Genomic DNA, 55,772 nt, shown 5'->3' with positions numbered 1-55,772 from the left:
GGCACCTGCGCCTGACGGCAACGCCTGACGGCAACATCCGACGGCAACATCCCACGGCAACATCCGACGGGTGACCTAGGCCCCCTGCATCGCTGCCATGTTGCGCTGCAGCACCTCGTTGACCGGCGCGATCTGGTCCTCGGGGCTGAACATCACGACCTCCGTGCCGGCCGCCACTGCCGGCGTGTGACCAGGTCCCACGTAGAACGCCTCGCCGGCTCCGAAGGCCTCGGCGCGGTCGGCGAAGGTGAACGTGAGCAGCCCCGACACGACGTAGCCCCAGTGCGGGCACGTGCAACGGTCATCGGGGAGGCCTCGCAGCATCGGGGCCAGGTCGGCGTCCTGGCGCATGTCCAAGATGCTGATCTCATAGCCCTCGGCCACGGTCTCGTAGACCACGCCGACGCCGATGTCCTGCTTGTTGGCTTGAGCCTTCGACAACCTTGCCATCACTGTCTCCTCCGCACGGGCAACTGGTGATCGCCAGCGTCGGATGAACCAGGGCCCTGCCTCATGGGGCATTCGCCCCATCTTCGGCTCATCGAGGCAGACAGATTCCGGACCGCGGCAGCAGCGAGGGCTTGGTTCAGCGGCCCGCGTTGGTGTGCCATTCCATCAGGGCGGCCTCGACGGCAACCTCGTCGTCGAGCGACGGAGTGGGGTCGCTCGGCCGACTGGACTTGGCACCTGAGTGCCACTCGATCAGGTGCAGGACCGGGTCCTCGACGACGCTCGTACTGGTTGTCTGGTTCGCGTACACAGGGGGGCTCCTCTTCGGTCGGAACGACGCCGGTGGGCGTCGGTCCCCCGAGGCTGCGTCGTTGTCGAAAGGTTAGGTCTGGCGTTGACGGCAGCGAGGCAAGTTCTGTCACTCCCTTGTTGCTGACTAGTCGCCTAGACAAGACGGATGGGGCAAATTTCGGCGATTCTCACGCGTGGGTGTTACTCGAAAGTGGATTTCTATTGTCAAAATCCAGCAAGAGACAACCGATTGACGTACGGTCGCGAATGGCGAGTTCGGGCACCGTACGCGGGTTGCTCGCCCGCTCCGTCGCTACCCCCCACGACAGAGCCCGGAGGGCTTCCTTGTGACACAACACATCCACGCCGTCAGTGACTCGGCCGGCTATCCCGACCCCTTCGACCAGCTCGACCCCTGGCTCACCGGGTCGTCGCTGACCCGGTCGTCGAGGTGGCACCTACCCTCGGCGCTGTTGGTCGCCCGGTTGGTGCTTGCGACCGTGCTGCTGGCGGTGGTGTTCGGGCTGCCACCCCTGCTTCGCAGCGTCGGTGCGGCCATCGACTAAGGCTCAGCACGCGACAGCGGGCCAGGAGGAGAGTCCTGGCCCGCTGACGCAGTGGGGTGAGTGACGGGACTTGAACCCGCGACCACCTGGACCACAACCAGGTGCTCTACCAGCTGAGCTACACCCACCATGCGGCCCTGATCGCTCCCGTGAGGAGCGGCAGGGCCGGAAGCATTCTAGACGGAGCCGGACGCGTCCTGAGAATCCGGATGACCAGTCGCCGAGCCAGTCGTCGAGCCGGTCATCGAGCCGGTCATCGAGCCGGCCATGTCGGTGACCTGCTCGGACAGCCCGGTGAGCGCGCCGCCGTGCTTGACCGCGATCTCCTTGACCGTGTCGCTGTCGGGCCCGGGAGGTGCGACGAAGACCGCCTCGCGGTAGTAGCGGAGCTCCTCGATGCTCTCCTGGATGTCGGCCAGGGCGCGGTGGTTGCCGCGCTTGGCGGGCGCGTGGAAGTAGGCGCGCGGGAACCAGCGCCGCGACAGCTCCTTGATCGAGGAGACGTCGACGATGCGGTAGTGGAGGAACGCCTCGAGCTTCGGCATGTCCCGCGAGAGGAAGGACCGATCGGTGGCCACCGTGTTTCCGGCCAGCGGCGGACGGCTCCCCTCGGCGCAGTGCTCGCGGATGTAGGCCAGCACGAGCGCCTCGGCCTCGTCGAGCGTGATGCCGGCATCCAGCTCGGTCAGCAGCCCCGATCGCTCGTGCATCGAGTGCACGTAGGGGTCCATCTGGGCGACTGCCTCCGCCGGGGGCCTGATGACCAGGTCGACCCCCTCGCCGAGCACGTTGAGGTCGAAGTCGGTGACCAGCGCGGCCACCTCGATCAGGGCGTCGGCAGTGAGGTCGAGACCGGTCATCTCGCAGTCGATCCACACGAGTCGGTCGCTCACGAGAGGTCACCCTACCCATCTCGTGAACGCCCATTCGGAGGTCGCACACACGGTCGGCCTACCCTCGACTCCGTGAAGGAGTGGTTCGGCACGCTCGCGCGGCTCGTCGTCGGCGGGGTCTGGATCGCCGCCGGCTGGCTCAAGGTCAGCGACGGGGCTGCGAGCGTGCGCGCCGTGCGTGCCTATGACCTGCTGCCTGAGTCCGTCGTACCGACCGTCGGCCATGCGCTGCCCGCCGTCGAGATCGTCGTGGGCCTGGCGCTTGTCGCAGGAGCGCTGACACGCCTGGCCGCTGTCGTGTCGGCGTTGTTGTTCGTGGCCTTCGTCATCGGCATCGCCTCGGCGTGGGCGCGGGGCCTGCAGATCGACTGCGGCTGCTTCGGCGGGGGCGGCTTCGACGCCAAGGCCACCGACAAGTACCCGTGGGAGATCGCCCGCGACGTCGGCCTGCTGCTGCTGTCGCTCTGGCTGGTCTGGCGACCGCGAACCAAGCTCTCCCTCGACTCGTTCATCTTCCGTCCACTGACCCTCGCACCAGAGAGCGCCGAGCATGTCGAACCCGAGACCAACCTCCACCGCTGAACGAGCCGCTGCCGCCATGCGTGCGCATGAGGCAGCCGAGCGCAGGCGGCGGTTCCTGATCGTCGGCGCCGTCGTCGCCGTACTCGCCGTCATCGGCGTGCTGCTGTGGGTCACCATCAGCAAGGGCGATAGCACCGGCAAGGAGGTGGGCAAGACCGGCACGCCTGGCAACACCGACGGTTACGCCGTCGTGGTCGGCAAGGCCGACGCCCCGTTGACGATGAGGTTCTACGAGGACCCGCAGTGCCCGATCTGCCAGCAGTTCGAGGCGACCGTGGGGCCGAAGGTCGAGCAGGCGATCGCCGAGGGGAAGTTGAAGGTCGAGTACCACGTCGTCTCGTTCCTCGACCGGGTCTCTCCCAACCAGTACTCCTCGCGCGCCGCCAACGCCCTCTACGTCGTCGCGGACGCCGCCGGCCCGGAGGTCTTCGCGAAGTACCACCAGCTCCTCTACGACAACCAGCCGGCGGAGAACACAGCAGGCCCCGACGACGACCAGCTGGTCGCCTGGGCGGTCGAGGCGGGAGCCACGGAGGCCGACGTGCGGCCCGGCATCGAGGGCAACGTCTACCGGCAGTTCGTCGAGAACGCCACCGGCCAGATGTCCAAGGACGGCGTCAACGGCACTCCGGGAGTGTTCATCGGCGACGGTGACCTGCAACCCGACCCGGGCGCCGCGGTGAACGCCGTCCTGGAGGCACTCAAGTGACGGTGGCGGAGTCCTTCATCGCCGCACTGCCCAAGGCCGAGCTGCACGTCCACCACGTCGGGTCGGCGTCGGCGCGGATCGTGGCCGAGCTCGCCGAACGCCACCCCGGCACCGTGCCGAGCGACCTCGAGGAGCTGAAGGCGTTCTTCGCGTTCCGCGACTTCGCGCACTTCGTCGAGGTCTACCTGGCCGTCGTGGGGTTGATCCGCACGGGCGAGGACGTCCGCCTGCTCACCTACGAGGTGGCACGCGAGATGGCCGAGGGCCAGCGGATCCGGTACGCCGAGCTCACCTGCACGCCGTACACGTCCGTGCTCGCGGGGGTGCCGATCGAGGCCTACACCGAGGCCATCGAGGACGCGCGCGTCGCCGCTGAGCGGGACTTCGGCCTGGTGCTGCGGTGGATCTACGACATCCCGGGCGAGTCCGGACTGCCGGCTGCGGACGCGACCCTCGGCTACGCCCTCGACCACCGCGTCGACGCGCTGGTCGGCTTCGGGCTCGGGGGACCAGAGATCGGTGTGCCGCGGCCGCAGTTCGAGCCGCACTTCGCCAAGGCCCGGGCCGCGGGGCTGCACAGCGTGCCGCACGCCGGCGAGACGACCGGCCCCGAGACGGTCTGGGATGCCCTGCGGCTGCTCGGCGCCGAGCGGATCGGCCACGGCACCAGCTCCGCGCGGGACCCCGAGCTGCTCGAGCACCTGGCCGCGTCCGGGGTGCCCCTCGAGGTCTGCCCCTCCTCCAACATCGCCACCCGGGCGGTGACCTCCCTCGCGGAGCACCCGCTCCGCACGTTCGTCGAGGCGGGAGTCACCGTGACGATCAACTCCGACGACCCACCGATGTTCGGCACCTCGCTGAACCAGGAGTACGCCGTGGCCGCGGAGCTGCTGGACCTCGACGAGGCCGGGCTCGCCGACCTGGCCAGGGCAGGGGTGCAGGCCTCGTTCGCGCCCGACGACGTGCGGCAGCGGGTGCTGGCCGAGATCGACTCCGCAGTCTCCTGAGGCCCGGAGGGTTGCGCAAGTATCTTCCATGGAAGATAATTCGTTTCCATGGAAGACATCACCGACCCGACCGCGTTGCGGCTCGACTTCGATGCGCTGGTGCCGAGGTTCGCCGCCGCCATGAACCGTCTCGATGCGGCCGCCGGCGTCGGGCTTGACCCGAAGCTGCGCGAGCTCGTGCGGCTGCACGCCTCGACCATCAACGGGTGCGCCTACTGCGTCGACATGCACAGCAAGGACGCCCGGGCCGCCGGCGAGACCGAGCAGCGGCTCTACTCGCTGGGCGCGTGGCGCGAGGTCTCGTGGTTCACGCCGGCCGAGCGCGCGGCACTGGCTCTCACCGAAGCGGTCACGGAGATCCACCGCGAGCACGTGCCCGCGGCCGTCATGGAGGAGGCGGCGCGTCACTTCGAGCCCGAGCCGCTGGCCCAGCTCATCGCCCTGCTCGTGACCATCAACGCCTGGAACCGGATCGGCGTCACCACGCGGTGCTGGGAGCCGGGCAGCTACGAGGTCGGGGGCTGATCTCGCCTCGGATCGCCCGGGGTACGGCGAGTCGCGCGCGACACGCCGTGGACGGCGAAATTCGGGACCCCAGGCCCTTGCCTGCGGCATGTTCGCGGGATAGAACTGGCGTGTCGGAAGGACTTCGGTCCGGAAGACATCGAGGCCCCGGAAACTCATACTTTCCGGGGCCTCACCTATTTCGAGCGGTCGCCTCCACCCGGTCCAGACCGCGCCCGTTGCCGCGTAACCGCCACGTGAGTGCGGCGTTGAGATGGCAACTCACAGGTGGTAGGCGGATGGCCCCGGTGCTCGTCGACAGGGGCGACGCGGGGGCCATCCGCACCTCCCGTGAACTGCAAGGGGGGCTCGGCTGTCGGGGGGCGGTCGAGGGCAAACTAAAGGCCCCGCAAGCTCATACCTGGCGGGGCCACGACTTTTGTATCCCGGTCCGGTGCGGATTGCGGGGATATCGGCGGCGTGTCGGGGGCGTGTCGGTGATCGGTGATAGGCCCCGGTTCAGCTGATCCGGTCCAGCACCAGCCGCAGCGGCGGCCACGCCTCGCGGCCGCGGCGCACGACCGCGTAGGCCCGCAGCGTCGCTCCGGGCGCGGCGACCGGTCGGATCACCACCTGCTTGCTCGTCTGGTAGTCCATCGGCAGCAGGCCGACGCCGCGACCCGCGTCGACGAGGTCCTCGAGCAGCTCCAGGCTGTCGATGCGGTGCACCACCCGCGGCGTGAACCCGACCAGCGACGCCAAGGTGCGCACGACGTCCTCGTCGGCGGTGTTGCGCGAGTTGACGATCCAGTCGTCGGCCGCGTACTCGCGCAGGTCAGTGGCCCGGGTCTCGGCTCGTCGCCCACGGCGACCGGTCGCGCGTACTCCGAGTCCCCACGGCACCTCCCACAGCGGGCGGACGACGAGGTCGTGCCCCAGCGAGACGGGTGCCAGGTTGTAGTCGTAGACCAGCGCCAGGTCGACGTCGTCGGCGCCGATCAGGTCCAGGGCCTCCAACGGCTCGTACTCGTGGATGCTCACGGTGACGCCCGGATGGCTCTCGGCCAGCTCGTCCACTGCAGGCAGCAGCGAGCGCCGGATCGCCGTGGCGAACCCGGCCACGACCACGGCACCCGCCGGCTCGGCGTCGGGGTCGAGGTCGTGGCGGGCGGTGTCGACCGCGGCCAGGATCGCCACCGCGTGGTCGGCCAGGCGCCGGCCGGCCGGGGTGAGCCGCACCCGCCTGCCCGCCGGCTCGACCAGGGCAGCTCCCGCTTCGCGGGCGAGCGTGGCGATCTGCTGGGAGACCGTGGAGGTCGAGGTGTGCATCGACTCGGCGACCGCGTGCATCGAGCCCAGACGGGAGAGCTCTACGAGCACGCGCAGCCGATGCAGGTCCATGCCAGCGATTGTCCGTCTTCCACGGACGTTACGTCCACCAATCACACGTGGACCCGAACGGTCGCAGCGGGTTCGATGGGTGCCATGAGCAGCTCACCGAGCAGTGTCGGCACCTCGATGGCGGTGGCCTCGATGCTGTGCGTGCAGATCGGGCTGGCGATCTCGGTCGGGCTGATCGACGATCTCGGCGCGCCCGGCGCGGCCTGGTTGCGGCTCGCGTGGGCAGGTGTGCTGCTCCTCGTGCTGGTCCGGCCGAGACCGCGCGACTTCACCCGGGAGTCCTTCGTGGCCTGCGTGCTGCTGGGCCTGGTCACGGCCGGCGTGACGTTGCTCTTCATGGCCTCGCTCGAGCGGTTGCCTCTCGGCACGGCGAGCGCCCTGGAGTTCCTCGGCCCCCTCGGCGTGGCGGTGGCCCGGGGCCGGCGTCAGACTTTGGCCTTCCCCGTGCTCGCCGCACTCGGGGTGCTGATGCTGACCCGCCCGTGGGAGGGCTCGGTCGATCTGGTCGGAGTCGCCCTGGCGCTGGCAGCAGGGGCCTGCTGGGCGGCCTACATCCTGCTGACCCAGCACGTGGGCGACGCGATCGAGGGCCTCAAGCCGCTCGCGGTGACCATGCCGGTCGCTGCGCTGGCCGCCACCGTCGTGGCCGGGCCGAGCACCTTCGGGCGGCTGGACGTCGAGCTGCTCGCGATGGGGATCGGGCTGGCCCTGTTGCTGCCGGTGGTGCCCTTCACCCTCGAGCTGCTCGCCCTGCGCCGGCTGAACACCTCGGCGTTCGGCACCTTGATGAGCCTGGAGCCTGCCTTCGCGCTGATCGTCGGGCTGGTGCTCCTGGACCAGGTGCCCGAGCCGCTCGCCGTGCTCGGCATCGGCTTCGTGGTCGCAGCCGGCATCGGGGCCGCGCGCACGGGAGCACGCCACGCTCTCCAGCCCTCGGGTGGGCTCGATGATCAGGCGGGACCCGAGCTGGCGTCGACCGAGCGGGCCCACAGGTAGCGCTGCTCCGGCACGTTGGTCGCCAGCCGCGCCGCCTCGGCGTAGGCCTCTCGCGCCTCGTCGTACCTCCCGGCCCGAGCCAGCAGGTGCGCGCGGACGGCGTGGAGTCGATGGCTGTGCCGCAGGGCCGGGTCACCCCGCAATGGCTCGACCATGGCCAACCCGGCGCCGGGGCCGTGTACCTCGGCCACGGCAACCGCGTGGTTGAGCGTGACCACCGGACCCGGGGTGAGCGCGGCGAGCATGCCGTAGAGCACCTCGATCTGCGCCCAGTCGGTCTCCGCTGCCGTGGCGGCCTCGGCGTGCACCGCGGCGATCGCGGCCTGGAGCTGGTAGGCGCCGACGCGCCCGGTCGGCAGTGCGGCCTCGACCAGGCGGACTCCTTCGTCGATCAGGTCACCTCGCCACACGGAGCGGTCCTGGTCGGCCAGAAGCACGAGCGCACCGTGCGGGTCGAGGCGGGCAGGTCGACGCGCATCGGTCAGCAGCATCAGGGCGAGAAGTCCCGAGACCTCCGGGGCCTGGGGGAGGAGGTCGTGGAGGCGACGGGTCAGCCGGACCGCTTCGGCCGCCAAGGAGACGTCGGTGAGCCCCGAGCCGCCGGTGGCGGTATGGCCCTCGGTGAAGATCAGGTAGAGCACGTGCGCCACCGCCTCGACGCGAGCGGGCAGCTCGGTGGGCGAAGGCAGGCCGAACGGCGCGTCCACCTGGCGCAGCCTCGCCTTGGCGCGGCTGATGCGCTGGGCCATCGTCGACTCGGGTACCAAGAACGCCCGGGCGATCCGGTCGGTCGTCAGCCCGCCGACCGCCCTCAAGGTGAGCGCCACCTGCGAAGGCCGGCTCAGCGCCGGGTGGCAGCACAGCAGGAGCAGGGCGAGTGAGTCGTCGCGCTCGGCTGCCGGACCCGGCTCGGCGAGGGCCGCGTCCGCCAGCTCGCGCCGCTCGCGCGCTCCTTCGGCGCGACGCTGGTCGACCAGCCGGCGCGACGCGACGGTGACCAGCCAGCCGCGTGGGCTGTCGGGCAGGCCGTCACCGGGCCACTGGCGAGCAGCGGCCAGCAGCGCCTCCTGCACGGCGTCCTCGCACGCCTCGAAGTCGCCGTACCTGCGCAGCAGCGCTGCCAGGACGTGTGGCGACTCCTCGCGCCACACGTCCTCGTACGACGGTGAGCCCCGCACGACAGCTCAGTCCTCCGGGTCGCCCCACATCGAGGGCCGCAGCTCGACATGGCCACCCGGCTGGGCGAAGTGCGCGGCGATCTCCTCGGCGCGCTCGCGGGTCTCGGTGTCGATCACGAAGAACCCGGCCAGCTGCTCCTTGGTCTCGGCGTAGGGACCGTCGGTGCGCAGATGCTCTCCCGGCCGGGAGTCCGCGCTCCAGCCGTAGACCGAGCTCGAGGCGGGGTCCGCCAGCGCCATGGCCGTCACGAACTCGCCCGAGGCGTTGATCTCCTCCATCAGGGCATCGAAGCTCCTGCCGGTCTCGGCGTGCCACTCCTCGCTCTGCTGATGGCCCTCGTCGGTGAAGCGGTCGGTCGGGTGGCCCCACGGCTGCGGGTTGGAGTGGATCAGGATCACGTACTTCACGGTTTCGTCCTCTCTGGTGGGCTTCTTCATCGGGGACGTCGGAGCGGAGAGCCTGGTCTCGACATCATCAGCCATGTCGACCACCCCCTCGACCACCCCCCTCGACCACCCCCCTCGACCACCCCCCTCGACCACCCCCCTCGACCACCCCCCTCGACCACCCCCGCCCAACATCGCGGTCGAGGCCCTCTACAGCATCATCGACCCGCGCGTCCGCCTGACCTGAGAAGCGCCCGGCTGTCGCCGAACCGGTCTCGTCCGTTCGTCCAGACCGCTCTGGACCAGCTCGGCGGGCGCGCGTCATGTGGCCACTGCGGCGAACGTCTACTGGATGTGGGCCGCTTGACCGCTGCCCATAGCGATGCACCTCCGCACTGGAAGACCGGTGTGAAGGGGCAGCGCGGGACCCAGGTTCTCGGACGTCGGGGGGCGCAACCGAGGACGTGTCCGCCGTCCCCCGCGTCACCTCTCACAGCGCGGGGGACGGCCCTCCCGCCGGGAGGCCCGAGGGCGCGACGCGCGCTCAGCTGGTCTAGCCGGCAGAGGTGACTTCGCCGCTGGCCAGCAGCGTCATGGCCTGGAGTGCGACGTCCTCGAGCGACCTGGTGTCGAGCACCAGCAGGTCGCTGGGCAGCCGGATGGCCCGGATCGGGCTCCTGCCGAACTCGAAGCTCGGCACGTGCACGTCGAGCTCATCGAGCCGTGGGTCGATCAGGTGGCGTTGTACCACCCAGCCCACCGGTTCGATTTCCATGCCACACTCCCTCTCGGAGCATCCCCCCGTGCTTGCGGGGGAGCCATCTCGACGTGCACAGCATGACGCGTCGTGACGGATCTCGCCTCCCCGGTACAGTCCGGTTGCCGATCAGGTCAGGGGGAGTGGCAGTGCCTCGTTCACAGCGAAACGCGCCTTCCAGACAGGGCGCGAGCTGATGGACGATCGCACCGACGACCGCTGGGAGGAGACCTGGGACGACTCGGCTGGCTCCGGGCCCGAGCCTGTCGGCCACGCGGAGCCCGCACCGCCGCCGCAGGACCAGCCGGCCGACCGCGACGAGGTCGATGAGCTGCCGCCGGGCGACGCCGACCTGGTGGCCCAGGTTCGCGAGGGGCTCGACGAGCCGTACGCAGAGCTCTACCGCCGCCACCAGCCGGCCGCGCTGGCCCTGGCCCGCCGCCTGACCGAGCACGCGGGAGCCGACGACGTGGTGTCGGAGGCCTTCGAGAAGCTCTTGCAGCGCATCCGCGAGGGCGGCGGCCCGGATGCGGCGTTCCGGCCCTACCTGCTGCGGACCGTGCGCACGGTCGCGGTCGACGCCTCCCGCCGTACGCGCCGACTGGTCGTGGCCGAGGACCCGGTCGCCGCCGGTCCTGCCGCCAACGAGGGCGACGAGCTGGTCGACTCCCTGCACGAGCGCACCACCTTGGCGCGCGCCTTCGCCGCGTTGCCCGAGCGCTGGCAGGCCTTCTTGTGGCTTTCCTTCGTCGACGACGCCGACCGGAGCGAGATCGCGACGATCCTCGGCATCAACCCCGGCAGTGTCTCGGCCCTGGGCTACCGGGCACGCGAAGGCCTGCGTCGCGCCTATCTCGATGCCCACCTGCGCGATGCTCCGACGCCGGAGTGCAGCGAGGTGTGGCCGTTGCTGGCGGGTGCCATCAGGGGCGGGCTGGGTCCCGCACAACAGCAGCAGGTCGACGCGCACCTCGGTACGTGCGACCACTGCGGGGCCGCACTGGCCGAGCTCGAGGCGGTCAACACCAGGTTCGGCGCGGTGCTGGCGCCGATCGTCCTCGGCGCAGCCGCTCCGGCCTACCTGGCCGCCGTACGCGAAGGCGCCGGAGCAGCGGTCGCACCCTCCGCAGCTGCGGCCTCCGAGTCCGCAGCCGTGGCCACCCATGCCGCAGCCGGCACTGGGATCAAGGCTGCCCTGGCCGGGCTCGGCAAGGTCGGCGCCGCGAGCGTCGCGGTCGTCGCGTGCGTCTCGACCATCGTCGTCGTCGCGATGCTGGCGGGGCTGACCTCGCCTGGCTCGGAACGTACGTTCGCGCCGCTGCCGGGCAGCACGACCAGCGACGGCTCAGCCTCCGGGAGTGGCACGGGCAGTGGCACCGGCGCGGGGGGCAGCGCCGAGGGCAGCACAGCAGGCTCGCCCGACACCTCGACGGACCCCAGCGACCCGACCTCGGCGACCAGCGGACCCTCGACCAGTGGCGGGCCCTCCAGTGACGCGACGTCCGGCGGCCCGTCGGGACAGCCGACGACCGGTCCCACGGGCCGGCCGACGTCGCCGACGACCGGCCCGACCGGCGGCCCGACCGACGGCCCGACCAGCGGCCCCACGAGCGGTCCGACGAGCCCGCCGACCAGTGGCGGCGGCTCGTCGTCGCCTCCGCCACCGACGACCGTCGACGCGGCGCTCGGTGGCATCAACGTGAGCCAGCGCACCCAGAGCAGCACCCCGGTGCACATCGCCGTGCCGGTGTCCTTGCAGGGCGGACGTGCGGACCTCGTGCTGACGGTGTCGGTCCTCGGCCTCAACAAGTACACGCTGACGCACTCGGCAGGTGATGGCGACTGGTCGTGTGCCGCCACGACGCCGATGGCCGGTGCCAACAAGCTGGGCGTGGTCCGGTGCACCATCGACAACGCCGCGCCGGGCTCGGCGCTCGACCTCGGGATGAACCTGGGCTACGCCGGAAAGGCTTCGGTCACCGTCGTGTTGTCGGTCAACGGCGCCGACGACCGCAGCAACTCCGACAACTCGGTCTCCTCGCCGCTGCCCTGACCCGGCTTGCGCGTCAGGAGGAGGAGGCCGGCACCGGGTAGATCTCCAGATCGGTGGCGCCGTACCCCTTGTCCGTGGGCCGGTTGTCGGCCCAGATGCCGTGCATCTCGATGCGCAGCGGCCGCTTGAAGAGGGTGGGCGGTGGGTCCGCGTCGTCGAAGACGAGCATCACGCTGTCGCAGAGGTCCTCGCCCGGCGGGTCGCCCTCGGGCAGGCCCTGGCAGTTGTACCAGAGCCGCATGATCCACTGCGGGCGCGGATAGAGGCGCTCCTCCGAGAGGATCACGACGTTCAGCTCGGTGCGCGCGCCGGGGTCGTCGACCAGGGAGTGCACGAACGCATCGGCCTGCTTGCTGCCCTGGGTGATCAGGGTCTGGCCGGGCTCGAGAGTGATGCCGAAGGTGTTGGTCGCCGTCGGCTCGGGCGATGCCGAGGGTTCGGCACCCCCGGAGGACTCGCCGGAAGACTCGCCTGGCGTCTCGGCGGAGGCCGACGGGTCCGGAGAACCCGAGATGTCGGTGGCGACCTGCTGCGTGTCGTCGTTGAGCACCCGCACCAGTGCGTAGCCACCGCCGACGGTCGTGGCCAGCGCGGTGACGGTGCCGGCCAACCCGACGAGCACCTTCTGGGGGCCGGTCTCCTGCTCGGAGAACCGCGCCCAGAAGCTCTTGCGCGGGCGGTGGTCCCGCGGCTGGCCGAGCTGGTCCATGGCGGCAGTATCGGGGGCGAGCGCCGACCGCCGCCAGCGTGCGGGCGCGGAAGGTACCTTCGGGGCGTGACGAGCGAGCCACCAGTGATCGAGATGAGCGCCGGCCAGGAGCTGTCCTTGGCCAGCGACGAGCGGCCGTTGACCAAGGTGCGGCTGGGGCTGGGCTGGGACAAGGAGCGCACTGCCGGCGCCATCGGCACGGGTGCGCCCGACATCGACCTGGATGCCTCGGTCGTGCAGTTCACCGGCGACCAGCTCTTCGACCTGGCGTTCTACAACAACCTGCAGACCCGCGACGGGTCGATCGTGCACCTGGGTGACAACCAGACCGGACGCGGCGACGGCGACGACGAGGTGATCACCGTCGACCTGTCCCGCGTCTACGCCAAGGTCGACGCGATCGTGCTGATGGTCAGCAGCTACCAGGGCCACACCTTGGAGTGGATCAACCGCGCGTACGTGCGGCTCGTCGACGACGCGGACGAGCTCGAAGGCGAGCGCGAGCTGGCGCGGTTCACGCTCACCGCCGGAGTCCCCACGACCGGCATGGTGATGGCCAAGCTCACCCGCGACCCCGAGCACCCCGGGCAGTGGCGCCTGCACGCCATCGGAGAAGGCATCCGCGCCACCATCCCGACCGATGCGGTCAACGCCCTACGCCTGTTCCTCTGAGCACCGACCCGAGATCCGCGCGACGGGATACCCGGATGTCCGGGGATTCCACCACCTGTGACCCTGCAGGCCGGGTCGGCGCCGCATTTCAGCGGCCGTAGGGGTCACAAGTCGGTCAGGGCGCGAGCACCGTGCGTACGCCGGTCCCGCGGCGAAGGTCTGCGACTGCGTCGTTGATCTCCTCGAGCGGACGGCGGGCCGTGACCATCGACTCGAGGTCGAGCAGACCACTGCGCCAGAGGTCGAAGATGCGGGGGAAGTCGCGGGTGGCCTTGGCCGATCCCAGGTAGCACCCGATGAGCCTGTTCTCGTAGAACGCGTGGCGCAACCCGCGCACGGTGACCACGTCCTCGGTGGAGGGGATGCCGACCATCACGGTCGTCCCGCCGCTGCGGGTCGCCTTCATCAACGTCTCGACCACATCGCCTCGGCCGACGGCGTCGAAGGTGACGTCGGCGCCGCGTCCGGCGGTCAGGTCGCGGACGAGATGGTCGAGGCGCTGTGTGGTGGGGTCCACGACGTGCGTGGCGCCGAGCCGCGACGCCTCGCCACGGCGTACGGCGTTGGGGTCGGCCGCGACGATGGTCGCGGCGCCGGCGATCCGGGCGCCCTGCACGATCGAGAGACCTACCGCACCGAGCCCGCTGACCACGACCGAGGATCCCGCGGGCACCTGGGCGGTGTTGAGGACGGCGCCGAGCCCGGTCTGCACGGCACAGCCGGTCAGTGCGGCGATCTCGGTCGGCACGTCGTCGTCGATGCGCACCGCGGCGTCCGCCGGGACGACGGTGCGCTCGGCGAACGCCGACAGCACCAGTCCGCGGCGCAGCTGCTCGCCGCGCCAGGCCAGCCGGGTCGAGCCGTCGGGGTAGGTGCCACCGATGAGTCCGGCGTAGGTCTCGCAGAGGGTGTGCTGTCCGCGCTCGCACCAGTAGCAGCGCCCGCACGAGGGGGCCATCGTCAGCACCACGCGATCACCGGGCGCGAGGCTCGTGACGCCGGCGCCGACCTCGGTCACGACACCCGCGGCCTCGTGGCCGAGCACGAGCGGCGGCTTGCTGTGCAACGACCCGTCCAGGTGGTGGAGATCGGAGTGGCAGACCCCGCACGCCTGGACCTCGACACAGACCTCGCCCTCGCGCGGGTCGTCGAGCTCCACCTCGTCGACGATCAGCTCGGCCCCGACCGCCGTCATGATCGCGGCTCGGATGGTCGTGGGCATGCCCGCACCCTAGGCCCGAGTCGTGCGCACCTCGTCGGCGAGCAGGGCGACGTGCAGCGAGGTGCGTACCTCGGCGTCGTCGAGGGAGAGCCCGAGGAGACGCTCGATGCGGGCGATGCGGTCGTAGAGCACGGGTCGCGACACGTTGAGCGCCGCAGCAGCAGCCGACTTGCTGGCGGGGTGCTCGACCACCGCGCGTAGCGTGCGGCGCAGCTCGGGCTCCTCGCGCAGCCTGGCCAGCTCGCGGTCGGCGAAGGTGCTCACCCGCGCGTCGTCGGCGAGCAGCGTCAGCAGGCCTCGCAGGTGTACGTCGTCGAGCCGGCGCACGCCGTGCGCGTCCTGGCCGGGCGGGAGCACCGCCAGCACCTGGGTCGCCTCCAGCAGGGTCCGGTCCACCGAGGCCAGCTCGTCGACCGGCGAACCTGCCGCGACGACCGCCCGCACTCGGGCGGTGACCTCGTCGGCCCACCGGTCGACGGCGCGTACGGCGTCGGCGCGGGCGGGCAGCGCCACCAGCGCTCGCACCTCGCTCTCGAAGACAGAGGCCAGGGTGGGGGCTCGCGCGACCTCCGCCGCCCGCAGGCACGCCGCCACCAGGTCGTCGAGCACCGCCGAACGTTGCGGGCGCAGGGCCACGCCGACGTACTGGCGGCCGGGGGGCAGGCCGGCGATCTGGGCGCGACGGTGGGTCTCGGCGTTCGCCGGATCGGACATCAGGCCGATGAGCAGCTCGTGGTGGACCCGGCGTACCTGGCTGTCGCGGCTGCGGTCGTGGAGGCGGTACATCGCCAGGGCCGCCGCGGCCCGCTCGGCGACCGCGACCAGGCCGGGGGAGGGGGCGTGGGGAGCGCCGATGACCAGCCGGCCCCAGCCCCTCTCGGGGCGGCCGACCCGGGTCACCAGCCAGCCGTTGCTGGCATCCCACTCGGTGCGGCCCGAGGTGCGTACGTTGCGTGAGCGGCGCTCCCAGTCGTCGAGGAACGTCCCGCCATCAGGCGTGCCCGGCTGCCCGGCCGGTCCAGCGAGGTAGTCGACGATCCGGTGCTGCTCGGTCTCGAGGACGACGGTGGCGCCCGAGAGGCGTTGGGCCGCCGCGAGGATCTCGGCCGGCCCGGCCTCGCTGATGCTGAGCTCGGTGAAGGTGTCATGCACGCCCTCGGCGGCGCGCAGCTCGGCGAGCTGGGCGTCGACCAGCCGTTCGCCGACGGCCTGGGCGACGGCGGCGAACCGTACCTCCCGGCGCAGAGCGACCAACGGGAGCCCACGTGCCTCGCACTGCCCGACCAGGGAGGCGGGGAGCGCGGACCAGCGCCGCCCGAGCTCGACGAACAGCCCCGCTGCCCCGGAGTCGGCCAGGCTCAGCGCGAACCTGGTCAGGCCGTCGTCGTGGTCGGGGAGCGCGATGCCGGTGGTCAGCACCAGGTCGCCGCCGCGCAGCAGCGGTGCGATGTCGGCGAGCTCGGTGGTGTGCACCCAGCGGACCGGCCGATCCAGGTGCGCGGCCCCGGCGAGGACCAGTGGGTCGGCGCTGCGCACCGCAGGCATCTGGAGGACGTCGGTCAGCGTCAGCACGCCGACAGTCTGACAGGCAACGCGGTCGAAGTCCTGACAGTCTGTCAGGGCGCAAGTACGTCGTGTGTCGCAACGATGTGCCCATGACCTCTGGCAACTCCTCAGCCCTCTCTTCGGGCTCCATCGACCATTGGAGCAACGGCGCGACCTTTGCCGGCACGAGCGGGCGCTTCGCGGACGTGACCAACCCCGCCACGGGCGCCGTGACGGGCAGGGTCGCGCTGGCGAGCCGAGCCGACGCCGACGTCGTGATCGCAGCGGCGCAGGCGGCTGCGCAGGACTGGGGCACCACCTCGCTGGCCCGCCGTACGCAGGTGCTGTTCGCCTTCCGCGAGCTGCTCAACTCGCGCCGCGAGGAGCTGGCGGAGATCATCACCTCCGAGCACGGCAAGGTGCACTCGGACGCAGTGGGCGAGATCGCCCGCGGCCAGGAGGTCGTCGAGTTCGCCTGCGGCATCTCGCACCTGCTCAAGGGCGGCCACTCCGAGAGCGTCTCGACCGGCGTCGACGTGCACTCCAAGCGTGACCCGCTGGGTGTGGTCGGCATCATCTCGCCCTTCAACTTCCCGGCGATGGTGCCGATGTGGTTCTTCCCCATCGCGATTGCGGCCGGCAACACGGTGGTCCTCAAGCCCAGCGAGAAGGACCCCTCGGCCTCGCTGTGGCTGGCCGCGCTGTGGAAGGAGGCCGGCCTGCCCGACGGCGTCTTCAACGTCCTGCAGGGTGACAAGGAGGCCGTCGACGCGCTGCTCGAGAGCCCGGTCGTCCAGTCGATCAGCTTCGTCGGCTCGACCCCGATCGCCAAGTACGTCTACGAGAACGCCTCCAAGGCCGGCAAGCGGGTGCAGGCCCTCGGCGGCGCCAAGAACCACATGGTCGTGCTCCCCGACGCCGACCTCGACCTCGCCGCCGACTCCGCGGTCAACGCCGGCTACGGCAGTGCGGGCGAGCGCTGCATGGCCATCAGCGTGCTGGTCGCCGTGGGCTCGATCGGCGACGAGCTGGTCGCGCGGATCGCCGACCGCACCCGCAACATCGTCATCGGCGACGGCAGTACGTCGGCGACCCAAGGCGCGCCGAAGGAAGCCGACATGGGCCCGCTGGTCACCAAGGCCCACCGCGACAAGGTGGCCGGCTTCATCGACTCGGGCCAGGCCGCCGGGGCCAAGGTCGTGATCGACGGACGCGAGGCCGCCGCGCGTGGCGACCAGGACGGCTTCTGGCTCGGCCCCACCCTGTTCGACAACGTCACCCCCGACATGGAGATCTACCGCGAGGAGATCTTCGGGCCCGTGCTGTCCGTCGTACGCGTCGACACCTACGACGAGGCGGTGGCCCTGGTCAACGCCAACCCCTACGGCAACGGCACCGCCGTGTTCACCAACGACGGTGGGGCCGCGCGGCGGTTCGAGGCCGACGTGAACGTGGGCATGATCGGCGTCAACGTGCCGGTGCCGGTGCCGGTCGCCTACTACTCCTTCGGAGGGTGGAAGCAGTCGCTGCTCGGCGACACCCACGCCCACGGTGCCGAGGGCGTGCACTTCTTCACCCGCGGCAAGGTCGTCACCTCCCGGTGGATCGACCCCCACAACCGGCCGCAGGGCGGCCTCGAGCTCGGCTTCCCCCAGAATGTGTGACCACGATGACTGAGACCAAGAGCGACCTCGTCGACCTCACGCCCGACCGCGTCCACGAGCTCGACCGCAAGCACGTCTTCCACTCCTGGTCGGCCCAGGGTGCGCTCAACCCGATGGTGATCACCAAGGCCGAGGGGTCCTACATCTGGGACCAGGACGGGCAGCGGCTGCTCGACTTCACCTCGCAGCTGGTCTTCACCAACCTCGGCCACCAGCACCCCCGGATCGTGTCGGCGATCCAGGAGCAGGCGGCGTACCTCTGCACGGTCGCGCCCCAGCACGCCAACGCGGCGAGGTCCGAGGCGGCGCGGCTGATCTCCACCCACACTCCGGGCGACCTCGACAAGGTGTTCTTCACCAACGGCGGCGCCGACGCCAACGAGCACGCGATCCGGATGGCGCGCCTGCACACGGGCCGGATCAAGGTGCTCTCGACCTACCGCTCCTACCACGGCGGCACCCACCTCGCGGTCAACGTCACTGGCGACCCCCGTCGGTGGGCCAGCGACCACGGCGCGGCCGGCACGGTGCACTTCTTCGGGCCGTTCCTCTACCGCAGCCAGTTCCACGCCACGACCGAGGCCGAGGAGTGCGAGCGCGCACTCCAGCACCTCGCCAACATCATCGCCATGGAGGGCCCGCAGACGATCGCGGCGATCATGCTCGAGGCGATCCCCGGCACGGCCGGCATCATGGTGCCGCCGCCGGGCTACCTCTCCGGCGTACGCGCCCTGTGCGACCAGCACGGCATCGTGCTGATCGCCGACGAGGTGATGTCCGGTTTCGGTCGTTCGGGCCGCTGGTTCGCCTCCGAGCTCGACGGGCTCGTGCCCGACCTGCTGACGTTCGCCAAGGGCGTCAACTCCGGGTACGTGCCGCTCGGCGGTGTCGCGATCAGCGCCGAGATCGCGGCCACCTTCGACGAGCGCGTCTACCCGGGCGGCCTGACGTACTCCGGCCACCCGCTGGCCTGCGCGGCCGCCGTGGCGACGATCCGCACCATGGAGGACGACCGCGTCGTCGAGCATGCCGCGGCCCTGGGTGACGAGGTCTTCGCGCCCGGGCTGGCCGAGCTCGCCCGCAAGCACGAGTGGGTCGGGGAGGTGCGCGGGACCGGCGCCTTCTGGGCGATCGAGCTGGTCAAGGACAAGGCGACCCGCGAGCCGCTGGCGCCGTACGGAGGTACGAGCCCGGCGGTCAACAGCGTCGTGGCCGAGTGCAAGAAGCGCGGGATGCTGCCGTTCGTCAACTTCAACCGCGTCCACCTGGTGCCGCCGCTGACGACCTCTGCGCTCGAGGTCACCGAGGCGATCGAGATCCTCGACGAGGCGCTGACCGCGGCCGCCGGATGACCGACCGGCTCCTCAGCTCCTCCGTACTGCGAGAGCTGCTCGTCCACGACGGTGCGGGCGAGGGCCTGGACACGGCCCAGTCCGTGCTGGGCAGGGTCGGTGGCACCGAGGTGGGGCTCTGGGAGGCCGGCCCCGGCGTCGACACCGATGTCGAGGTCGACGAGATCTTCCTGGTGCTCTCGGGCAGCGGCACGATCACCTTCGCCGACGGCGGTACGGTCGACCTGCGCCCCGGCGTACTCGTCCGGCTCCACTCCGGCGAGCAGACCACCTGGGACATCACCGAGCGGATCCGCAAGCTCTACCTGGCCTGATCCCGCGCGAGTTGCCTGAAACGCTCGCCGCCACGACCTTGCCCTGCGTTCGGCGCGACTCGCGGTGGGTCAGTGGGTCCGCTGGGGGAACGGGAGGGCGATCGGGTCGGCCGCGAGCCGGCTGCGGCCGTCGGCGTCGAAGCGGTCGAGGCCGAGGTCGGCGACGTCGAGCAGGTCGGTGTGTCCGTGGAGGACGAGGTCGGCCGCTGCGCGCGAGACGCCCGGACCCCACATCATCCCGTGGCCACCGGCGCTGGCCACGACCGTGCCGAGGACCGGTCCGTCCTCGCGCAGCAGCGGCCCGAGGATCGGCAGATGGTCGGGCGTGTAGTCGATGGTGGCGGCCCACACCCGTCGTACGCCGAGTCCAGCCGTAGCCGGGTAGAGCTCGGCGACGCGTCGGCGCATCTTCTCGAAGTACGCCCAGTCGAACTCCCGTGCGCGCCCCGGCTGCTCGTCGGGGTTGCTCATCCCCCAGAGCAGGCCGCCCTCCTCGCCCGGACGCCAGTAGATCCCCGAGGCGACGTCGAAGACCATCGGCAGAGCACGCGGGTCGGCACCGTTCGCGGTCCGGGGCACGGGCTCGGTCACCACGACCTGGTGCCGCGTACCTCCCGCCCAGACGTGCCCCCCGGCCGCACGGCCGACCTCGGCGAGATCGGGACCACCGGTGAGGACCACGGCGCCGGCGGAGATCGGTCCGCTGCTGGTCTCCACCCCCGTGGTGCGGCCAGCCTCGACGATGAGCCCGGTGAAGGCCCGGCGCTCGCGTACGTCGACGCCACGAGCGACCAGTGCGGCCGTGTAGGCCAGCACGTTGCGGGGGGCGTCGATGTAGCCGTCGCCAGCGGCGTACGACGCCCCCAGCGTGGCGCCCGGCGCCAGGCCCGTCTCGCGCCGGTCCAGCTCGTCGGGTTCGACCCACTCGACGGCGAGCCCGAGCGACTGCTGGAGGGCGATGCGCTCGTGGGCCGCTGCGACCTCGGCGTCGGAGTAGCACGGCATCAGGTAGCCCTGCGCCACGAAGCCCGAGTCGAGCGGGTAGTGGTCCGGCTGGCCGGCGTAGAACTCCCGGCTGAACAGGCCGAGCCGGATCGCTGCCTCGGTGCCGCCCTGCGCCCGCACCATCCCCGCGGCACGACTGCTCGCCCCGCTGCCGAGCGTCTGCGCCTCCAGCAGCACGACCCGTTGCCCGGCCTCGGCGAGGAAGCAGGCAGTCCAGGCGCCGACGGTGCCGCCGCCCACGACGACGACGTCGGCGGTCTCCATGGCGACAGATGCTGTCCCAGTTTGAACGTTCAGTCAATCTCCGCTCCACGACGTCGGACGAGAAGGCCGATGAGGCGTAGCCTCTCCCCATGCCCGGGCATGCGAGTGGTCACCGTGTCGAGGCTTCTCGGATCGTCGCCGTCGAGCCGGAGCTCGCCTTCGACCGGCTGATCTCGGCGCCGCTGACCGAGATCTTCTCCCGGCGCTTCGCCGCATTCCCGGCCATCCGCGAGGTCCGCGACCAGCCCGAGAGCTGGGGCGTCGTGGGTCAGACGCGCACCATCGTGCTCACCGACGGAGGGCGGCTGCGCGAGACGCTCACCGAGGTGGACCGGCCGCGCAGCTACTCCTACGTCCTCGACGAGATCAACGGCCCGTTGCGCCCCTTCGTCACGACCGTCGACGGCACCTGGTCGGTCACAGCCGAGGGCGAGGGCAGCATGGTCGGCTGGTCCTGGACGCTGCACCCCAAGCGGGCGCCTGGTCGCCTCACCATGAACGTGCTCGGCCGGATGTGGAAGGGGTACGCCGAGCGCGGCCTTGCCGAACTCGAGACCATCTTGACCCGCGGCTGAGGCGCGCGCCTGAGCCGAGGCGGACGGACAGGTCCCTCGTGCGTGGGGACGCCAGCCCCACCAACTACGTTGCTGCGGTGACGACAAGACGCCGAGTCATCGTGGCCGCGCCGCACCCTCTCGCCATCCGCGCCGGCGAGGACGTGGCCGACCGCGGAGGCAACGCAATTGATGCGGCCGTGGCGGCGGCGATGACGTTGACGGTCGTCTACCCGCACATGACCGGCGTGGGTGGCGACCTGTTCGCGCTCGTACGCCGTCCCGACGGGTCGACCTACAGCATCAACGCCAGCGGCGCCTACGGCTCGGCCCTCGACGAGGTGCCTCCCGTACCCCTCCTCGGGCCGCGTGCGGTGACGGTGCCGGGTGCGGCATCCGGTTGGGCGAGGCTGCTCGAGCTCGACGGGTCGGTGGCGGCGGCGGAGCTTCTGGAGCCGGTCATCGCGCTCGCCGCCGACGGCACGCCGGTCTGTGCGGGACTGGCAGAGGCCGTCCGCGAGCTGGCCGACGAGGGCAAGGCGAGTCCGCAGCTGCTGGCACTCCTCGACGGGTGCGACCGGGAGGGGGCCACCCTCCGGCAGCCGGCGCTGGCCGAGACGCTGCGCATCCTGGCTGCCGAGGGGCTCGCCAGCCTGTACGCCGGCACGCTCGCCGAGCGGCTGGCACGCGGGTTCGCCGAGCTCGGCGTGCCGGTGACGGCAGCCGACCTGCGTCGACACGACGTACGCGTGGAGGAGCCGTGGTCGGTGGACGCCGCGACGGTGCGAGTGTCGACGGCGCCTCCCAACTCGCAGGGCTACCTGCTCCTGGCGCTGCTCAACGCCGGGGCGGCGACACCGGCCGTGAACCGAGCAGCGCTCGAGCGCCTGTTCGCGCGAGCAGAGCAGTGCCGGGACGCGGAGCTGGCCGACCCGGCGTACGTGCGGTCCGACAAGCGCGAGCTCCTCGACCCGGCCCGGCTGCAGGACGAGGCGACGCCGCCCGTCGCCGTACCTCGCGCTCACGGCGACACGATCGCCGTCACGGCCGTCGGGGCGGACGGGACGGCGGTGTCCCTCATCCAGTCGTTGTTCCACTCGTTCGGCTCGCAGGTGCTCGAGCCCGGGACGGGACTGGTGCTGCACAACCGTGGTGCCCTGTTCTCGGCCGACCCGACCTCACCCAACGCGCCGGCGCCGGGCAAGCGTCCGGCCCACACGCTGATGCCGGTCGTCGTCGAGCACGCCGACGGCCGGGTCTCCGCGCACGGCGCCATGGGCGGACGCGCCCAGCCGCAGATCCACCTGCAGGTGCTGCGCAACGTCCTCGGCGGCAGGTCTGCCCAGGAGGCCGTCTCGGCGCCGCGGTTCGTCGTCCGGGACGGACAGGTCCTGGCCGAGCCCGAGCACACCGACGAGACGGGCCACGCGATGATCTGCACGCTGGCGCCGGACGGCACCCTGTCCGCCGGCATCGACCCTCGCAGCGACGGGTGGCCAGCCGGGGACTGAGCAGTCCCTGGGCAGGGCTCCTGGACAGCTCCTGGGCAGCTCCTGGGCAGGCTCGTGGGCAGGGACAGCGAAGGGCGCCGCCGGACGTTCCCCCTGAAGTCCGGCGGCGCCCCTGCTCCCTTGCGGGCCCCCCTGGTTGTCGAGCCACCCTCCTGCCCCCCGACCGGGAGGGGATGCTCGAGCTGTTCAGTTGTGGAGTGGTGGGTCAGACGGCGGCGCAGGAGACCCACACGTAGGCGGTCAGCGAGCCGACCCCGACGTTGCTGATCTGCACCCACCAGCCGGTGCCGAGCGTCTCGCCCGCCGACTGGAAGGCCGACTCGCGGATCACGACGTTGCCGGGCGCCGTGCTCGAGACACCGCCGCCGAGGGCGCGCTTGCCCGCCGGGCAGTCGGCCCCCCAGGCCTCGGTCGAGTTGCCCCCGACGACCTTGTCGACCAGCACGTACTGCAGGCCGCTGACGCCCGCCGGGCCCTGCGGACCCTGAGCGCCCTGCGGCCCCTGGATGCCCTGCTCGCCCTGGTCGCCCTTCGGTCCTTGCGGACCGACGGGACCCTGCAGGTCACCCGAGAAGTCGTCCTTGGTGAGCGACCCGTTGCGGATGTCGACGCCCTTGACGGAGCCGTTGCGGATGTCACGGCCGGTCAGGGACTCGTTCTTGACGTTCTGACCCGTGATCAGCACGGCGGCGCCGGCGGTGGCCGACGAGGCCACGATGAGGCCGGCGGCGACGAGCAGCACGATCTTGGATCGTGAGCTGATGGGCCTGATGTTCATGGATTTCCCCCGTTGCGGTGTGGTGTGGTGTCAGCGCTTGGTGGCGGTGACGATGCGGTACTCCCAGTTGCACTCGATGCCCTCGCCGGTGTTCTGGTCGAAGGCCTTGGCGAGCGCGACCAGGTCGGCACGCAGTGCGGCGCGACCCTCCTCGTCCAGCCGGTTGGCAGCGGAGTAGGTGGGGCCGTAGTAGGTCAGGAACAGGTCGGCGAACTCCTCCGGGCTGCGGAAGTTCTGCCGCACGGACGCGGTCACCGACGAGACGTCCTCGACGCCCTCGCCGAGCAGCTCGGCCACGACGGCCTCGGAGCCCCAGCGGGTGGCCGGCTGAGCGCCGGGCGGCGGGGAGACGTGGCGGCCGACGGCGGCGAGCATGCCGCCGACGAAGCCCTCGGGCGTCCAGCTCGCGATCGAGATCTTGCCGCCCTGGCGGGTGACGCGCACCAGCTCGGACGCGGCCTTCGCGTGGTCGGCGGCGAACATCACGCCGATGGCCGAGAAGACGTGGTCGAAGGACCCGTCGCCGTACGGCAGGCTCTCGGCGTCCGCCTCGACGAACTCGATGTCCAGGTCCTCGGCGGCGGCGCGCCGGGTGGCGATGTCGAGCAGCTCGGGAACGTAGTCCATGCCGTGGACGACAGCGCCGCGGCGGGCCGCGGCCAGCGCGACGTGCCCGGTGCCCGTGGCTACGTCGAGGACGTAGTTGCCGGGCATCACGCCGGCCTGGTCCACCAGGTGCTCGGAGACCGGCACGGTGATGTGCGCGATCCGGTTGTAGTCGCCGCTGCTCCAGACCTTCTGCTGCTTGTCGCGGAGCTCGCTGTAGTCGGTGGTGACCGTCATGGTGGTGCCTCTCTTCGATGGGTGCTTCATCAGGTGGTGCGCGGCGGCAGACGCCGCCGCGACGAGAAGGGGCGACGATGTCGCCTCTGAGATGTGGTCGTGCCGCAGACCGGCGCGCTGGATCGCCTCTTCGACGAGGTCTGCGGAGTCCGCTTCATAGAGCAGGAAGCAGGTCTCGTCCTCGGAGACGTAGATCGAGCTCAAGCAGCGCACCGGACGCCCCTCGCGGGTCAGCTCGACGCCGGCGCGCTCTGCGCTCTCGGCGTGCTGCTGTGCCGCGAGGTGGTCGCCTTGTGCGACGTAGAGCTCGACGAGGTATTCGGCCATGGCACAACCGTGCTGGTCGGCACAGGGGTGGCGAAACTACGGAGGACCCGAGGAAACGCGGCCACCGACCCCAGGATCATGTCCTGGGGTTGACCCCCGAGACGGTCGGTCAGGCCCGGCTGACCAGCAGGTACCGCTCGTCGTCGATCGGCCGGCCCCAGTAGACAGGCTCGGTCAGGTGCCGCACCGTCGCGTCGGTGCGGACCGTGCGCACGATCCGCTCGCACTCCGCCGCGGTGAGGCCGGCACCGGTGTGCCAGCTGCCCTCGACCAGCACCACGACACCGTCCGGGCCCAGCAGCCCGACCCATCGGGCGAAGGCCGTCTCCGGGTCGGGCATCGCCCACAGCACGTGCCGGCTGAGCACCACGTCGTAGGCCGTGTCGTCGAGCCGCGGCTCGGACGCGTCGCCGACGGTGAAGGTTGCCTCGGGCACCTTGAGCCTCGCCCGCGCGACCATCTCGGGGGAGAGGTCGAGGCCGGCGACGGAGTAGCCCTCGTCGACGAGGAGGCGGGCGAGCGTGCCGGTGCCGGAGCCGATGTCGGCGATGCGAGCGGGCGCCGGCGGGAGTGCGCCGAGGAGGAGGTCGCGCCACGCACGGCGCGTGACCGGGTCGGCCAGACCGTGGTCAGGCTCGTCGTCGAAGGTCTCCGCCTCGCGGTCCCAGAGTTCCCGAGTCATCGGATCACCTTGTCAGCCCGCGAAGTGCCGCCACAACAGGGGCACCTGCCAGGCATCCCACTCCGACGTCGCCAGACCCGTGGCGTGGTGGCGCCGCTTGCCGCGGGGATCGACGGTGACGATCTGGAAGACGTCATCCTCGATCCCGGTGATCCACTTCCACGGGATCGGCCGGGCAAACAGGGTCCGCGGCTGCAGTGTCTCGGCCGTCACCGTGTAGCGACCCCGGCCCTTGGCGCGGAGGCTGCCGATCTCGGCGGCACCGCTGGCCTCGACCGCGCCGAGCGTGCGGGTCAGCAGTCGTGGCTCGATCTCCGCGCTCACCAGCGCATCGAGCACGTCCCACGACGGCCTCCAGGGTCCCCACGCCTCGGATGTGGCGTCTCCTCGGAAGGCGATGGAGCTGACCTCACCGTCGGCCAGCAGGCGTACGCCGCAGTCGAGACGGTTGGTGCTGCCTGGTGCCGTGCTCACCGAGAGGTTCCGCGAGAGGCGCTCGATCCGGTCGAGTGGGAGCCGCTTGTCGTTGATCGTGAGGGCGTCGCCGTCGAAGGCGACGCTCGTCTCGTCGTAGGTCCAGGCGAACGGTACGACGGCCACCCGGCCGATGCTATGCCCGCCTCGCCGAGTACCAGGTTGCGCACCGAAGACCTGCAACGCGCGATGTCGTGCGAGTCTGGCAACCATGAGCTACGACCTGGCGGTGTGGGAAGGTGCGCAACCCGAGTCGGATGCCGAGGCCGCAGCCCTGTTCGAGGACCTGATGGAGCGTCGGGAGTCGGGTGCCGACAGCCACGAGCCGTCGTTGCGAATCCGCTCCTACGTCGAGGCCCTGCTGAAGCGGTGGCCCGACATCACCGACGATGAGGGGGAGGACTCAGCCTGGGCGGACGGCCCCCTCATCGACAACGCGTTCGGCAACGCCGTCTACTTCTCCATGACCCTGGGCCGCGCCGAGCAGGCCTCGGAGTTCGCCGCACGGCTCGCCAGTCAGCGCGGTCTGGTCTGCTACGACCCGCAGACCGAGTCATTGCGCCCCCGGACCACGACCTCCCGCAGCTCTGGACGTTCGTGAGCACCGCTGGTTGAGGAGGCCGCCCTGTCGTTGGTTGAGGAGGTTGCGCTAGCAACCGTCTCGAAACCCGGTGGGTGTCGCTGGTTGAGGAGGGCGCGGTCTCTGCTGGTTGAGGAGGGCGCGCGGTCTCCGTTGGTTGAGGAGGTTGCGCTAGCAACCGTCTCGAAACCCGGTGACCGCGACGCCGACGGTCCACTCGCGGGGTTTCGAGACAGGCGCTAGCGCGCCTTCCTCAACCAACGGGGGGCGGATATCTGGTGGGCCCAGCATGTGAGAAACCCCAGCAAATACAGGGGCTCTCGACCCTGGACTGTCGGTGCTCGATGATCGAATAGACCCATGAGCGGAACTCGGGACTGGCCACCAGCCACCGCTGCGACCGTGCTCGAGGCCGCCCGCGAACTCCGTACCGCAGCCGACGCGGCGGAGGCGAGGCTGTTGGAGCTGGCGGTGCAGTGGGCGCTCATCCACCCCGCGGAGTCGTTGGCAGATGCCGGCACCTTCCGGCTCCACGGTGACGTCCCGGTCCCGGTCGCCGGTCCGGGTGCCCCCCTGGTCGCGGAGTTCTGCATCGCCGAGTTCGCTACCGCGATCGGGACGACGACCGAGTCCGGCAGACGCTACCTCGGGCACGCCCTCGAACTCAGATACCGGTTGAACAAGCTGTGGGTCCGAGTCACCACCGGTGACCTGGCGGCGTGGAAGGCCCGCCGGGTCGCCGAGCAGACCCGATGGCTGACCCCCGACGCCGCGACCTATGTCGACAAGCATGTGGCACCCCTCGCCCACAAGATCGGCCCCGCCCAGCTGGACCGGCTCATCGCCGAGGCGGTCGCCCGGCACATGCCCGACCAAGCCGAAGAAGACCGCCAACAGGCCTGGGACCAACGCCGCTTCGACATCGACTTCGACACCGTCGCGATCGCCGGCACCTGCCAGGTCAGCGGCGAGCTCGACCTGGCCGACGCCATCGACCTCCACAACGCCCTCACCGCCGACGCGAAGGTTCAGGCCGACCTCGGCTCCACCCTCACGTTGGACCAACGCCGCTCCGTGGCGGTCGGCAACATCGCCCGCCGCGACCTCACCCTCGACTACCCCACCACCGAGGACCCGAACACGGGCAAGCCCCAGGGCAGGCCGAAGGGGAGGCCGAAGGGGAAGCCGCGGGACATGGTGCTCTACCTCCACCTCACCGACGCCGCCACCACCGGTGCCTCAACCACCGGCTCCATGGGTGGCTGGAGTGTGGGGCGGGTGGAGAACACCGCCACCCCGGTGCTGGCCGAGACCATCCGGACCTGGTGCGGCAACCCCGCGGCCCGGATCATCGTGAAACCGGTGATCGATGTGGCAGCGCACGTCCACCACGGGGCCTATGAGATCGACGGCCGGATCAGCGAACCCGTCGCCCTTAGGGACCACACCTGCGTGTTCCCGTGGTGCACGAAACCAGCCCGGAAACTGAAACCGGGCGAGCATGCGGCCGACTGCGACCACAACGTCCCCTACGCCCAGGGCGGGGCCACCTGCACCTGCCAGATCGCGGCCCTGTGCCGCAAGCATCACCGGTTGAAGACCCACGGCCGCTGGCGATACCTGATCCTCACCCCCGGCAGCTACCTATGGACCAGCCCCCACGGCTACCACTACCTCCGCGACCACACCGGCACCACCGATGTGTCCCACGACAGACAACGCCGCCGACACCCACGCCGACATCCACCACCAGCAGCCTGAGAACCACCACGGGCGGGCTACCGGCACGCCCGGCCTGGTAACGAGTGAGGTTGCTAGCGCAACCTCCTCAACCAGCGACAGGGCTGCGCTCGCACCTCAACCAGCGACAGGACGTCTGCTCGCAGCTCACCAGACTTCGGCGGTGGCGCTTCGGTGGCGTCCTAGCCTTCCGCGACCTCGTCGGTCCCCTGCATCGCGGCGGCGAGCTGGACGCGTGAGCGGATGCCGAGCTTGGCGTAGGTGTTGCGCAGGTGGAACTCGACGGTGTTGACCGTGACCACCAGGGTGCGGGCGATCTCCTTGTTGGCCAGGCCCTCGACGGCCAGCTCGGCGACGCGACGCTCGGTCGCGGTCAGGCCGCCCGAGGACGCCGACTTGCGGGCGCCCACGCGCTCGAGCTCGGCGCGGGCATCGGTGGCCCATCCTGGTGAGCCCAAGGACTCGAACGCCTCGACCACACGCTCCAGTACGTCGCGAGCCGCGCCCCACTTCTTGGCCCGGCGCTGGGCCCTGCCGAGCGAGAGCAGGGTGCGCGCCTGGTCGAACAGGAGCCCCAACCGACCGTACGACGCCGCCGCGGCCTCGAGCGCGGCACCGGCCGCGTCGGTGTAGGCGTCCCCGTGGATCTCGACGAGTGCCGCGCCGCGCTGGGCACCGGCAGCAGCCCAGGGGTGGTCCTGGTCGGCTGCCCGCTCGGCCAGCACGTCGAGGACGGCCTGCGCCTGGTCGTACGACTCGCTCTCGGTCAGTGCCTCGACCAGGTCGGGGCCGGCTGGGAAGGCGCCCGGGTCGAGGACGCCCTCGCGGAGGGTGTGCTCCCACACCGAGGAGAGACGCGCGGTGGCCTGATCGAGGTCCTTGGCGAGCAGCGCGGCGATCCCGAGGGCGCGGGTGGCCTCCAACCAGTCCCAGCGGACGCCCGTGGTCACGGCCTTCTCGACGGCGCGACCGGCCCACTGCCTCGCTGCCTCGACGTTGCCCCGTCCGGCCTCCAGGAGACCTCGGCAGCGTTCGTACATCGGCCAGATGAGCAGCTCGCTGTCGAGCGAGGCGGCCCAGTCGTCGAGCATGCCCTCCACGTCGTCCCAGCGCCCGGCGCGCAGCTCCAGCTCGCACAGGTGCAGGCGGGCCAGGGCGTGCGCCTCGGCCGAGTCCACGGTGTCGCGCCTGAAGGCCTGCAACACCGGACGTCCCAGGTCCACCTCCCCGCGCCAGGCCAGGCGCTGACCGGTGATCCGCTCCGGGTACCGGGCCATCGCGGCGCGCTCGGTCGGCAGCGCGTAGTAGCGCTTGATGACCTCATCGACCGGCCGGCCCCGCAGGGCTTGGGTCCACACCAGGGTGTTGAGCGCCAAGCGCTGGTCGTCGGGGCTGCCCTGCTCGCTGAGGGCGACGGCCTCGATGGCGCGCTCGTCGGCGCGCGCCAGGCCGCGGACCTCCACGATCGCGTCGTTCTCGGCCATGAAGGACAGCACCTGGCCGCGCAGCACGGGATCGTCGCCGGCCTCGGCCAGCGCCTTGTCGAGGAGGGCGGCGATGTCGGCGCTGCCCTGCTCGAGGACTCCTTCGGTGAGCATCAGGTACGCCGTCACTCGGGGCGCACCGTGCGGCAACGAGTCCAGCCGGTAGCTGAGCAGCTCGGTGAGTCGCTGCTTCTCCCCGGCGTCGTTGAGGTGTCGTGCGAGGGCGAGCACGCGGTCGACGTCGGGCACCTCGGGCGGGGTGAGCCGAGCGGCATGGGAGGCCAGGTCGATGGCCATGCGCGTGGCGCCGCGTGCGGCGCTCGCGGCGGCCGCTGCGTCGAGCCGGCTCGCCAGAGGCTCGTCGTGACCGATGGTCGCCAGCGCCAGGTGCAGCACTCTGCGCTGCTCATCGGCGACGAGGTCGGCGAGGCGTCGGTGCACGTCGCGCTTCTCGGCCTCGGGCGCCTGCCGTTGGGCCGCGGCGGCCAGCAACGGGTGCGCGGCCCGGAGGCGGTCGCCCTCGATCACCACGACACCGGCGTCGACGGCTGCCTGCAGGGCGGCCACCCCTGACGGGTGGGGCAGCTGACCGACCCGCAGGTCCGCGTCGAGAGCCACCGCCAACAGGACCCGGCGGGCGGAGTCGTCCAGGTCGGCCACCCGCGTGCCGAGCAGGTCCTCAAGGTGCTCGGGCACCGGCAGGTCGGCCAGCGTGTCCAGGTCGCGGCCCACGAGCGTGCGACCGAGCTCGAGGGCGAACAGCGGATTGCCGGTCGTGGTGTCGTAGATGCGCCGCAGCAGGTGGTGGGGAATCCGGAGCCCGAGCCGCGAGGCGAGTAGCTGCCGGGTCGCGCCGACGCTCATCGCGCGGACATCGATGCGTTCGGCCTGCTGGTCGCCGAAGGCGCTCTCCAGCGCCGAGCGCCGGCCCGGCCGCCGGGCCAGCAGGAAGGTGACCGGTTCGCGCTCGAGGCGCCGGGCGGCGTAGGCCAAGGCGTCCTCGGAGGCCCCGTCGAGCCACTGCAGGTCATCGACTGCCACCAGCAACGGCCCGGACTCGGCCAGCGACCTCAGTGCGGAGAGCACCGCGATGGAGATGACCTGGGGCTCGGGCGGTCGGTCGGTCGGGTCGGCCCGGTAGAGCGCGACGTCGAGCGCGCGCAACTGGGGCGCAGGTACGCCGGTCAGCTCGGCGCTGGCCACACCGTCGAGCAGGTCGATCAGAGCCGCGAACGGCAGCGGGGTCTCGGCCTCGCTGGAGCGTGCGACCAGGACCCGCAGCCCGCGTTCGCGGGCCCACTCGATGCCCTGCTCCCACAAGCTGGTCTTGCCGACGCCGGGGTCACCCTCGAGCACCAGCGCCCTCACGGAGGTCTGGCCCGCAAGCAGGCGGCTGATCGCCTCCAGCTCGCTGTCGCGCGCGACCAGCCCTCCCATGCACGGCATGATGCCAGCCGAGGCTCGACCCGGGCTCAGGCTCCGGCTCGTCGTGCCGTCCACTCGTGGTCGAGGAGGCCGAACAGGAGCTCGCTGCCCCAGGAGCCCTTGAAGAACACGTTCTCCACGAGGAGGCCCTCTCGTCGGAACCCGACGCGCTCCAGCAGTGCTGCGGCGGGTGCGTTGAGCGCGTCGGTGACCGCGTGCACCCGGTGCAGCCCGTACGTCGCGAACAACCAGTCGAGGTAGCCGGTCAGGGCCTCGGTCGCGAAGCCCTTGCCCTGTTGGTCGGAGGCGACCGTGAAGCCGACCTCCGCCACCCTGGGCTCGTCCTCCTCGATGTGCAGCGCCAGGTCGCCGACCAGCAGGCCGGTCTCGCGCGACTCCAGCGCGATCTGGAACCAGTCGCCGGGCACGCCCGGCTCCTCGCCCTGCAGCGAGCCGACGAACGCGTGGGCGTCTGCCAGTGTGAAGCCGCTCCAGCTCTGGTAGCGAGCGACGTCCGGGTCTGCGCGGTACGCCGCGAACGGCTCGACGTCGGCCGGTGTGAACCTCCGCGCCAGGAGACGCTGGGTCTCGAAGTACGTCGTGGCCGTCATGGCCGTCAGTATGGCGGCGGCTCAGGCGGGTCGCGGGGCTGCGGTGACACGATGGCGCGATGGAGGACCTGAGCCCTCGACCGGGTGACCTGGAGCCGATCGAGACCGTGTCGGTCGACGAGCTGCGTGCGGTGCAGACCGAGCGGCTGCGGTGGTCGGTGCGGCATGCCTACGACCACGTGCCGCACTACCGGCGCAGCCTCGACGCGGCCGAAGTGCATCCCGACGACATCACCTCGCTGGAGGACCTGGCCAGGCTGCCGTTCACCTCGAAGGCGGACCTGCGCGACAACTACCCGTTCGGGATGTTCGCCGTCCCTCGCGAGGAGGTCGTCAGGGTGCATGCGTCGAGCGGTACGACGGGCAAGGCCACCGTGGTGGGCTACACCCGCGACGACATCGACATGTGGTCGACCGTGATGGCGCGCAGCATCAGGGCGGCGGGCGGGCGAGCCGGGCACCTGGCTCACATCGCCTACGGCTACGGGCTGTTCACCGGCGGGTTGGGCGCGCACTACGGCGCCGAGAAGCTCGGCTGCACGGTCGTGCCCGTCTCGGGCGGCATGACCGAGCGGCAGGTCCAGCTGATCACCGACTTCCGGCCGGACCTGATCATGGTGACGCCGTCGTACATGCTTGCGATCGTCGACGAGCTGGAGCGACAGGGCATCGACCCGCGTACGACGTCGCTGAAGGTCGGCATCTTCGGTGCGGAGCCGTGGACGAACCGCATGCGTCACGAGATGGAGCAACGCCTCGACATGCACGCTGTCGACATCTATGGGCTCTCGGAGGTGATCGGCCCTGGCGTCGCGTCGGAGTGCGTGGAGACCAAGGACGGGCTGCACGTCTGGGAGGACCACTTCTATCCCGAGGTCGTCGACCCCGAGACCGGCGAGGTGCTGCCCGACGGCGAGGAGGGCGAGCTGGTCTTCACCTCGCTGACGAAGCAGGCGATGCCGGTGCTCCGCTACCGCACACGCGACCTGACCCGACTGCTGCCCGGCACGGCCCGCACGATGCGCCGGATCGAGAAGATCACCGGCCGCACCGACGACATGATCATCCTGCGCGGGGTGAACCTGTTCCCCACGCAGATCGAGGAGCTGATCCTCCGCACTCCGGCCCTGTCCCCGCACTTCCAGTGCGTGCTCGAGCGTTCGGGCAGCCTCGATGCGCTCACCGTGGTGGTCGAGCGGCGCGAGGACGCGACGGACGACACCGCTCAGGAGGCCGGCGCCGAGCTGCGTCGCCTGGTGAAGAGCTCCATCGGCGTCACGGTCGCCGTCGACGTCGTCGCGCCGGCGGGCGTCGAGCGCTCGATGGGCAAGATGAAGCGGATCGTGGACAACCGCCCCGCTCGCTAGCCGGCCAGTGTCTTGGCGACGAGCGTGAGCACGTCGTAGGTCGCTACGGGCTCGCCGTGCTGGTTGGTGACCAGGGCGTCCCAGCGGACCTCGCCGTAGTCGGCGCTGGTGCGCGGCGTGATCTGCTTGACCGTCAAGGTCACCGCGATGGCGTCGCCGGCCTTGACCGGGGTCAGGAACCGGAGGTTGTCGACCCCGAAGTTGGCGAGGACCGGACCGGGGTCGGGGTCGACGAACAGGCCAGCGGCCAGCGAGACGACGAGGTAGCCGTGGGCGACGATGCCGCCGAACAACGGGTTGGCGGCAGCGGCTTCCGGGTCGGTGTGGGCGTAGAACGTGTCGCCGGTGAACTCCGCGAAGTGGTCGATGTCGGCCAGCGTCACCGTGCGCGACGGAGTGGCGATGGTGTCGCCGATGCGCAGCTCGGCCAGGCTCTTGCGGAACGGATGAGTGCCCTCCTCCCGGCGCGGCGACCCCGTCGTCCAGCGCCCGGTGACTGCTGTCGTCATGGCGGGGGAGGCCTGCAGCGCGGTGCGCTGCATGTGGTGGAGCACGGCGCGTACGCCGCCCAGCTCCTCGCCGCCGCCCGCACGTCCGGGACCGCCGTGCACCAGCATCGGCAGCGGGGAGCCGTGGCCGGTCGACTCGGCGGCGTCGTCGCGGTCGAGCACCAGGATGCGTCCGTGCCACGGGGCCAGTCCGAGCACGACGCGACGGGCGACGTCGGCGTCGTGGGTGACCACCGAGGCGACCAGGCTGCCGCGACCGCGGGCGGCCAGATCGACGGCCTCCTCGACGGAGTCGTAGGTCAGCACCGAGCTCACCGGTCCGAACGGCTCGACATCGTGCGGCTCGACCGCGCCGCGCTGGGACCTCAGCAGCACGGGGGAGAGGTAGGCGCCGCGCTCGGCGTCCCCGTCGACGAGGTCGATCCGGTCAGGGTCGCCGTAGACCACCTCGCCCGAGGCCCGCAGGGACTGGATGGCCTTGCGCACCTCCTCGCGCTGGTCGAGGGAGACCAGCGCGCCCATGCGGGTGTCCTCGTGGCGGGGGTCGCCCACCGTGACCCGTGCCAGCCGGTCGGTGATGGCCTCGACCACGGCGTCGGCCATCGCAGCCGGCACGATCGCGCGGCGGATGGCCGTGCACTTCTGGCCGGCCTTGACCGTCATCTCGGTCACGACGCCCTTGACGAACAGCTCGAGCTCCGGGTCGTCGGCCGTGACGTCGGGGCCGAGGACCGAGCAGTTCAGCGAGTCGGCCTCGACGCCGAGCTGCACACCGCCGTGCAGCACCTGCGGGTGGTTGCGCAGGAGACCAGCGGTGTGGGCGGACCCGGTGAAGGCTACCGAGTCCTGGACCGTGAGCTCATCGAGCAGCCCGGCGGGGCTGCCGCACAGCAGCTGCAACGAACCCTCCGGAAGGATGCCGGCCTCGACGATCCGGCGTACGGCGAGCTCGGTGACGTAGGCCGTCTGCGCGGCCGGCTTGACGATCGACGGCAGTCCGGCCAGGAAGGCAGGCGCGAGCTTCTCGAGCATCCCCCAGACGGGGAAGTTGAACGCGTTGATCTGGACGGCCACCCCGGGACGTGAGGTGTAGACGTGCTGGCCAACGAACGAGCCGCCGCGTCCCAGCTGCTCGAGGTTGCCGTCGATGGCGACGATGTCGTTGGGCAGCTCTCGCACCCCCTTGCTCGCCATCCCGAAGACCGTGCCGAAGCCGCCGTCGATGTCGACCCATGAGTCGCGCTTGGTCGCGCCGGTGGCGTAGGAGAGCTCGTAGAGCTCGTCCTTGATGCCCGTGGCGGGGTCGGAGAGGTGCTTGGCCATCGCCTTGAGGAGGCCGGCGCGCTCGTGGAAGGTCAGGGCGCGGATCGCCGGGCCGCCGACCGTCCGCGCGTACGCCGTCATCTCGCGCAGGTCGAGCCCCTCGCTGGAGATCCGGGCGACCTCGTCACCGGTGCCGGCGTCGAGGAGGGGCCGGCCTTCGGCGGGCGCCGTGTACCAGCGGCCGGCGGCGTAGCTCTCGAGCAGTCTCGTCACGGCAAGATTCTCCCTGGATCGGTGGTGGGGGCGCGAGCTTGCGAGCCCCGAGACCACCTGCCACAGTAGTTACTGACCGATCGGTCTGTAAATGGAGGTTCCATGACCGCGACGCTCGAGGAGCAGTTCGAGAGCACGATCGCGGGGCACGACCGCATCGAGCCCCGCGACTGGATGCCGGAGGGCTACCGCAAGACGCTGATCCGCCAGGTCGCCCAGCACGCCCACTCCGAGATCATCGGCATGCAGCCCGAGGGCAACTGGATCACCCGGGCACCGTCGCTGCGACGCAAGGCCATCCTGCTGGCCAAGGTGCAGGACGAGGCCGGCCACGGGCTGTACCTCTACTCCGCGTGCGAGACGCTGGGCGCCTCGCGCCGCGAGCTCTACGACAAGCTGATCAACGGCCAGCAGAAGTACTCCTCGATCTTCAACTACCCGACGCTGTCCTACGCCGACGTCGGCACCATCGGCTGGCTCGTCGACGGTGCGGCCATCTGCAACCAGGTGCCGCTGTGCCGAACGTCCTACGGGCCCTATGGCCGCGCGATGATCCGCATCTGCAAGGAGGAGTCCTTCCACCAGCGGCAGGGCTATGAGCTCTTGATGACCATGATGCGCGGCACCGAGGAGCAGCAGGCGATGGTGCAGGAGTCGGTCGACAGGTTCTGGTGGCCGGCGCTGATGATGTTCGGCCCACCCGACGACCAGTCGCCCAACACCGCGCAGTCGATGGCGTGGGGCATCAAGCGCGACACCAACGACGAGCTGCGCCAGAAGTTCGTCGACATGAGCGTGCCGCAGGCGGCGGCCCTCGGCGTGACCTTGCCGGACCCGGAGCTGCGTTGGAACGAGGAGCGCGGCCACCACGACTTCGGCCAGCCCGACTGGGAGGAGTTCATGGCCGTGGTCAAGGGCAACGGGCCGTGCAACGCGCAGCGGATCGCGCACCGGCGGCAGGCGGACGAGGACGGCGCGTGGGTGCGGGAGGCAAGCATGCAGTTCGCCGCGAGGAACGAGCGGCGGGTCGAGACCCGGTGAGTGGTCTCGACAAGCTCGCCCGCCCGGCGCAGGACGACCGCCCGGCGGGGCGCGAGTGGCCGCTCTACGAGGTCTTCGTCCGCGGCAAGCGCGGCCTCAACCATGTCCACGTCGGGTCCCTGCATGCGGCCGACGACGAGATGGCAGTGCGTCACGCCCGCGACGTCTACACCCGGCGCAACGAGGGCGTCAGCATCTGGGTGGTGCGCTCCGACGCGATCACGGCGTCGAGCCCCGACGAGAAGGACCCGCTGTTCGCGCCCGCCGGCGACAAGGTCTACCGCCATCCGACGTTCTACGACATCCCCGACGACGTCCCCCACATGTGAGCACCCGATGACTCCTCACGTGCACGACCACGACTCCGACCACTCGTCGGTGTACGACGGTCTCGTCGGGAGCGATCCGTCGCACTGGGCCTTCGGCACCGACTTCGAGGACCCGCTCGCCGGCGTCGACACGACGCTGGCCGACGGCGTCGACGGCCCGACCTTGGCGGCGTACTGCTTGATGCTCGGCGACGACGCGCTCGTCTACTCCCACCGGCTCTCGGAGTGGTGCAGCCGCGCGCCGGACCTCGAGGAGGACATCGCGCTGACCAACATCGCCCTCGACCTGCTCGGCCAGGCCCGGCTGCTGCTGGCGCGGGCGGCGGCGGCCGATCCGGGCGTCGTACCGGTCCTGCCCGACGGCTCGCCCATACCCCCCGAGGACGCACTCGCGTTCTTCCGCGAGGCGGGCGAGTTCCGCAACGTCCGGCTGGTCGAGCCCGGCAACGGCGACTTCGCCGTGACGATGGTGCGCCTGCTGGTCTTCGCGACCTGGCGGCTGGCGATCATGCAGCGACTGGAGTCGAGCGTCGACCCGGTGCTCTCGGCGATCGCGGCCAAGGCGGTCAAGGAGGTCACCTACCACCGCGACTACGCCGGGCGCTGGTTCCTCACCCTCGCGCAGGGCACCGACGAGTCCAGGCGTCGGCTGCTCGCCGCGCTCGATCTCGTGTGGCCCTACCGCGGCGAGCTCGACCGGGTCAGCGAGGTCGAACGACGCGCGGTGGATGAAGGGTTCGGTGTCGATCCTGCGGCGGTCGCAGCCGAGGTCGACGTCGTGCTGGAGCAGGTGTTCTCGGTCAGCGGAGTCGAGCGGCCCGAGCGTCCGGCGCTCGCCGCCGTCCGCGGCCGCGCCGGGCGCGATGGCCTGCACACCGAGGAGCTCTCGCGCATGCTCGCCGAGATGCAGTCAGTGGCGCGCGCTCACCCGATGGGCCGATGGTGACGGCCGCCAGGGCGATCGCCGCGTCGGTCACCGACCCGGAGATGCCGATGCTCACCCTGGAGGACCTCGGCGTGCTGCGCGATGTCCGCGAGGAAGGGCGCCAGGTCGTCGTCACGATCACACCCACCTACTCCGGCTGTCCGGCGATGGCCACGATGCGCGACGACCTCGTGCACCGACTGTCCGATGCCGGGTACGACGCACGGGTCGTGGTCTCCCTGAGCCCTGCGTGGTCCACCGACTGGATCACGCGCCGTGGCCGCGAAGCCCTTGCTGCCCACGGCCTCTCGGCTCCTGGTCCGGCGCCTCGGCGGGATGGGCCGGTGCCACTGACCTTGTTGCCGGCTCCGCGGACGGTGAGCTGCCCGCGGTGCGGCTCCGCCGACGTACGCCTGAGGTCCGAGTTCGGCGCGACGGCCTGCAAGGCGCTCTACGCGTGCGAGGCATGCCTGGAGCCGTTCGAGCACGTGAAGGAGATCTAGTCGTGGCGACGACCTTCCACGCCCTGCGCGTCGCCGACGTCGAGCAGCTGACGGACGACGCGGTGGCGGTGACCTTCGACGTGCCCGACTCGCTCGCCGAGGAGTTCGACTTCGTGCCCGGCCAGAACCTCACCTTGCGGCGCGTCGTCGACGGCGTCGAGGAGCGCCGCCAGTACTCCATCAGCTCGGCCGCCGGCGCACGCCCGCGGGTCGGCGTCCGCGAGATACCGGACGGTGAGTTCTCGCGGTGGCTGGTCCGCGAGGTGAAGGCGGGCGACGAGATCGAGGTGCTGTCGCCGAGTGGGCGCTTCTGCCCGGACCCGGCGTATCTCGCCGGTGGTCACCATCTGTGCATCGCCGCGGGCTCGGGGATCACCCCGATGCTGTCGGTGACCGCCAGCGTGCTGGCCAACTTTGGCGACGTCACCTTGATGTACGGCAACCGCACGACGTCGTCGGTGATGTTCGCCGAAGAGCTGGCAGACCTGAAGAACCGCTACGGGCCCGAGCTCCAGCTCATCCACGTGCTCTCGCGCGAGCCTCAGGATGTCGACCTCTTCAGCGGCCGTCTCGATGCCGGCCGGCTGCGTCGTCTGCTGACCTCGCTCGTGCCGGTCGCGCGTTTCGACCATGTCTGGATCTGCGGCCCGCACGCCATGCTGCTCGACGCTCGCGCCGTACTGGCCGAGCTGGGGGTGCCCAAGGAGCACGTCCACTTCGAGCTGTTCTACGTCGACGAGCCACCACCTGAGCTGCACCGCGCAGATGCCGAGGTCGAAGGAGAGACCAGCGAGGTGACCGTCGTGCTCGACGGCCGCACCACCACCTCAGCGATGCCCAAGGCGGAGTCGATCCTCGACGCGGCCGGACGGACCCGCAACGACCTGCCGTTCGCGTGCAAGGGCGGCGTCTGTGGCACGTGTCGCGCCAGGGTCGTTGAGGGTGAGGTCGACATGCGCCGCAACTACGCGCTCGACGACGATGAGGTCGAGCGTGGCTTCGTGCTGACCTGCCAGACCCACCCGGTCGGTGACGCCGTCACCGTCGACTTCGACGCCTGAGGCGCCCCTCGACCGGCGTTCGACGCCTCTGGGCCAGTGTCTGGGACTGGAACGCTGAATCGCGACGGGTGCTCACCAAGGTCGGGTTCACCGAGACCGATAGACGGGAGATCGACCCGCCCCACGGCACGACTCACTTCTTCAGCCGTGAGCTCGATCCGGCGACCACTCCCGCCTGAGCAACCCGTAGACCCACGAGTCGGACACGTCGCCGTTGACGACGCAGTTCTCGCGCAGGGTTCCCTCGCGCACGAACCCGAGCTTCTCCAGCACCCTGGCCGATGCGACGTTACGCGTGTCGGTCTCGGCCTGGACGCGGTTGAGGTCGAGCGTCTCGAAAGCCCAGTGCAGCAAGGCAGTTGCGGCCTCGGTCGCGTAGCCATGACCCCAGGCGGCCTTGCCGTAGCAGTAGCCCAGCGACGCGCTGCGGTAGTCGGGGTTCCAGCCGTTGAGCGTGCACCAGCCGACGAACGCGCCGTCCTCGACGCGATCCACGGCCAGCCGTGCACCCGTGCCCTCTTCTGCGAGCTCACGACAGCGGACGACGAACCGCTGGGCGCGATCGGGCTCGGTCCAAGCAGGCGAGTCCCAGTAGCGCAGCACCTCGGCGTCGCTGTGCAGCGCGAAGATGTCGTCGGCGTCTGCCTCACTGAAGGGACGCAGGCGGAGACGTTCGGTCTGCAGCGTGGGCGTGGGTAGCGGCATGGCGACATCGTCTCCTGCGCGTGAAGCTCATTGATCCGCCGCGCTATTGGCGTCGGTGGAAGGTGGTGGTGCCGTTGGGGTGGTAGGTGACGGTCCAGGTGGGGTCGTGGGCTCGGTCGTGGTGGTAGGGGCACAGGAGTCGGCCGTCGTGGAGGTTGGTGGGGCCGTCTTGGGACCAGGGGGTCTGGTGGTGGGCTTCGCAGTAGGTGGCGGGGACGGTGCAGTCGAGTTCGGTGCAGGCCTTGTCGCGGACTTGCAGGGCGATGCGTTGGTTGTCGTCGAAGAGGCGTTTCTTGCGGCCTTGGTCGAGGACCACGGACTTCCCGCCCAGCACGATGGGCAGGATCCCGGTGTTGCAGGCCAGGCGTCGGGCTTGGCCGGCGGTCAGCTTCTGGCCGCCGGTGGTCTGGGCGGTGCCGGCGAGGCCGGCTTTGTCGAGGTCGGCGAGCAGCTGGTGGTGGCCGATGGTGACCACGAGGCTGGTGGCTCTGCCGCCGTGGCGGGGTAGGTCTGTGGTCAGGACCCGTTCGAGGAGGGCGACGAACGCGATCCCGGATTGCCGTTCGCGTGGCAGGTTCGCGAACTCCCCGGCGCCTGAGGACTCGGGCCGCTGTTGTTGGTCGGGTTGGTGGCGGCGTCGGGGGTTGGTGAAGGCGGCCAGGTAGGTGGTGAGCATGGCGGCGGCGAGGTCGGGGATGCGGGCGTGCAGGTCGGTGGATCCGTCGCCGCGGCGGCGCAGACTGAGCCGGGTGGCTGCTGAGGCGCGGTGTTCTTGGGTCAGGAGCCGGTGGTGTTCGTGTTGGTCGGCGCTCTCGGGGGCGAGGTATTCCATGAGGCGGCTGCCGAGGATGGCGAGGTCGCGGGGTCCGAGCCGGGCGGCTTCTTGGACCAGGAGGGTTTCGGCTTTGGCGAGCAGGTCCTCGCCGAGCTCGTGGGGGAGGTCGGTGAGGGCTTTGTCGATGACGCGGACCTGGGCGAGGTTGACCTCGCCCTTGCGGAACGCGGCCTGCAGGTCACTCCATCGGGTGTCCAGGGCGGTGGCGAGGGTGGCGTCGGCACGCAGCCGGCCGGGGGCGTCGCGGGTCACCGACGCCAGCCAGGCGGCGGGGGACCTGGTGGCGGTGGTCTCGGCGACATCGCCGGCGACGGCCAGGATGCGCATCAGTTCGGCGTCGATGCGGGCTTTCGCCTTGGCCAGGGCACGCATCGCTTCTTGTTTCTCGGTCACGGTGCGGTAGGTCGGGTTGACCGACCCGATCTCGTCCAGGCAGGTCTCGAGCCGGTCGAGCGGCTCGGCGTACGTGCTGGACATAGGTGAAATCCAAACAGAGACCACCGACAGTCGACGGTCCAGAACCCCTGTATTTACTGGGTTTCCACACCGGCTGACACCAGTTTTCGAAGATTGTTGAGCTCGTCGGTCACTGGGTTTCGAGACGGGCGCGGAAGCTAGCGCCTGTCTCCTCGGCCTGTCGTAGTCGCTGGTCCAGGAAGGCGCGCTGGCGCCTGTCTCCTCGGCCTGTCGTAGTCGCCGGTTGAGGAAGGCGCGCCTGTCTCCTCGGCCTGTCGTAGTCGCTGGTTGAGGAAGGCGCGCCTGTCTCCTCGGCCTCTCGTAGTCGCTGGTTGAGGAAGGCGCGCTAGCGCCTGTCTCGAAACCCGGTGACCGATGGGCTCACCTGGTTTCGAGACGGTTGCTGCGCAACCTCCTCAACCAGCGGAGACGGCGCGGCCGCCTCAACCAGCGGAGACGGCGCAACCTCCTCAACCAGCGGAGACGGCGCAACCTCCTCAACCAGCGGAGACGGCGCAACCTCCTCAACCAGCGGAGACGGCGCGGCCTCCTCAACCAGCGGAGACGGCGCGGCCTCCTCAACCAGCTTCGACAGCGGGTTGGCGAGGGCGCATGTCTCGATGACCGCCCAGGGGACACGCGGGCGCTAGCCTCGGCGCATGGGGGAGCTGGTCCGCACGAACGACCCGGTGTTGCTGGCGGTGGTCCAGGCCCTGCTCGAGGGCGAAGGCATCCCGTGCCACGTCGCCGACCGCAACATGAGCGTGCTCGAGGGCTCGGTGAACTTCATCCAGCAACGGGTGCTCGTGCCTGACGAGCTCGAGGCTAATGCCCGCGAACTGCTGGTCGAGGCGGAGCTGGGTGAGTGGCTGATGCGGTGAGCCCGCGTCGGGTCGCCGGCCCGTTGCTGGCCGTGACGGTGGCGCTGGTACTGGCGGACTCGGCGGTGGTGACCCTGGCGCTGCCTGCGATCCTGCGCCACCTGGATGCGTCGGTCGGCCAGGTGGCCTGGGTGCTGATCGCGTTCAACCTGGTGCTGGGGGTCGCCGCCGTGCCGGCCGCCTGGGCGTTCACGCGAGCCAGGCCGCGGGTCTTCAGCGCGATCGGCATCGCTGTCTTCGCGGGCGCCTCCGCGTGGTGCGCTGTCGCGGGCTCGATCGAGGTGCTGGTGGCGGCGCGCTGCCTGCAGGCACTCGGCGGCGCGTTGGCCCTGGTGGGCTGCCTCGAACAGCTCGTGGCCCTGTACGGCGAGCGGCGCGGCGTCGCCACCTGGGTCACAGGCGGGGTGGTCGGCACGGCGACCGGCCCGGTGCTGGGCGGACTGCTCACCGAGACGATCTCGTGGCAGGCGATCTTCGTCGTGCAGGTGCCGTTCGCCGTGTTGGCCGTGCCGGCGGCGCTCGCTGTGTCCGCCGTGCCCGAAGTCTCGCCCGACCGGCACCGTCCCGCAGTCCGTCCCAACCTGACTCTCGCGCTGCTGTCGGCGGCGCTCACGGCTGCGCTCTTCTTGCTGGTGCTGCTGCTGGTCGAGGGCTGGCAGCGTTCGCCGGCGACGGCAGCCCTGACGGTGTCGGTCGTCCCACTCGCGGCCCTGGCGGCCCGACCGCTCGCGCGGCTCCTGAAGCCTCCGGCGCCCGTCGAGGTCGCCTCGGGCTGCCTCCTCATCGCTGGCGGGCTGGCGGGGCTCGCGCTCCCACCGTCAGCAGACCTGGTGTGGACGCTCGCGCCGCAGGCCCTCGTGGGCCTCGGCCTCGGGCTGACCGTCGACCGGCTGACCGCCCAGGCGATGGAGCTGCGGCTTCCGCGGGTCCGGCACGCGGGCTGGACGATCGGGGCCCGTCACCTCGGCGTCGTGCTGGGACTGGCGATCCTGACTCCGGTCTTCACCGACGACCTGCGCGAGGCACAGGCGCCCGCGCAGGAGGCGATCGCCTCGATCGTGCTGGACGCGCCCCTGAAGTCCCAGGACAAGATCTCCGTGGCCAAGGCCCTGGGCCGCGAGCTGACCGCAGAAGAAGGACGGGTGCCCGACCTGCACCGAGCCTTCGTCACTCTCGACGTCGAGCCATCCGAGCGCGCCGCCCTGGCCGAGCTCGAGCGCGATCTCGACGCCCAGCTCGAGCGAGCCGCCACTCGGGCGTTCCGCGACTCGTTCCTGATCGGCGCCGGTCTCTCCCTCCTCGCGCTCGCGACCGTGATGACCCCGAGACGGCGGACCCGACCATGAACCGCCAGCTCTCCGCGACGGCCCTCCCAGCGCTCGCACTCGCGCTGGTCGGCAGCGTGCTGTGGGTGCAGGTCGCCAACGGCGGCGGGGCCTTCGAGCCGCTGCAGCCGGCAGATCCGTGCGTCGAGCGCACCGTCACGTCGCGTGACGAGGGCATCGAAGGACTCACCGAACGACTCGTGCTGCTCGGCATCGACGGCGCCGCCTGCATCCTCGGGGTCAGCCGCGAGTCGCTCACCCTCGAGCTGGCCCAGCCCGGCCCTCGCACGGACGAGCAGATCGATGCCCTTCGTCGCGGACTGCTCTCGGCCGTCGGGCGGATGAAGCGCGACGGCACCCTGCCCCCGGCCTCGGACCTGGCCGACGAGGCGCTGGCAAACGCCGACCTCAACGGCCTGCTGAAGAAGCTCATCCTCGCGCTGCCCGACTCCGTCATCGACGCCGCGGTGAAGACCGACGACGTGCTGGTGCGCACGATCAACGATCTCGACCTGAGGGAGGTGCTCGCTGACATCGACGACCAGGACGACCTCAACCGTCAGGTGAACGCGGCCGTCACCCAGGCTGTGAAGGAGTCGCTGCTCCAGACGCTGCGCGACCTGGTCTGACCGCGGCTACTTCGCGCAGGACCTGTCCCTCGCCCTGACCCGGCTGTCCGGCCGTTCGACTGGCCGCTGTGAGCCCGTCGAAGGCCAGGCTCGCCACCAGGCGCGCGAGCGAGTCCGGCTCGATCGTGCCGTCGGGTCGGTACCACTCGACGAGCGAGTTCACCGTCCCGAACAGCAGCCGGCTGATCAGGTCCGGCGGGATGTCGTCGCGCAGCGCGCCCTCGTCGACCGCCTCCTGCACCAAGGTGGCGAGCCGCTCGTCGATCGCCCGACGCCGCTGGAGGGCTGCCTGCTCGACCTCGCTGTTGCCGCGCACCCGGAGCAGCAACGTCACCGCCGGCTGGTGGGCTGCCAGGATCCGCACTGACTCCTCGACCGTCGTACGCAGGCGTACGGCGGCGCTGGTCCCCTCCGGTGCGGCCAAGGCCACCTCGATCGCGCGGTTGAGCCCGTCGAGCGCCTCGTCGAGCGCCGCTGCCAGCAGGTCCTCCTTGCTGTCGACGTGGTGGTAGATCGCGGACTTGGTGAGCCCCAGATCCTTGGCCAGGTCGCCGATCGACGTCGCGTCGTACCCCTGCTGGTTGAACAGTGCGATCGCCCGACGCAGCACCGTCTCCTGGTCGAAGCCGGGCCGACCGCGACGCCCGGCCCTGGGCACCTCTCCCGCGTCGGTCACCGGGTCACTGTCCCACGCCAGCAGGCCCGGCAGCCCGGCCGTGCGGTCACGCCCGGATGCCCTCCGTGGCCAGCCGCAGCAGGGCGTCGACGTCGAGGTGCTCCTCGACGAGGTCGCCGAGCAGGTCGAGTCGGCGTCCGCGGGACGCGGAGAAGCCGGCGCGGCTCGTCACGCCGAGCGCAGTGGCGAGGTAGTTCGCGCGGTGGCCGTCGTCCTCGAGGGCGCCGTGCACCATCGTGCCGGTGATAGAGCCACCGCTGAGCGAACCAGTCACCTGGCCGTGGTGGATCTCGTATCCGGCGGGGTGATGGCGTCGTAGCGTCTTGTGCGGGCTGAACTCGGTGCGCAGGTCGAGCAGCCCGAGGCCCGGCACCGTCGACGGCGGACCCTCGACGCCGTACGGGTCTGCCACCTCGGTCCCGAGCATCTGGCAGCCACCACAGATCCCGAGCACCGGCCGGCCGGCCGCGGCATGCTCGACGATCGCGTGGTCGAGTCCGCGCGAGCGCAACCACGCCAGGTCGGCCATCGTCGCGCGGGTGCCCGGCAGCACGACCAGGTCGGCGTCGGCCAGACCACGCGGGGTGGAGGCGAAGACCACGTCGAGGTCCGGCTCCAATCCGAGGGCGTCGACGTCGGTGAAGTTGCTGATCCTGGGCAGCCGGACCACAGCCACCCGTCGCGCGGTGCCGGTGGGATCCGAACGTCGACTCGTCAGGTCGAGCGCATCCTCGCTGTCCAGCCACAGGTCGGGATGCCAGGGCAGCACTCCGTGCACGGGCCTGCCGGTGCGGGCCTCGAGTTCGTCGAGGCCGGGCTGCAGCAGGCCGCGGTCGCCGCGGAACTTGTTGACCACCCACCCCGCCAGCAGCCGGGCGTCTTCCTCGTCGAGCAGGGCGAGCGTGCCCACGAACGCCGCGAACACCCCGCCGCGGTCGATGTCGCCCACGACGACCACCGGGAGTCCGGCGTGGCGGGCCAGCCCGAGGTTCACGTAGTCGCCACGGCGCAGGTTGATCTCGGCGGGGCTGCCCGCACCTTCGGCCACCACGACCTCGAAGCGAGCCGCCAGGTCGTCGTAGGCCGCAAGCGCCGCGCGGGCCAGATGTGCGCGACCGGCCTCCCAGTTCGACGCGTCGACCTCGCCCGCTGGCCGCCCGAGCAGCACCACGTGGCTGCGGTGGTCGCTGCCCGGCTTGAGCAGCACCGGGTTCATCGCCACCTCGGGCTCGACGCCAGCGGCCAGGGCCTGGATCCACTGCGCCCGCCCGATCTCCGCGGCCCCCTGCGAGGTGGGGGTTGCCGAGATCACCATCGAGTTGTTGGACATGTTCTGCGCCTTGTAGGGAGCGACCTTGATGCCCCGTCGCGCGAAGGCCCGGCACAGTCCGGTCGTGACCACCGACTTACCGGCATCGGAGGTAGTGCCGGCGACCAACAGTCCGCTCACGACGGTCCCGGGAAGAGGTAGAGGTCCATCCGCACAGCCTGGTCGATCGGCTCCGCGGAGCGTTGCTGCCACGTCGATGCGTTGGCGCCGGCCCTTCAGTCTGCGCTGGCAGGCCTGAGGAGACCTTCGCGACGTCCCACGACTGCGGACAAGGTGATGGTCGCGACTGTCGCCAGGACCGTCAGCGCGAGGATCGCGCTGCTCTTGACCAGCACGAAGCTGACCGTGGACAGGGACAGCAGCAGCCACAGGGTGACGGTGCCCTTGATGGCGATCACCAGCGCCCACAGCATCGTGAGGTGGCGAAACAGCCGACGGATGCCGGGCCGCGCGGCCAGTGCTGCGTCGAGGGGGTAGAAGTCCGGCGCGATCCGGGCGACAGCCGGGGTGGCCGACCACAGCGACGCCACGAAGAGAAGGGCCACCACAGCGTCGACGAAGACCGGCTGCACGAAGTAGACGAACGTGTTGCCGGTCAGGAGGGTGAAGCCCGTCTTGACCGCCATGATCGCCAGGGCGAGCACGAGCAACCCGGACATCGGTCTACCGGTTCCCCGCCGCCAGCACAGTGCTGCGACCATCCAGCCGAGGGCGACGACCAGGGCCGTGTCGACGTTGAAGACGACCATGGCGACGCAGAACAGCATCGCGGGGACAACCACGGCAGTCACGATGCTCATCACGGTGCGGGCCACGATCGCCTGGAGCTGTGGCATTGCCGGCCGCGATGGCACCTCGACCGGAACGACGTCGCGGTCCTGGAGCTGGTTCATCTGATGTGCCCGCCCCCGGCTGGGACGGCCGGATGTCAGGGTGCACCGGGGACGGTGGAGCAGCGGCTCCTGGAACTGGAAGCACCCGGCACCTCCACGGTACCCGCGTCACGGGCAAGCAGCCCTGTCGCGCGCAGTTCGACGACGTCGACGAAGGGTGAGGTCATCGCGCGCAGCAGCCCGCCGTACCCGACGCCGAACCTGAGCTCGTCACCGACGGCCGCAGTGACGTCGCCGAGGTCGACGACCAGATGGTCGCTGCTCATGCCGAGCACGGTGACACCCGACGGCGGCCGCAGGCCCTCCAGCTCGACATCCTGCCGACCGACAGCGAGGACGCCTTGCCGGACGAGGCCTCTACCGGGGCGCGGCCCGGGTGCACCGAAGGCGCCCTCGCCCATGACACCCCAGGGCTGCGCAGGCTTGTCACGGACCTCGATGAGCTCGCCGGCCAGCGCCATCGCATCGGTCCGGAGTCCCGCGATCGGCAGGCGCGTCAGGGGATCGAGGCCCAGCAGGATCGCCTCGCCCAGTCGGAGGTCGTCGACGCGGCCGGTGTCGGGCGAGTCGAGCGCCCAGCCGACGTTGGCCGAGTTGCCGCCGGAGACCACGCAGAGCCGCGCCCCGACTGCTCGCTCCACCTCATCAGCCAGCCTGGACAGCTCGCACATGTTGGTCTGGTCGGGCACCACCCCGCTCTGGCATGCGAGGTTGGTTCCGATGCCGGCCAACGTCAGTCCTGGCAGCGCTGCCACGTCGAGGGCAAGCGGAACCAGGTCGGAGGCCACCACCCCCTCCCGGAGGTCGCCGAGCTCCACCATCAGCACGACAGCGTGTGTCGTACCGAGACGGCTGGCGGCCCGGGAGAGGGCCTCGAGCACCGAGATCTCGGTGTTCAAGCTGGTCGATGCGTGACGTACGACCGCATCGACCTGGCTGGTCATGGGGGAGCGGATCAGGGTGAGGGGTACGTCGATCCCCGCGGCACCGAGTCGGGTGAGGTTCTCGACCCGTGAGTCGCCCAGCCCGTGGGCACCTCCGGCGATCATGGCCCGTCCCACGCCCGGTGATCCGAGCGATGCCTTGGTCACGCCGGTGACGCGGATGCCGCGAGGGGCGAGGCGATCGACCAGGCTGCGCGTGTTGGCCTCGATCGCACCGAGGTCCACCTCGAGGCGAGCATTCATCGAGGTGAGCTCATCGATCGACGGTCGCGCGCGGCTCCTGAAGCGCCGGGAAGGCGTCGAGCACCATGGCGACCAGCTGGTCCAGCGGCCGGGTGAGCGGGTCCGTCGCGGGCAGCCCGAGGTCGAGCTCGATCTCGTCGATCGCCCTGCCGATGGCCGCATCGTCGGCCATGCCCTCGTGGTTGACGGTGATGCCGATGACACTGGTGTCGGCGAAGCTCTCGATCAGCGCCACCTCGCTGGCGACGCTGGGCATGGCGACCATCGGGAAGTCGCCGAGCACCCGACGCTCCGGCGCGTGCTGCACGATCACCCCAGCGGGGCGGCTGCCGCGCAGGATGTGGGCGGAGGTCAGGTACGCCGGGTGGCTCAGGGCGCCCTGGCCCTCGACCACGATGACGTCGGGGTCCTCACCCTCGAACGCCGCGACGACCTGGTTCTCGACCTCGCCGGAGCAGAACTGCGGGACCAGCGCGTCCAGCGCGACGCCGTACTTGCCGCCCTGCATGATCGTGGTCTGGCCGGTGCCGACCATTACCGCCCGGATCCCGCGCTCGTTGAGCGCTCGCACGAGCAGGGTGGCGGTGGTGCGCTTGCCCACCGCGCCGTCCGTGCCGAGTACGGCGATGCGCGGGCAGGTCACCTCGAAGATGCGTCCCGAGAAGAGCTTGAGGTCCTTCTTGTCCTTGGGTCGGCGTACGTCGGTGATGGTCACGCCGTGCAGCAACGCGGCGGCCACGAACTCGGCGTCGTCGTTGAGGAAGTCGTGCAGTCCGTTGACGACGTGCATGCCGTGGGCGATCCCGTCGAGCAGCACGACCCGCTGCTCGGGCGAGAGGAGTCCGTCGGCGGGCGCGACGCCGCAGATCAGGTAGTCGGGGATGCGGCCGGCGTGGGACAGCGCCTCGGCGAGGTTCGCCAGAACCGGGATCCCGTTGGGCGACCCGTCGAGCACGGTGCCGGCGTCGGCGCCGGCGTACCTGCTGTCGAGCACGCTCAGCACGTCGTACTTCTCGGAATGACGGACCAGGCCGTTGGCGGTCTTGCCGTCCTGCTCGCCGAACTGGCCCTCGCAGTAGACGACGGCCGTGCTGCCCTCGGGCAGTGACGGGGACAGGTCAGGGACGCGCGACGGCACAGACATGCTGCTCCTCTGAAAGCTCAGAGGAGGCGACGGGACGTGTCCGGGCGATGATGCCCAACAGGGGACGGGGCGTCTGCTCTAAGGGGCGGGCAGGCCGCCCGCTGTCATCGACAGTAGCAGTGGCGCCGGGCGCAGCCGTGATCGTGGGAGGCCGCGCCCGCCGCCGCACAACGGGCAGGGGGGTGAACAACCCGCCTCGGAGCACTAGGGTCGGACTGCCTCGGGGCGGCGGCAGTGGCGGGTCAATGGGCGGCTGACTGGGGGCAGATGGTGGCGACGGCGCGTGCTCGGGTGTGGTTGGTGGCGATCGGGGCCTTGGTCGCGACCTCGCTGCAGGCGAACGTGCCGGCGCATGCGGAGGACCCGGTCGTCATCGACCTTCCGGTGTCGACCTACACCAACCCGGTCCAGGTCACCTATGCGGACACCACGACCATCATCCCCAGCGACATCAGCATCCCGGTGGGGGAGCAGGGCGGTCAGGTTGCCTCGCAGTGCAGCTCCATCCCGGGCGGCTCGCTGTCGGGAGGCTACGGCAGCCTCTGCATGGGCAACCCGGCGCCGAACGCCGCCCCGCCCGAGCCGATCAGCGGCGGTGAGGATCTGGTGCCGTTCGTCAAGGACGCGGACGCGGCCGCGGCGCTCAACCCGCTGGTCGCCGAGGCAGCGCAGTACGTGCGCGCGACCTACGACCTCCCCAGCGACGCGCGGATCGGGAAGTACGCGCGGGCGGAGATGAGGGCTTACCTGGTCAGCCGTCTCCTCGACATCATGGACCGCGACGCCTCCAACATCATCTTGACCCAGCAGGAGCGCACCGCGCTCGACTTCGTGGAGGCCGAGCAGATCGCAGACGACCGCGCTCTCACCGACGCCGCCGTGGGCCAGCTCGGGCTCTACCAGGCCTCGGAGTGCGTCTACTCGCCCCCCGTCGCGCCGGCGAGCGTGACCAACCCGCTGCCGGTGCCCGACGACGTGCAGGACTGGTGCGGGGTGCTGCACCACCCCGAGGCGACCGCAGCTGTCTTCGCGCCTCCGATCCCGACGGTGGACGACTTCACCACCTGGGGCAGCTACGCGATCAGCGAGGACCTCGGCCTCGACGCGATGGCCGACGACGTCGTGAAGGCGCAGACCCGCGACGCGGTGCTCACGCTCGGGCTGCTGGGCACCATCGCCGGGGCGATCGGCGCCGGAGCGCTCGCCGCGACCCTGGCCGGCACCTTCTCCAGCGTCGCTTTCCTCGCGGCAGGCATCGCCGGCAGTGCTTCGGTCGGCGGCGCGGCGCTCGGCAGCGCGGTCCCCGGTGTCGCCACCGCGTTCGTGGCCACCGGCATCGCCGCCGCCGCCACGATCGCCGTGGTCGCCGTCGTCGCGCTGGCGGTGATCGCCTTCGCGCTGTACCTGTTCATCCAGCATGAGGGCGTCGGGATGGAGCTCGTACGCCGCCAACGGCTCGCCCAGAAGTCGACCGACCCCTTCGGCCTCGACGAGCTCAAGGATGACTGGGCCGGAACGCCTCCCCGCAGCCAGATCGACCCCGACAACCCGCCGGCGTACCGCACCGGCCAGGCGATCCTGCGGCTCACCGCCAAGGTGACCCAGTGGACCACCGTCCAGCACATCCCCGCGACTGCGACCGACCCGCCGATCACCCAGGTCGTCGCCGATCCCAGCACGCTCTGGGCCGACAACGCCTCGACCCCGGCGGACCAGAAGTTCATGGTGTCGGTCGACGGCGCACCGGAGCAGCCGGCCAGCAGCATCACGGTTCCCCAGGACGGCGGCTACGCCACAGTGCGATTCAGCCGCGACTGGATGATCGTCAAGCGTCCGGGCGAGGCGGAGCGCGCGGCCCTGTCGTTCGGCTACATCGACACCCTCGGCAAGAGCCGGATGGCGATGCGCGCACCGCGGACCGTTGGCGGCTTCCTGGTGGCGGCGGGTGACGCGTCCGGCGACCTGGTCGGTGCGAAGCTCAATCCGATCACCTTCAAGAACCAGCAGAACCAGACGGTCTCGGTGCGTATCCCCACCACCAACCTCTCCGGCCTGGCCGGTCCCCGACCGACGGCCGTCGGACCCCTGATCGCGGGCCGGGTCGTGATCCTGCGGCCCAACCCGGTCGGGCCCACCGGCGGCTCGATCGACCCCGGGGTCGCGGAGGCCGACTACGACTACGCCTGGACCGTCAACCGCCTCGACCCCGAGACGGGCACCTGGCCCGAGGTCACCACCAGCACGCTCTTCGGCCCGAGCTTCGTGCCGACGCAGACGGGCACGTACGACGTGCGGGTCACGATGAGCGAGAAGGGCGACCCGTCCATCAAGAAGTACGGCCAGCTGCGCTTCACCATCGAGCCGCCGCCGATCACGCCGGCCGTGCTCCAGCTCATCGACAACGGCAGCGACCAGGTGCAGGTCGACGTGCAGCTCACCGAGCCGGTGCCGACCGACGCGATGAACGTCCGCGTCGACTGGCCCTCGGAGCTCGGGCAGAGCGGCACCTCTGACATCCTGATGACGCCCTGCATCCAGACCGACCCGCTCGAGTGCACCACCCCGCGCACCGGCCCGGCCAACCAGCTCACCCACCAGCTGACGCCGCTGACCGACCTGCGCCAACCCGTGCGGGTCACGATCTACAACGGGTACGGCGCCGCGCTGACGCAGGAGCTCTTCATCGGCGGGCCCGGTCGTCCGTCGTTCGGCCCGCCCACGGCCGGCGTCAACGACGGTCTCCCCGGCGAGGTGAACACCAGCGACGGGATCACCCGCGTGGTGATGCCCTTCGGACTCAGCCGCTTCGACGAGTACGAGGCGGCCGTCGTCGTGCCGAGCGTCGGCGGGGGCGACGAGATCCAGATCGTCGACCCGAGCAACCCCGACCAGACGGTGACCAGCACGCTCGTGCCCGGCACCACCAATGTCGTCGTCACCGTCGCGAAGGTGGACGGCACCTGGCGGCTGCTCGTCGAGGGCAACCCGCGGATCGGCGACCTCGGCACCCACGACCTGCCCCTCGTGCTGTCGCAGATCAGCACGAACCGCAGGAGTCTGGTCGTGTTGGCCGTCGACATCGTGCCGTCGACCAAGGACCGCTACCGCGGTGGCCTGCAGAGCACGGTCGACCCGCTGAACTTCGGCGTCGCGACGCCGCCGTCGATCGACCCCGTCCTTCTGGGCGGTCGCGCCGACTACGCGGCGTACACCGGAGACATCTGCGTCGGCCTGCAGTACGAACCCGGTCCGTTCTCGCCGGTGCGCGAGAAGTGCGGTCCGCGCGACTGGTTCCTCCAGCCCTCGGGCGAGGCGTTCCAGTTTCCGTACGCCGAGCTTTTCCCCGAGGGCATGGACGTCGGGCAGTACGTGACGTCGATCCGGCTCCTCGGCCAGGACCCGACGGTCGACAACACGCCGACCACATCCAGCTTCTTCCTCACCTCGCCCGCGAGCTTCGCGGCACCCCACGTCGTCGGGTCGACCCCCACGATCAGCGGCACCCCGCGGGTCGGCGTGAGGCTCACGGCCGACCCCGGCCCGTGGTTCCCGACCACGACCGTCAAGACCTTCGAGTGGCGTCGCGACGCGTCGCCCATCAGTGGTGCCACCGGGTCGACGTACGTGCCGACGGCCGACGACCGCGGGCACGTGCTCTCGGTCCGCGTCACGGGCATCGCGACGGGCTGGGTCTCCTCCTCGGCCGTCTCGGCGCCGACCGCGCCGGTGGCGGCCGGCGTGCTCTCCCGCACTCCCCGCCCCCGGATCTCCGGGATCACACGGGTCGGCCGCACGCTGACGGCCAAGCCGGGAACCTGGGACTCCGGCGTGACCTTGCGCTACCAGTGGTACGCCGGCACGAAGAAGCTCGCGGGAAAGACCAGCAAGCGGCTCTTCCTGACCGCGGGTCTGAAGGGCAAGCGAATCAAGGTCAAGGTCGTCGGCACAAAGCGCGGGTACCTCAGAGTGGTGGAGCTGTCCGCCCTCACGCGGCGCATCGGCCCAGCCTCGTAGGGCTCGGGGTCCGCATCGGAGGTCATCCCGGCTCAGGGCACAACAGTGTCTGGCGCCCCCGGGAGGACTCGAACCTCCGACCGGCGGATTAGAAGGCCGATCGGGGAAGTCCGGTCGGGTAGGGGCAGACACGTCATGGTGGGAGTTTCGGCTGGTCAGAGCGGGTGGCTACGCGGAGCAGGTGCGACGTGGTCACGTGGGGTCGGGTCGGGGGGTGCCCCACGTTCTGCCCCGGCTAGTCGCCCAGGCGAGCGGCCAGGGTGCGCTGGGCCCGGCGGACCGACAGTGCCACGCCGCGCGAGTGCGCGGATGCGGCCCCGCAGCGTTGTCGGGCGATTAGCCTGCGTGCGTGATAAGACTCTCAACGCTGCAGGACCGTGCGCTCGAGCGCGCCCAGCTGCCCGCTCGCTGGGTGACGATCGGCTCCTTGATCCTGTGGCCGGCAGTCCTCTTGGGGTTCTCACTCAAGGACTACGTGTTGCCGCGCGACGGCCAGCGGGCCCCGCACATCGACCTCGAGGTGTACCGGGTCGCCGCGGCGTCCTTCCTGAACGGGGAGACCCTCTACGACCGCACCTGGATCATCCCCCCACTCGACAGGGGCCTGCCGTTCACCTACCCGCCGTTCGCGGCGTTGGCGCTCAGCCCGACGACCTGGCTGTTCAGTCGCCGCCGTCGGCGTCGTCTGGTCGGTGCTGACCTACCTGCTGCTCTCCGGGGTCCTCTACGGCTTCGCCCGCAGCATGGGAGAGAGGCGGCCCACGGCGGCGCTCTGCGCGGTGGTCGGACTGGGCGTGGGGGTCTGCTTCAACGCGATGAACTCACACCTGAGCAACGGCCAGATCAACCTCGTTCTGGTCGCGCTCGTCGCGGCTGATGTCCTGGTGAAGCACCCGCGGTGGCCACGCGGGGTGTTGGTGGGTGTGGCCGCGGCGATCAAGCTGACGCCGGCCGGGTTCATGTTGCTCTTCATCCTGCGCTCGGACTGGCGCGCCGTAGCGTGGGCGGCCGGGTCCTTCCTGACGTGCACCTTGCTCGGCGCCATCGTTGCCTGGGACGACAGCGTCTCGTTCTGGACGTCGATCGCGAGCCGGAGTGAGGAGGTCAGGGTCTTCGACGAGCCGAACGCGTCGATCCACGGGGTCCTTTCCCACATGCCCCTCGGTCCCCTCGCCAGGCCGGTAGCGGTGGTTGCGGTCCTGGGGGTGCTCGCTGTCGGCGCGGTCGCGATCACCCGGCAGCTCCGCGACGGTGAGATCGCGGGAGCCCTCTTGGCCAACGCGGTCGTCATCTTGCTGATCTCGCCCGTCTCGTGGTCACACCACTGGGTGTGGATCATCCCGGCCGCCTTGGTGCTCACGCTCTGGGGTCTGCGCGGGTCCCAGGTCGATGCGGTAGCCGCGGTGCTCACCGTGGCCGTGTTCATCAACGGCGGACATTGGTTCGTCTACGTGGCGTGGGGCCTGACGTTCCTCGCCCTCTGCTGCTACCAGCCAGACGACGACGAAAACGCCCCGCCCTCCGAAGCTGGTGGGGGCCATCGCCGGCGGTGCGCTCGTGCTGTTCGGAGGGATGGCCCAGGCCGTGAAGCTGGGCATGGACTCGCGCACTAGGGACCGAGACGATGGCGTGGGCTGAGCAGCTGGAGTCGGCCGTTGGCGGGGCAGGTACCGGGACGCCCATGGCCGCAAGGAAGGCACCGAACCGCTACGCCCCCGAACGGGGGAGCGCTCGCGTTGTGGAGACCTTTGAGGAGAAGACCGGGATGATCAATGCCTACCCGAAGGGTCGTCGGATCCAGTCCGCACCGATCCCCGTGTGGCTGACCGATGAGGCCTACGAGCTGCTCGAGGCGCACCCCGGCTGATGCGGGCTCAAGCATCGGCGTCGGCAGTCGTGTCGTCGGGGCTGGTATTCACCACGGTGCGAGGCAAGGTCCTGCGGGGCACCAACTCGTCCGAGCGCGTGTGGCGGCCGGTGGTCGCGAGGGCCGGGGTGGGGCACTGCCGGGTGCACGATCTGCGGCACAGGTTCGCGTCGTGGCTGCTGCACGGTGGAGTGTCGTTGGCGGAGGTCTGGAGGCCGCTGGGGCACGTGTCTCCGTTGACGACTCAGTGGTACGCGCACGTGGCCGAGACCCCGCGGGATTGGTCCCTTCGCTGCTGCCTGCCCCAGATCTGCCCAGGTGGTCGGCGGGGTGGCCTGAGATCAGGACGTTTGCGCAGGTCATCCCTGTAGGAGCGGGGCCGGTCAAGGGGGGCTTTGGTCTTTCTTGCTGGGCTGCGACGTCGTTGCGGGCGCGTCGATGAGGGGGCGGGGTCAAGGCTGGGCGGAGCCCGACCGCGTAGCGGCCGGAGGGCCTTGACGGCGATCCTGTTCGGCGCATCGTGTTGGGTTGTCGCGGCTCTTTGGGTGTCCTGGGTGGTCGTTGGGGTGGTGGACGTGGCTCGCATCAGGGCCGGCGTTATCGGTGGGGAGCAGGCGTGTGCCGCTCGGTCATCGCTTCGCGGCGCCCGGTAGCCGTGGCGGCCGGGGTCGCATGACGGGGTGCGCGCCAAACTGGTTCGGTCGGTCGGGGTCAATCAGAACGGACGACCTCGCCGCAGGACGCATGTTCGGCGGGGGTCTTGACCTGCACGGCCCGCGACCGACCGAAGTCTCGGAGGTCCACTGGGAGGTTTACTCGGAGGTTCATGCCGCTGTCCGCGGCTGGGGTGCTGGGTGGAGTGCTCGGACGTGGTGGTCGCGCAGCGCGTAGTAGACCAGCTCGATCTGGACGCGGGCGGCGGCCACCACGGGGCTTGTCAGCGTTCCTGTGTAAGGGCCTGACCTGACTTTGATATTAGGCGTTGTCCAGACGGCCGGGGAACATGACGTCGAACTGGTTCATGGCGAT

The 55,772-nt window shown here is 70.7% G+C and carries 54 protein-coding genes, 1 tRNA gene and 1 pseudogene (1 of these 56 running past the window's edge); 30 read left to right on the top strand and 26 right to left on the bottom strand.

Translation table 11 applies throughout. The features are described from left to right. On the top strand, positions 1 to 28 hold the end of the coding sequence (locus ISU10_RS17500; protein ID WP_370865609.1) for an HD domain-containing phosphohydrolase. Its footprint begins 1,577 nt before the window's first position; only the last 28 of its 1,605 coding nucleotides appear in the window; its start codon lies beyond the left edge, outside the window; it ends in the stop codon at positions 26 to 28. A 47-nt stretch (positions 29 to 75) separates the two neighbouring features. Here ISU10_RS17500 and ISU10_RS17495 read toward each other — a convergent pair whose 3' ends face one another. Both ISU10_RS17495 and ISU10_RS17490 read right to left on the bottom strand, forming a co-directional pair. Then, entirely contained in the window at positions 76 to 450 is a 375-nt protein-coding gene (locus tag ISU10_RS17495; protein WP_194697709.1) for a cupin domain-containing protein, read from the bottom strand. 136 nt (positions 451 to 586) lie between these two features. Next, entirely contained in the window at positions 587 to 760 is a 174-nt protein-coding gene (locus ISU10_RS17490) for a hypothetical protein (protein WP_194697708.1), read from the bottom strand. Between the two features lie 328 nt (positions 761 to 1,088). Between ISU10_RS17490 and ISU10_RS17485 the strand changes: the two genes are divergently transcribed. Beyond that, positions 1,089 to 1,307, top strand: coding sequence for a hypothetical protein (locus ISU10_RS17485; RefSeq protein ID WP_194697707.1), 219 nt, complete (start codon positions 1,089 to 1,091; stop codon positions 1,305 to 1,307). A 52-nt stretch (positions 1,308 to 1,359) separates the two neighbouring features. Here ISU10_RS17485 and ISU10_RS17480 read toward each other — a convergent pair. Beyond that, a tRNA-His gene (locus ISU10_RS17480) sits at positions 1,360 to 1,435 on the bottom strand. Positions 1,436 to 1,483: 48 nt separating this feature from the next. Next, a complete protein-coding gene (gene orn, locus ISU10_RS17475) occupies positions 1,484 to 2,200 on the bottom strand; it encodes an oligoribonuclease (protein WP_194697706.1) in 717 nt (238 codons plus the stop codon). A 72-nt stretch (positions 2,201 to 2,272) separates the two neighbouring features. Here orn and ISU10_RS23645 point away from each other — a divergent pair, with 72 nt between their 5' ends. The 4 genes from ISU10_RS23645 to ISU10_RS17455 are packed head-to-tail and all read left to right on the top strand — an operon-like array spanning position 2,273 to position 5,023. Then, complete coding sequence (locus ISU10_RS23645) at positions 2,273 to 2,782, top strand: DoxX family protein (RefSeq protein WP_194697705.1); 510 nt, start codon at positions 2,273 to 2,275, stop codon at positions 2,780 to 2,782. Between the two features lie 16 nt (positions 2,783 to 2,798). Then, positions 2,799 to 3,491, top strand: a complete 693-nt coding sequence (locus tag ISU10_RS17465) for a DsbA family protein (RefSeq protein ID WP_194697704.1) — start codon at positions 2,799 to 2,801, stop codon at positions 3,489 to 3,491. Beyond that, complete coding sequence (locus ISU10_RS17460; protein ID WP_194697703.1) at positions 3,488 to 4,498, top strand: adenosine deaminase; 1,011 nt, start codon at positions 3,488 to 3,490, stop codon at positions 4,496 to 4,498. Before ISU10_RS17465 ends, ISU10_RS17460 begins: the two co-directional genes overlap by 4 nt. Positions 4,499 to 4,546: 48 nt before the next feature. Then, complete coding sequence (locus ISU10_RS17455) at positions 4,547 to 5,023, top strand: carboxymuconolactone decarboxylase family protein (protein ID WP_194697702.1); 477 nt, start codon at positions 4,547 to 4,549, stop codon at positions 5,021 to 5,023. Between the two features lie 498 nt (positions 5,024 to 5,521). On the opposite strand, the gene ISU10_RS17450 is transcribed toward ISU10_RS17455, so the two are convergent. Continuing rightward, complete coding sequence (locus ISU10_RS17450; RefSeq protein WP_194697701.1) at positions 5,522 to 6,403, bottom strand: LysR family transcriptional regulator; 882 nt, start codon at positions 6,401 to 6,403, stop codon at positions 5,522 to 5,524. An 84-nt stretch (positions 6,404 to 6,487) separates the two neighbouring features. Here ISU10_RS17450 and ISU10_RS17445 point away from each other — a divergent pair, with 84 nt between their 5' ends. Then, positions 6,488 to 7,399: an EamA family transporter gene (locus ISU10_RS17445; RefSeq protein ID WP_194697700.1), complete on the top strand. Its 912-nt coding sequence runs from the start codon at positions 6,488 to 6,490 to the stop codon at positions 7,397 to 7,399. Here ISU10_RS17445 and ISU10_RS24195 read toward each other — a convergent pair. From ISU10_RS24195 to ISU10_RS17430, 3 genes are all read right to left on the bottom strand, one after another. After that, positions 7,354 to 8,577, bottom strand: a complete 1,224-nt coding sequence (locus tag ISU10_RS24195) for an RNA polymerase sigma factor (protein WP_370865605.1) — start codon at positions 8,575 to 8,577, stop codon at positions 7,354 to 7,356. The genes ISU10_RS17445 and ISU10_RS24195 overlap by 46 nt on opposite strands. Positions 8,578 to 8,583: 6 nt before the next feature. Next, entirely contained in the window at positions 8,584 to 9,060 is a 477-nt protein-coding gene (locus ISU10_RS17435) for a YciI family protein (protein ID WP_228501243.1), read from the bottom strand. A 457-nt stretch (positions 9,061 to 9,517) separates the two neighbouring features. Beyond that, positions 9,518 to 9,739, bottom strand: a complete 222-nt coding sequence (locus tag ISU10_RS17430; protein WP_194697699.1) for a hypothetical protein — start codon at positions 9,737 to 9,739, stop codon at positions 9,518 to 9,520. A 178-nt stretch (positions 9,740 to 9,917) separates the two neighbouring features. Between ISU10_RS17430 and ISU10_RS17425 the strand changes: the two genes are divergently transcribed. Then, positions 9,918 to 11,774 (top strand): sigma-70 family RNA polymerase sigma factor, encoded by a 1,857-nt coding sequence (locus tag ISU10_RS17425; RefSeq protein ID WP_194697698.1) that lies wholly within the window; start codon positions 9,918 to 9,920, stop codon positions 11,772 to 11,774. Positions 11,775 to 11,787: 13 nt separating this feature from the next. On the opposite strand, the gene ISU10_RS17420 is transcribed toward ISU10_RS17425, so the two are convergent. After that, positions 11,788 to 12,483, bottom strand: coding sequence for a hypothetical protein (locus ISU10_RS17420; protein ID WP_194697697.1), 696 nt, complete (start codon positions 12,481 to 12,483; stop codon positions 11,788 to 11,790). Between the two features lie 66 nt (positions 12,484 to 12,549). On the opposite strand from ISU10_RS17420, the gene ISU10_RS17415 reads away from it, so the two are divergent. Continuing rightward, on the top strand, positions 12,550 to 13,155 hold the full coding sequence (locus ISU10_RS17415; protein ID WP_194697696.1) for a TerD family protein: 606 nt from the start codon (positions 12,550 to 12,552) through the stop codon (positions 13,153 to 13,155). A 115-nt stretch (positions 13,156 to 13,270) separates the two neighbouring features. Here the strand turns inward: ISU10_RS17415 and ISU10_RS17410 are convergent, their stop codons facing one another. Both ISU10_RS17410 and ISU10_RS17405 read right to left on the bottom strand, forming a co-directional pair. Continuing rightward, complete coding sequence (locus tag ISU10_RS17410; RefSeq protein WP_194697695.1) at positions 13,271 to 14,377, bottom strand: Zn-dependent alcohol dehydrogenase; 1,107 nt, start codon at positions 14,375 to 14,377, stop codon at positions 13,271 to 13,273. A gap of 9 nt (positions 14,378 to 14,386) precedes the next feature. Continuing rightward, on the bottom strand, positions 14,387 to 15,949 hold the full coding sequence (locus ISU10_RS17405) for a PucR family transcriptional regulator (RefSeq protein WP_370865604.1): 1,563 nt from the start codon (positions 15,947 to 15,949) through the stop codon (positions 14,387 to 14,389). 83 nt (positions 15,950 to 16,032) lie between these two features. Here ISU10_RS17405 and ISU10_RS17400 point away from each other — a divergent pair, with 83 nt between their 5' ends. From ISU10_RS17400 to ISU10_RS17390, 3 genes are read left to right on the top strand one after another with little or no spacing between them, the layout of a single operon-like run. Next, positions 16,033 to 17,586: a CoA-acylating methylmalonate-semialdehyde dehydrogenase gene (locus ISU10_RS17400; RefSeq protein ID WP_194697694.1), complete on the top strand. Its 1,554-nt coding sequence runs from the start codon at positions 16,033 to 16,035 to the stop codon at positions 17,584 to 17,586. 5 nt (positions 17,587 to 17,591) lie between these two features. After that, the gene (locus ISU10_RS17395) at positions 17,592 to 18,938 is read left to right on the top strand and encodes an aspartate aminotransferase family protein (protein WP_194697693.1); all 1,347 of its coding nucleotides are present in this window, start codon (positions 17,592 to 17,594) and stop codon (positions 18,936 to 18,938) included. Then, positions 18,935 to 19,252: a cupin domain-containing protein gene (locus ISU10_RS17390; protein WP_194697692.1), complete on the top strand. Its 318-nt coding sequence runs from the start codon at positions 18,935 to 18,937 to the stop codon at positions 19,250 to 19,252. Before ISU10_RS17395 ends, ISU10_RS17390 begins: the two co-directional genes overlap by 4 nt. A 69-nt stretch (positions 19,253 to 19,321) precedes the next feature. Here the strand turns inward: ISU10_RS17390 and ISU10_RS17385 are convergent, their stop codons facing one another. Then, positions 19,322 to 20,521 carry an NAD(P)/FAD-dependent oxidoreductase gene (locus tag ISU10_RS17385; protein ID WP_194697691.1) on the bottom strand — a complete coding sequence of 400 codons (1,200 nt, stop codon included), beginning with the start codon at positions 20,519 to 20,521 and terminating at the stop codon, positions 19,322 to 19,324. A gap of 89 nt (positions 20,522 to 20,610) precedes the next feature. Here ISU10_RS17385 and ISU10_RS17380 point away from each other — a divergent pair, with 89 nt between their 5' ends. Both ISU10_RS17380 and ISU10_RS17375 read left to right on the top strand, forming a co-directional pair. Next, positions 20,611 to 21,096 (top strand): SRPBCC family protein, encoded by a 486-nt coding sequence (locus ISU10_RS17380; RefSeq protein ID WP_194697690.1) that lies wholly within the window; start codon positions 20,611 to 20,613, stop codon positions 21,094 to 21,096. Between the two features lie 77 nt (positions 21,097 to 21,173). Further along, on the top strand, positions 21,174 to 22,586 hold the full coding sequence (locus tag ISU10_RS17375; RefSeq protein ID WP_194697689.1) for a gamma-glutamyltransferase family protein: 1,413 nt from the start codon (positions 21,174 to 21,176) through the stop codon (positions 22,584 to 22,586). Positions 22,587 to 22,791: 205 nt separating this feature from the next. On the opposite strand, the gene ISU10_RS17370 is transcribed toward ISU10_RS17375, so the two are convergent. From ISU10_RS17370 to ISU10_RS17355, 4 genes are all read right to left on the bottom strand, one after another. Continuing rightward, positions 22,792 to 23,364 carry a collagen-like protein gene (locus tag ISU10_RS17370; protein ID WP_194697688.1) on the bottom strand — a complete coding sequence of 191 codons (573 nt, stop codon included), beginning with the start codon at positions 23,362 to 23,364 and terminating at the stop codon, positions 22,792 to 22,794. Positions 23,365 to 23,394: 30 nt separating this feature from the next. Further along, entirely contained in the window at positions 23,395 to 24,534 is a 1,140-nt protein-coding gene (locus ISU10_RS17365; RefSeq protein WP_228501242.1) for a methyltransferase domain-containing protein, read from the bottom strand. A 109-nt stretch (positions 24,535 to 24,643) separates the two neighbouring features. Further along, on the bottom strand, positions 24,644 to 25,216 hold the full coding sequence (locus ISU10_RS17360; protein WP_194697687.1) for a class I SAM-dependent methyltransferase: 573 nt from the start codon (positions 25,214 to 25,216) through the stop codon (positions 24,644 to 24,646). Positions 25,217 to 25,228: 12 nt separating this feature from the next. Next, positions 25,229 to 25,816: a hypothetical protein gene (locus ISU10_RS17355; protein ID WP_194697686.1), complete on the bottom strand. Its 588-nt coding sequence runs from the start codon at positions 25,814 to 25,816 to the stop codon at positions 25,229 to 25,231. Between the two features lie 85 nt (positions 25,817 to 25,901). Between ISU10_RS17355 and ISU10_RS17350 the strand changes: the two genes are divergently transcribed. Together ISU10_RS17350 and ISU10_RS17345 are read left to right on the top strand one after the other, a co-directional pair. Continuing rightward, complete coding sequence (locus ISU10_RS17350) at positions 25,902 to 26,291, top strand: hypothetical protein (protein WP_194697685.1); 390 nt, start codon at positions 25,902 to 25,904, stop codon at positions 26,289 to 26,291. A gap of 339 nt (positions 26,292 to 26,630) precedes the next feature. Further along, complete coding sequence (locus ISU10_RS17345) at positions 26,631 to 28,031, top strand: HNH endonuclease signature motif containing protein (protein ID WP_194697684.1); 1,401 nt, start codon at positions 26,631 to 26,633, stop codon at positions 28,029 to 28,031. 161 nt (positions 28,032 to 28,192) lie between these two features. Here ISU10_RS17345 and ISU10_RS17340 read toward each other — a convergent pair whose 3' ends face one another. Further along, positions 28,193 to 30,931 carry a helix-turn-helix transcriptional regulator gene (locus tag ISU10_RS17340; RefSeq protein ID WP_194697683.1) on the bottom strand — a complete coding sequence of 913 codons (2,739 nt, stop codon included), beginning with the start codon at positions 30,929 to 30,931 and terminating at the stop codon, positions 28,193 to 28,195. A 35-nt stretch (positions 30,932 to 30,966) separates the two neighbouring features. Continuing rightward, entirely contained in the window at positions 30,967 to 31,530 is a 564-nt protein-coding gene (locus ISU10_RS17335) for a GNAT family N-acetyltransferase (RefSeq protein WP_228501241.1), read from the bottom strand. Between the two features lie 59 nt (positions 31,531 to 31,589). Here ISU10_RS17335 and paaK point away from each other — a divergent pair, with 59 nt between their 5' ends. After that, on the top strand, positions 31,590 to 32,897 hold the full coding sequence (gene paaK / locus ISU10_RS17330) for a phenylacetate--CoA ligase PaaK (protein WP_194697682.1): 1,308 nt from the start codon (positions 31,590 to 31,592) through the stop codon (positions 32,895 to 32,897). Here the strand turns inward: paaK and paaZ are convergent. Further along, positions 32,894 to 34,942, bottom strand: a complete 2,049-nt coding sequence (paaZ, locus tag ISU10_RS17325; protein ID WP_194697681.1) for a phenylacetic acid degradation bifunctional protein PaaZ — start codon at positions 34,940 to 34,942, stop codon at positions 32,894 to 32,896. The two genes, paaK and paaZ, sit on opposite strands and share 4 nt — an antisense overlap. A gap of 102 nt (positions 34,943 to 35,044) precedes the next feature. Between paaZ and paaA the strand changes: the two genes are divergently transcribed. The 5 genes from paaA to paaE are packed head-to-tail and all read left to right on the top strand — an operon-like array spanning position 35,045 to position 38,801. After that, positions 35,045 to 35,983, top strand: coding sequence for a 1,2-phenylacetyl-CoA epoxidase subunit PaaA (gene paaA / locus ISU10_RS17320; protein ID WP_194697680.1), 939 nt, complete (start codon positions 35,045 to 35,047; stop codon positions 35,981 to 35,983). After that, positions 35,980 to 36,312, top strand: a complete 333-nt coding sequence (gene paaB, locus ISU10_RS17315; RefSeq protein ID WP_194697679.1) for a 1,2-phenylacetyl-CoA epoxidase subunit PaaB — start codon at positions 35,980 to 35,982, stop codon at positions 36,310 to 36,312. The genes paaA and paaB overlap by 4 nt, the downstream gene beginning before the upstream one ends. A 7-nt stretch (positions 36,313 to 36,319) precedes the next feature. After that, a complete protein-coding gene (paaC, locus tag ISU10_RS17310; RefSeq protein WP_194697678.1) occupies positions 36,320 to 37,258 on the top strand; it encodes a 1,2-phenylacetyl-CoA epoxidase subunit PaaC in 939 nt (312 codons plus the stop codon). Beyond that, positions 37,252 to 37,740: a 1,2-phenylacetyl-CoA epoxidase subunit PaaD gene (gene paaD, locus ISU10_RS17305; protein ID WP_194697677.1), complete on the top strand. Its 489-nt coding sequence runs from the start codon at positions 37,252 to 37,254 to the stop codon at positions 37,738 to 37,740. Before paaC ends, paaD begins: the two co-directional genes overlap by 7 nt. A 2-nt stretch (positions 37,741 to 37,742) precedes the next feature. Continuing rightward, entirely contained in the window at positions 37,743 to 38,801 is a 1,059-nt protein-coding gene (paaE, locus tag ISU10_RS17300; protein ID WP_370865598.1) for a 1,2-phenylacetyl-CoA epoxidase subunit PaaE, read from the top strand. Positions 38,802 to 38,942: 141 nt separating this feature from the next. On the opposite strand, the gene ISU10_RS17295 is transcribed toward paaE, so the two are convergent. Both ISU10_RS17295 and ISU10_RS17290 read right to left on the bottom strand, forming a co-directional pair. Further along, positions 38,943 to 39,506: a GNAT family N-acetyltransferase gene (locus ISU10_RS17295; protein WP_194697675.1), complete on the bottom strand. Its 564-nt coding sequence runs from the start codon at positions 39,504 to 39,506 to the stop codon at positions 38,943 to 38,945. Positions 39,507 to 39,549: 43 nt separating this feature from the next. Continuing rightward, positions 39,550 to 40,818, bottom strand: a complete 1,269-nt coding sequence (locus ISU10_RS17290; RefSeq protein WP_194697674.1) for an HNH endonuclease signature motif containing protein — start codon at positions 40,816 to 40,818, stop codon at positions 39,550 to 39,552. Between the two features lie 347 nt (positions 40,819 to 41,165). Here ISU10_RS17290 and ISU10_RS17285 point away from each other — a divergent pair, with 347 nt between their 5' ends. The 4 genes from ISU10_RS17285 to ISU10_RS17270 are packed head-to-tail and all read left to right on the top strand — an operon-like array spanning position 41,166 to position 43,632. Next, positions 41,166 to 41,447, top strand: a complete 282-nt coding sequence (locus ISU10_RS17285; protein ID WP_194697673.1) for a hypothetical protein — start codon at positions 41,166 to 41,168, stop codon at positions 41,445 to 41,447. A 9-nt stretch (positions 41,448 to 41,456) separates the two neighbouring features. Beyond that, on the top strand, positions 41,457 to 41,678 hold the full coding sequence (locus ISU10_RS17280) for a putative signal transducing protein (RefSeq protein ID WP_194697672.1): 222 nt from the start codon (positions 41,457 to 41,459) through the stop codon (positions 41,676 to 41,678). After that, positions 41,675 to 43,024, top strand: coding sequence for an MFS transporter (locus ISU10_RS17275; RefSeq protein WP_194697671.1), 1,350 nt, complete (start codon positions 41,675 to 41,677; stop codon positions 43,022 to 43,024). The genes ISU10_RS17280 and ISU10_RS17275 overlap by 4 nt, the downstream gene beginning before the upstream one ends. Continuing rightward, the gene (locus ISU10_RS17270) at positions 43,021 to 43,632 is read left to right on the top strand and encodes a hypothetical protein (RefSeq protein ID WP_194697670.1); all 612 of its coding nucleotides are present in this window, start codon (positions 43,021 to 43,023) and stop codon (positions 43,630 to 43,632) included. The genes ISU10_RS17275 and ISU10_RS17270 overlap by 4 nt, the downstream gene beginning before the upstream one ends. Here the strand turns inward: ISU10_RS17270 and ISU10_RS17265 are convergent. From ISU10_RS17265 to ISU10_RS17245, 5 genes are all read right to left on the bottom strand, one after another. Then, complete coding sequence (locus ISU10_RS17265) at positions 43,580 to 44,308, bottom strand: TetR/AcrR family transcriptional regulator (protein WP_370865593.1); 729 nt, start codon at positions 44,306 to 44,308, stop codon at positions 43,580 to 43,582. The genes ISU10_RS17270 and ISU10_RS17265 overlap by 53 nt on opposite strands. A 46-nt stretch (positions 44,309 to 44,354) precedes the next feature. After that, positions 44,355 to 45,758 (bottom strand): cobyric acid synthase, encoded by a 1,404-nt coding sequence (locus ISU10_RS17260; RefSeq protein ID WP_194697669.1) that lies wholly within the window; start codon positions 45,756 to 45,758, stop codon positions 44,355 to 44,357. Positions 45,759 to 45,853: 95 nt separating this feature from the next. Next, positions 45,854 to 46,531, bottom strand: a complete 678-nt coding sequence (locus ISU10_RS17255; protein ID WP_194697668.1) for a VC0807 family protein — start codon at positions 46,529 to 46,531, stop codon at positions 45,854 to 45,856. Positions 46,532 to 46,566: 35 nt separating this feature from the next. Then, positions 46,567 to 47,718 (bottom strand): alanine/ornithine racemase family PLP-dependent enzyme, encoded by a 1,152-nt coding sequence (locus ISU10_RS17250; protein ID WP_194697667.1) that lies wholly within the window; start codon positions 47,716 to 47,718, stop codon positions 46,567 to 46,569. A gap of 10 nt (positions 47,719 to 47,728) precedes the next feature. Then, entirely contained in the window at positions 47,729 to 48,862 is a 1,134-nt protein-coding gene (locus ISU10_RS17245; RefSeq protein ID WP_194697666.1) for an N-acetyltransferase DgcN family protein, read from the bottom strand. 300 nt (positions 48,863 to 49,162) lie between these two features. On the opposite strand from ISU10_RS17245, the gene ISU10_RS17240 reads away from it, so the two are divergent. The 4 genes and pseudogenes from ISU10_RS17240 to ISU10_RS17225 all read left to right on the top strand — a co-directional run bounded on the left by ISU10_RS17240 (position 49,163) and on the right by ISU10_RS17225 (position 55,114). Beyond that, positions 49,163 to 52,876, top strand: a complete 3,714-nt coding sequence (locus tag ISU10_RS17240) for a hypothetical protein (RefSeq protein WP_194697665.1) — start codon at positions 49,163 to 49,165, stop codon at positions 52,874 to 52,876. A gap of 677 nt (positions 52,877 to 53,553) precedes the next feature. Continuing rightward, positions 53,554 to 54,489: pseudogene (locus ISU10_RS17235) on the top strand (glycosyltransferase family 87 protein); the annotation flags it as partial. A gap of 11 nt (positions 54,490 to 54,500) precedes the next feature. Beyond that, positions 54,501 to 54,743: a hypothetical protein gene (locus ISU10_RS17230; protein WP_194697663.1), complete on the top strand. Its 243-nt coding sequence runs from the start codon at positions 54,501 to 54,503 to the stop codon at positions 54,741 to 54,743. After that, a complete protein-coding gene (locus ISU10_RS17225; RefSeq protein WP_194697662.1) occupies positions 54,743 to 55,114 on the top strand; it encodes a tyrosine-type recombinase/integrase in 372 nt (123 codons plus the stop codon). The genes ISU10_RS17230 and ISU10_RS17225 overlap by 1 nt, the downstream gene beginning before the upstream one ends. Positions 55,115 to 55,772: the final 658 nt, after the last annotated feature.

Origin of the sequence: Nocardioides agariphilus (genome assembly GCF_015352445.1) — a bacterium.
In the GTDB taxonomy this organism is placed as follows: domain Bacteria; phylum Actinomycetota; class Actinomycetes; order Propionibacteriales; family Nocardioidaceae; genus Nocardioides; species Nocardioides agariphilus.
The sequence above is the reverse complement of the archived record's forward strand: the minus strand, read 5'-3'. Positions and strand labels throughout refer to the sequence as shown.

Bases quoted from the DNA above. Each gene is read 5' to 3' on its own strand.
- ISU10_RS17495 (WP_194697709.1), bottom strand. From the start codon at position 450: ATGGCAAGGTTGTCGAAGGCTCAAGCCAACAAGCAGGACATCGGCGTC.
- ISU10_RS17465 (WP_194697704.1), top strand. From the start codon at position 2,799: ATGCGTGCGCATGAGGCAGCCGAGCGCAGGCGGCGGTTCCTGATCGTC.
- ISU10_RS17455 (WP_194697702.1), top strand. From the start codon at position 4,547: ATGGAAGACATCACCGACCCGACCGCGTTGCGGCTCGACTTCGATGCG.
- ISU10_RS17450 (WP_194697701.1), bottom strand. From the start codon at position 6,403: ATGGACCTGCATCGGCTGCGCGTGCTCGTAGAGCTCTCCCGTCTGGGC.
- ISU10_RS17445 (WP_194697700.1), top strand. From the start codon at position 6,488: ATGAGCAGCTCACCGAGCAGTGTCGGCACCTCGATGGCGGTGGCCTCG.
- ISU10_RS17435 (WP_228501243.1), bottom strand. From the start codon at position 9,060: ATGGCTGATGATGTCGAGACCAGGCTCTCCGCTCCGACGTCCCCGATG.
- ISU10_RS17430 (WP_194697699.1), bottom strand. From the start codon at position 9,739: ATGGAAATCGAACCGGTGGGCTGGGTGGTACAACGCCACCTGATCGAC.
- ISU10_RS17425 (WP_194697698.1), top strand. From the start codon at position 9,918: ATGGACGATCGCACCGACGACCGCTGGGAGGAGACCTGGGACGACTCG.
- ISU10_RS17420 (WP_194697697.1), bottom strand. From the start codon at position 12,483: ATGGACCAGCTCGGCCAGCCGCGGGACCACCGCCCGCGCAAGAGCTTC.
- ISU10_RS17410 (WP_194697695.1), bottom strand. From the start codon at position 14,377: ATGCCCACGACCATCCGAGCCGCGATCATGACGGCGGTCGGGGCCGAG.
- ISU10_RS17400 (WP_194697694.1), top strand. From the start codon at position 16,033: ATGACCTCTGGCAACTCCTCAGCCCTCTCTTCGGGCTCCATCGACCAT.
- ISU10_RS17395 (WP_194697693.1), top strand. From the start codon at position 17,592: ATGACTGAGACCAAGAGCGACCTCGTCGACCTCACGCCCGACCGCGTC.
- ISU10_RS17390 (WP_194697692.1), top strand. From the start codon at position 18,935: ATGACCGACCGGCTCCTCAGCTCCTCCGTACTGCGAGAGCTGCTCGTC.
- ISU10_RS17385 (WP_194697691.1), bottom strand. From the start codon at position 20,521: ATGGAGACCGCCGACGTCGTCGTCGTGGGCGGCGGCACCGTCGGCGCC.
- ISU10_RS17380 (WP_194697690.1), top strand. From the start codon at position 20,611: ATGCCCGGGCATGCGAGTGGTCACCGTGTCGAGGCTTCTCGGATCGTC.
- ISU10_RS17370 (WP_194697688.1), bottom strand. From the start codon at position 23,364: ATGAACATCAGGCCCATCAGCTCACGATCCAAGATCGTGCTGCTCGTC.
- ISU10_RS17365 (WP_228501242.1), bottom strand. From the start codon at position 24,534: ATGGCCGAATACCTCGTCGAGCTCTACGTCGCACAAGGCGACCACCTC.
- ISU10_RS17360 (WP_194697687.1), bottom strand. From the start codon at position 25,216: ATGACTCGGGAACTCTGGGACCGCGAGGCGGAGACCTTCGACGACGAG.
- ISU10_RS17350 (WP_194697685.1), top strand. From the start codon at position 25,902: ATGAGCTACGACCTGGCGGTGTGGGAAGGTGCGCAACCCGAGTCGGAT.
- ISU10_RS17345 (WP_194697684.1), top strand. From the start codon at position 26,631: ATGAGCGGAACTCGGGACTGGCCACCAGCCACCGCTGCGACCGTGCTC.
- ISU10_RS17340 (WP_194697683.1), bottom strand. From the start codon at position 30,931: ATGGGAGGGCTGGTCGCGCGCGACAGCGAGCTGGAGGCGATCAGCCGC.
- ISU10_RS17335 (WP_228501241.1), bottom strand. From the start codon at position 31,530: ATGACGGCCACGACGTACTTCGAGACCCAGCGTCTCCTGGCGCGGAGG.
- paaK (WP_194697682.1), top strand. From the start codon at position 31,590: ATGGAGGACCTGAGCCCTCGACCGGGTGACCTGGAGCCGATCGAGACC.
- paaA (WP_194697680.1), top strand. From the start codon at position 35,045: ATGACCGCGACGCTCGAGGAGCAGTTCGAGAGCACGATCGCGGGGCAC.
- paaC (WP_194697678.1), top strand. From the start codon at position 36,320: ATGACTCCTCACGTGCACGACCACGACTCCGACCACTCGTCGGTGTAC.
- paaD (WP_194697677.1), top strand. From the start codon at position 37,252: ATGGTGACGGCCGCCAGGGCGATCGCCGCGTCGGTCACCGACCCGGAG.
- ISU10_RS17295 (WP_194697675.1), bottom strand. From the start codon at position 39,506: ATGCCGCTACCCACGCCCACGCTGCAGACCGAACGTCTCCGCCTGCGT.
- ISU10_RS17290 (WP_194697674.1), bottom strand. From the start codon at position 40,818: ATGTCCAGCACGTACGCCGAGCCGCTCGACCGGCTCGAGACCTGCCTG.
- ISU10_RS17280 (WP_194697672.1), top strand. From the start codon at position 41,457: ATGGGGGAGCTGGTCCGCACGAACGACCCGGTGTTGCTGGCGGTGGTC.
- ISU10_RS17270 (WP_194697670.1), top strand. From the start codon at position 43,021: ATGAACCGCCAGCTCTCCGCGACGGCCCTCCCAGCGCTCGCACTCGCG.
- ISU10_RS17255 (WP_194697668.1), bottom strand. From the start codon at position 46,531: ATGAACCAGCTCCAGGACCGCGACGTCGTTCCGGTCGAGGTGCCATCG.
- ISU10_RS17250 (WP_194697667.1), bottom strand. From the start codon at position 47,718: ATGAATGCTCGCCTCGAGGTGGACCTCGGTGCGATCGAGGCCAACACG.
- ISU10_RS17245 (WP_194697666.1), bottom strand. From the start codon at position 48,862: ATGTCTGTGCCGTCGCGCGTCCCTGACCTGTCCCCGTCACTGCCCGAG.
- ISU10_RS17230 (WP_194697663.1), top strand. From the start codon at position 54,501: ATGGCGTGGGCTGAGCAGCTGGAGTCGGCCGTTGGCGGGGCAGGTACC.
- ISU10_RS17225 (WP_194697662.1), top strand. From the start codon at position 54,743: ATGCGGGCTCAAGCATCGGCGTCGGCAGTCGTGTCGTCGGGGCTGGTA.